The organism is Bacteroidia bacterium (assembly GCA_033391075.1).
Taxonomy (GTDB): domain Bacteria; phylum Bacteroidota; class Bacteroidia; order J057; family J057; genus JAWPMV01.
The window spans coordinates 4,727,305-4,784,975 of the sequence record JAWPMV010000001.1; the positions used below are offsets into that span (position 1 = coordinate 4,727,305).

The following is a 57,671-nucleotide window of genomic DNA, read 5'->3' on the forward strand; positions in this document are numbered from 1 at the left end:
TTAAAATAGGGAAGCTCAAGATGCTTCTTGTTCTCTTATTTGTCTCTGCTTCAGCTTTTACGCCACTTTTAATGCCGCCTCCGGGTCTGACTCAGGCCAAGGCAATCGGGAAATTCCTCAATGGCAATTTTCCCAGCAATGTTCCTACGGGAGCTGTTAATCTAAATCCTGCTTTTCCCAATATTAGTTTTGACAGCCCACTTACCTGGGCCACTCATCCCAATGACAATAAGATCTTTGTTGGCCAAAGAGATGGAAAGGTATTTTATTTTACGGATGATGAGAATGTCAATACCAAGACTTCCTTCATTGATTTGAGTTCAGAGGTCGGCATCGTGTGGGACGGAGGATTTCTCGGTTTCGCCTTTCACCCCAACTTTGGACAGGCAGGAGCGACTGGTAGGAACTACTTTTTCGTCTACTATTCTACTCCCGATATTAATGGGGTAAATGATAGTCCTACCCCTCAAAGGTGTCCGCAAGATGCCCTCTATGATGGTGCCTATCTGGTCTTACAACGCTATGAAGTTTTCGATGGAACCTTAAATGTTGACCTCAGCAAAACCATAGATATGTTTCGGGTCAGGCTGTACAATTCTACCCATAGAGGCGGGGGATTGGTTTTTGGTAATGATGGATTCCTCTACCTGACCACCGGAGATCAGGCTCAACATAGTACCTCCCAGAATCTAAGTACCAATCTGGACGGTGGAGTCCTACGCCTGGATGTAGATATGGACGCTACGAAAAGTCATGCCCCGACCTATTTAATGCCCAAAGATTTACCACGAGCACCGGATGAAACCAGTGGGAACGGCTATTTCATTCCCAATGATAATCCCTTCAATGGCCAGGCAAATGTCTTTGAAGAGTATTATACCATCGGACATAGAAATCCACACAGAATGACCAAGGACCGCCTTACCGGAACCATGTACATTGGTGAAATTGGTTCAAATAAACATGAAGAAATCAACATCGTTCAGAAAGGAAAGAACTATGGATGGCCCGTTTGGGAAGGCCCACAGGCACATAATGTCTGTACCAACCAACTCTATCCCGGTACGACCCATGAACTTCCCCTGACCGCATTTCCTCGATCAGTAGCAAACTCTATTACCGGAGGATATGTATATCGGGGTAGCGCCATACCTTCCCTTTACGGCAAATATATTTGTGGAGACTACGGCAATGGAGATGAAATTTGGTCCGTAGATACCGGAAGTGGGGCCTATACTCAATTGACAAGTACTAACGACCCTATCTCCTTCGGGGAGGATAAAAATGGAGAACTTTATGTGCTCCGTTTGGGCAACAATCGTCAATTGCTACGTTTGGAACAAGATGGAGGCAGCTTCAATCCGCCAGCTACCCTCTCAGCAACAGGAGCATTTTCAGATTTAGCTAATCTGACTCCCTCAGATGGAGTTATTCCTTATGGGATGTATGAATCTTTCTGGTCCGATGGCGCAATCAAAAAGCGTTGGCTAGCTATCCCGAATAATGGTAGCCATAATAATCCGGATGAGCAGATTGCCTATGAGGAAAATGGGGAATGGGTTTTCCCGGAAGGAGCTGTTTTGATTAAACATTTTGAGTTGCCGATAGACGAAAGTAATCCTTCGATTACGAAAAGGCTGGAAACTCGCTTTACCGTCATGACCAATACGGGGGAAATTTATGGCCTTAGCTATAAATGGCGAGCGGATAATTCGGATGCTGATCTTCTGAGCAGTAGTTTGGATGAAAATATTACAATAACGACCCCCTCTGGAACCCGTAACCAGACCTGGCATTATCCCAGCAGATCAGAATGTCTGACCTGCCACAATGATGCAGTTGGAGGGACTCTTGGTTTACGAACTCGTTACCTCAACAATAATATTACCTATCCGAGCACTGGTATAAATGCCAATCAACTGGTAACCTTTAGTGCCCTGGGCATAATTCCGGAAAGTATCACGGATGCAGATGTAGCCACTCTTCCCAGCAATGCCAGCCAGGGTGATCCCAATGCGGATCTTGAAACAAGAGCGCGTTCCTATCTGGATTTGAACTGTGGTTACTGCCACAGACCGGGAACAGGAAATAGAGCTGTCTTTGATGCCAGAATCAATACGCCGCTCTATCTCTCCAATCTATTCACTGATCAATTGAATCAGAGTCTCGGGATTCCGGGAGAAATGGTGATCAAAGCCGGCGATGTGAGTCGTTCCGTTTTGTACCAAAGATTGCATAGCAATGATCCCGCGATTATGATGCCTCCTTTAGCCAAAGGGGAAATAGATGAAGCTGGTTCGGCCCTCATAGCCGAGTGGATCGGCAATCTTGATCCGGAGACTACAGAAAATTGTGAGCCGACCAATGTCAGCCTCCACAAATCTGCTACTCAGTCCTCTACCTATCCATCCGCTACGTATAATTTCGATGCGTCCAATGCCATCGATGGAAATAATAATGGAGATGATGCCGATAATACCATCACGCACACCAATAATGAGGCGAATGCCTGGTGGGAAGTCGATTTGGGCGCTGTGTATACCCTCAGTGGTATAAAACTTTGGAACCGGACCGACTGCTGCGCCAATCGACTTTCCAATTTTTACGTCATCAGTTCTCCTGTACCTTTCACTTCTCAAAATCTCAATACGACCCTCGCTCAGGCAGGAGTAAGTTCCGTATTGTATAGTGGTACGGCTGGTAGAGAAAGCTTTATCGATATCAATGCAGATGCTCGCTATGTACGGGTTCAGTTGGCTGGAACGGGCATCCTGACCATCGCCGAAGCAGAAGTCATGGGATGTGCTGTTCAGGGTAATGGCCTGAGCGGAAATTATTTCGACAATAATGATTTCACTAATCCGGTCTTTGAAAGAGAGGATCCTGTCATCGATTTCAATTGGGGAACGGGCTCACCAGCCACGAGCATGGGCCCCAATGATTTCAGCATTCGCTGGAGTGGGTTTATAGATGTACCTACAACGGGCACATATACCTTTACCACCAATACGGATGATGGACTCAGGCTTTGGGTAGATGGAAAAATGATCCTGGATTTCTGGGTACCACAAGCTCCCACGGAAAGAGTCGCTACTATAGATCTGACTGGAGGTGAACGGGTAGCAGTAGAAATGGATTATTACGAAATCGGGGGTGGAGCTGTAGCGCAATTATCATGGGAAGGTCCCGGGATTGCTAAACAGATCATCCCTAATGCGAACCTATTCCCTGCTGCGAAACCAGCTTGTGATAATTTGAGCAATCTGGCTTTGGGAAAAGCGAGTCAACAATCTTCCCTCTTTTCCACCTATTCAGCAAATTTAGCTACGGATGGAAATATCAATACCTTTACACATACCCAAAGTGAAAACAATGCCTGGTGGCAAATCGATTTGGGTTCTGTCCAGAATATCGATCATATAAATATTGTCAATCGGACGGACTGCTGTCAGGCAAGACTAGATGATTATCACGTATTGGTTTCTGATGAAGCCTTTGTCTCTACCGACCTTAGTGCTAGCATTGCCCAGAGTGGAGTGAGTGATTTCCACGATCCTACCCACGACCCGGCAATAAGGCGTATTCCCGTAAAAAGAAGCGGAAGATATATCCGAGTCCAGTTGACTGGGACAAATTTCCTCCAGCTCGGAGAAGTAGAAATCATGGGTTGTGCTGTTGATCAGTCCCCGGACCTGAACTGTCCTCCTATTGATTTCACTGCCTATAACTTCCAAAGTTATGGCAGCAATCAGGACTTCGGTCAGGCGAGTTTGCAGGAAGAAGATGAAATTGTACGCCTTACTAATAATGCCTGGAAATACATTGATTTCACCTACACACTCACCGCCAATTCTGTTCTGTCTTTTGACTTCAGAAGTGATGTTCAAGGTGAGTTTGTAGCGATTGGAATGGATGATGACAATGGATGGAGCGCAGATAAAGCTTTCAAATTATACGGTACACAGAATGTCAATAATGACATAGAAGATTTCGAGGGCTATGCAGCTAATGCTTATCAGCACTATGAAATTCCCATTGGCCAGTATTACACAGGAGCTATGGATCGTTTATTCCTGATCATGGATCACGATGCAGCTCCCGGAAATGGAGATGCTTTCTTCAGAAATGTTTTGGTGTATGAAGACGAAAATGGAGATGGAAAATGTGATAGCGATAAAACCTTTACGATGAAAGCCTTCCTGGAAGGAGCCTACTACTCCCCCGATCAATTGATGGACGACTTTTATAGAACGGATGGAATTCTGGGGAATACAGATCCCTATGGACTCAATACGACCCTTGATCCGGCTGTACTCATTCCAACGGACCAAAATGCCATTGTGGATTGGGTGAAGATCGAATTGAGAGATGCAGCTGATCCGACTAATATATTAGCTGAGAAAGCTGCCCTTGTTCAGCGAGATGGGGATGTTGTTGATAAGGATGGAAATGCCCTGGTATTTTCCGGATTATCTGGCAATAGTTTCTATGTCGCCATCAAACATAGCAATCACCTGGGAGTCATGACGGCTACTGCATTGGATTTATCAGGAAGTCCGACCATAGATTTCACCTCCTCGGTATTTAGTGTCTATAGCATGGGAGGAGTAGCGCGGAAAAACGATAATGGTATCATGGTTCTCTGGGGCGGAGATGCAAATTCAGATGGAAACGTAAATGCCCTGGATAAGAACCTGCATTGGCTACCCCAGAATGGAAATCCTTTCAGCTATGGAAGCTCCACAGCAGATTTCAACCTGGATGGCATCATCAATGCAATTGATTTGAATTTCTACTGGAGGTTTAACAACTCTTTATCAGAGCAGATTCCCTAGTCAAAAAATCTTATACATCCATTTTCCTTAATAATCGGGATTCCTCTATGGAGGGTCCCGATTGTTTTTTAGGGCTAAAGTAGCGCTTTGCCTATCTATTCACCCCCTAAAAATGCCCATTAGTCCTAAATGCGAAGAATTACAGGTTTTCGTACTTATCTTCAACTAGATAAATCTTCTACTCGGCTTTGGGTCAAATACTAAGTTATATCTGCAAAGATCAGGGAGTATAGCATTCCCTACTTGCAGCTTTAAAGTCCCAGAAATAAAATTGAGTTGAGCAGCAGATAAGAGAGCATATATATTTAATTGAAAAACTTCGCGGACTAGCATAATAAGGGAATCTATATAAAACAGCTAGTTAGAACGCAGACTTTACCAGATAAGGAAAAATAAATGCAAAAGGTCTGATTTTTATCGGGGATTTTACATATCCTCAAGAGAGCAGATCTCCTAAATCTCTTTCATCTACATACCACACTTCGGCTAAGCGGCTAAAAAGTTAGTCAGCACATGCTTTCATTTTTACATTTTAAAGACAAAAATGTCAATTAACACACCCAAGTTGACCATTAGGGTATAATTACATTTTTGTACCACTTTTAGGAATTATTTTTGATAGGATATTTCTCCCAGCTGACAACATGAATAAACAGAAAAAACTTCTGTAAGATAAGAATCGATGCATAGAACCAGTACGCTGTTAAGATATTCCCTTTTAGGACTTCTAGTCTTGCTTTCCGCGTTCACTCCCATGATATTCGCTCCTGGCTTGAATACCCCTGAAGCCATAGGCCAATATCTCAACGGAGCCTTTCCCACAAAACTCACCTCTAGTGTAGAACTCGATGAGCCATTTACCAATGCCTCAATGAGTAACCTACTAGCCATTACTGCCGAGCCTTCGAGCACGCGCATGCACTTTATCACCAGAGATGGTGTATTTTATTGGTTGAGCAAGGATGGGAATGGATCTGATCAAACTACTTTCATGAATATCACGGGAAGAGTTTGGACAGGACAGGATTCGGGAGTATTAGGTATGGCTTTTCACCCGGATTTCAACAAATCGGGCAATCCTAATAGAAATTACTTCTATGTCTACTATGTAACCGAGTATGGAGGGGATGAATACATCCGCCTTTCTCGTTTTACCCGGACAGACGGAACCAATGTAGCGGATGAAAGCACAGAATTGATTCTTATCGAGCAGGTACTGGGACCGACCCTTCACAGAGGAGGTGGATTGCTTTTTGGCAATGATGGCTTCCTCTACCTGGCAATTGGAGATTTGGGTTGGATGACTCAGTCTCAAAACATCACCGACAGATTAGCAGGAGGTGTATTTAGAATTGATGTGGATATGCAGGGCGGAGGAGTCAGTCATCCGATCGTAAGAACCCTGGGAGATGCTGGTCAGGGAACCAGCCAGAATTACTACATCCCTAATGATAATCCTTTCGTAGGGCAGAGCGGTGTATTTGAAGAGTATTATACCCTCGGATGTCGTAACCCGCACAGAATGACTCTGGATGCGGCTACGGGTAATATCTATATCGGAAACGTAGGTTCAAACAGCGGATACATCCTCGAAGAAGTAAATGTAGTAGCTAGTGGTGCAAACTTCGGTTGGCCCTACAGAGAAGGCTCTACAGACAGGACAGATTTGATGACCAAACCCAGTCCATTGATTGGTACGGAAACAGATCCGATTCACCTCTATGATCACACAGGAGGTAATAACTGGATTTGTGGGGGATTCATTTACAGAGGTACTGCTTTTCCTGAATATTCGGGCTTCTACATTTTTGCTGACGGAAACAGCCGCAAGATATGGGCCATGGACATCAGTGGCACGCCTCCATTCACCAATAAAACCGAGATAGCTAATGGTCCGGGTACCTTCTATGGATTTGGACAGGATCAGGATGGAGAAATTTATATTGGTACCAATAGCCCACGTAAACTGGTACCAGGCATCAGTGGTTCAGGAATCATTCCTGACGGGGATTATTATATCAGAAATAGAAATAGCAATAAAGTATTGGGTGCTGCGGGAGGCGGAACAGGCAATGGCGTAAATACAGAGCAACAAACAGCCACCGGAGCTAGCAGCCAACAATGGAATGTTACCCATTTGGGAGGAGGAGAATTTAAAGTAGAGAATATAAATGCCGGAAAAGTCGCGGATGTACAAGGATTTGGAACTACAGATGGTTCCAATATACATCAATGGCAATATGGCGGAGGTAGCAATCAGAAATGGACCATCGAACATGAGGAAACAACCTTCTTCCGCCTCGTAGGCGTTGCAAGTGGGCTGGATATGGAAGTAGAAAATAGTTCGACTGCCGATGGAGCAAATATTGAAATAGGAAATCGAGAAAACAGTGGGCATTTCAACCAGCTTTGGGAATTCATCCCGGTAGGTTCTACAGATGGGATCACCCCAAATGTAACGATCCCGGCTACGCTTTCTGCAACGGGCGCTTTTTCAGACCTTAGCAATCTTACCCCTTCGACAGGAGTTTTACCCTATGATATGGTGACATCTCTGTGGTCAGACGGTGCAGATAAATATCGCTGGCTGGCGGTACCCAATGACGGGAGCTATAATACAGCTGCGGAAGACGTGGTTTGGTCAGAAGAAGGAGAATGGGATTTCCCTGAAGGAACTGTTTTCATCAAGCACTTCGAATTACCTACAGATGAAACAGACCCCCTCCAAATTCGCAAACTGGAAACTCGTTTTAGCATAAGAGGAGAAAATGGGTTCTATATGCTGAGCTATCGCTGGAGACCCGATGGTAGCGATGCAGATCTACTGGAGACTTCTTTCCAGGACAATATTACAATTACAGAATCCGGCGGCGGTACCCGTTCGCAAACCTGGTACTACCCCAGTCGTTCTGAATGTTTTGTTTGTCATACCGAAGCCTCAACCCGAGTACTAGGACCCAAGACTCGTCATCTAAATACAGATCAGCTTTATCCTTCAACTGGATTGACAGGAAATCAGATTGAGACATACAATCATATTGGTATGTTTGATCAAACTTTGAATGCAGGTGATATTCCTGGATTCCTGACAGCTGCAGCTATTGATGATGGTTCCGAATCTTTGGAAGATCGCGCAAGATCTTATCTGGATATCAACTGTAGCAGTTGCCACAGGCCCAATGGAGGTACACGGGCAAACTGGAATGGACTTCTTTCTGAAGATCTCGCCAATACCGATATCATCAATGGAGATGTAATTGAAGACCTCGGCATTAGTGGGGCCAAGATTGTAGTTCCCGGAGATACCAGCAAATCTGTACTTTATCAGCGTCTGAAGCAGGTAAATACAGGTACGGCTATGCCTCCTTTGGCCAAGAATGTAAGGCATGATGAAGGGGTTCAATTGGTGGGAGACTGGATCATGGCTATGGCCGCTCCTAAAATGAGCCTGAAAATCTTCCTCGAAGGTCCATATAACTCCGGAGCGGGAACCATGAGCGATGACCTCCGAGCTGGAAGCCTGTTGGGAACAACTGATCCTTACGGTCTAAGTACAGATGCAGCTGCCAATGCTTTCGATGCTACTAATGATGATGCAATTGTTGATTGGTTGAAGATAGAATTGCGGGATGAAAGTGATAATACCAGCATCATTGCAGAAAAAGCAGTCCTGCTACAAAAAGATGGAGACATTGTAGATAAAGACCTAAATAGCGAAATCGTATTTGATGGCGTTCCTGGAGGAAATTACTTCATCGTCATCAAGCACTACAATCACCTTGGGGTTATGACAGCTGCTGCCGTTGACCTGAGCAGTGCGCCTACCATCGACTTCTCCAATCCTGCTACTCCCGTATTCACTAGTGGGGGTGATGCCATGAATACGGTAAGCGGAGTTAGGGTCATGTGGAGTGGTGATTCTGACGGTAGCGGAGGAATCAATGCGATTGATAGAAACCTCTACTGGATTCCGGAGAATGGAGGCAGCTATACGTACGGTACTACTACCTCTGACTTCAACCTCAGTGGTACAGTCAATGCTATCGACATCAACATCTTCTGGAGGAACAACAACTCAAGAGTTGCTCAGCTTCCCTAAGTTTTAGATACAAGATCAAAAAGCGCCATTCTGGATTCAGAATGGCGCTTTTTGTTTTTATATGCTAATACAAATTTCTTCTTTATTTAGCCTGAACCCCTCCTCAATACCTCGCATATTCTCCAGGCAAAAATCTAGTACGAAACTTTAAAATATCCCCACTAGCCAAAGAGAACCGTTTATCCCTATATATCGCCCTTTCGTGTTAGATTTTTCCAAAAAGTGAAGAAATCCCAGTACTTTTATGCAGTTAATATGGGATAATTGATCTACCGGGGTATCCTTAACATCATAATACGCAATTGATACTTGTAAGATACCTCCCGGTATTTGAAAAAAAAGATAATGAATCGAATTCTACCCCTTATATTCGGATTTCTCCTAGCTTCAAGTAGTCTTTTTGGTCAAACGGTTTACAATCTTAGCTTCCTGAATGGTACTACCTCAGGTGGCCAGTTCTGTGTGGATATTTATATGTCCTTCGATGCTGCAGATGGATTGGGAACCAGCAACCTTTATTTTACTTTCGACAAAACTAATCTCTCAAGTCCTACCATTAGTACAGAAGAGCTCACAGGAGCGGGTGGTTATTCCACTCCGACCCTTACGACTCCTTCTGATGGAGTAGCTGCTTTCAATGTTGTGCTTAACAGTGCAGCAAACTCATTGGCTATTGGTAATACCGACACAAAAATTGCAACTATATGCTTTACAGCTGTAGATCTGGGTGCGGTCATGGAATTGACCTGGATTACTTCAGGGAGATTTGGAAGTATCGTATTCCTGGATGATGAAGCTACCCTGCTTAATCCTGGTTCTATGGTAAACTGGAATGGAGCTGTTTTTCCGGTTGAATGGCTGGACTTCACAGCTGAGCAGGAAGGTGGAGATGCTGTTCTTAATTGGGCAACTGCTACTGAGATCAACAATAAGAATTTTGAAATCGAAAGATCTGTTGATGGGCAAACATTCGAACTTATTGGTTCAACTCCTGGAAAAGGAAATACGCAATCAGTCAGCACCTATTCATATTTAGACAGAGGGGTAGGAAGCCTGGGTTTCAACAAGCTTTTTTACCGTCTTCGTCAGGTAGATTATGATGGTACATTTGAATACAGTCCTACGGTCGAACTAGGTATCTCAAGTGATAATCCTTTATCCATCATTGGCTACCCCAACCCTTTCAACGATAAACTTTCTATCCGCTTTTCCAGCATAGTAAGACAATCCTTGAGTATTGAGGTAGTAAATGCATTGGGACAAAAGATGTATGATACGACCAGCTCCGAGATTGAAGGAGAACTAAACATTGACGTTACAGACTGGGCAGAGGGTGTGTACTACCTCTCAATCACCAGTCCAAGACATAGAGAAGTCTATAAGATTCTCAAAGAAATTTAGTACTTATGTTTGAAATTGAAACCGGTATTCTTCGGGATACCGGTTTTTTTATGTCCGAATTCCAGGTAAAAATTCGAAGGGTAAAAAAGCCATTTCCTAAGGATCTGGCATTGCTTGCAAAAGGCCAATCTTTCAACAAAATTTAAAAATATTGACTTGCCTAAACCAAAGTCGAATTTTGTACAACTTTTCACCCGGCCGAAGATGATTCCCTATTTCCGAATGGAGCTGCACATTTCAGCCGGAAATACACATACAAATCAGCAGAAGCCCGCAAAATAAAAGCCAATCCCGCACAGCCTGTACTCATGGCTTAGCTCTCTATGCATCAGTATTAATATGGATTTGGCAAGGAAGAAAAAGAGTCATTGTCAAACAAGATTAAACAAGCTGATGTCAATTTAATGGCATATCTCCCTGATCATATCAAGAAGAAACCGGTCTTTTGGAAGTCCTGAACTACCATCTACTCAAAGGGTCAAATCAAGCTTTGACTCAGAGTAAATCGCTTATTGCAGGTATATAGCGGTATGAGCCAGAGGTAAAAAAATTCTCCAAATATGTTCAAGAATCCTCACAGATTCCTAAAAGAGAGCCATTTGGAGCCCTAAGAATGTCTATCCAGCATCATACTCCCCCTTTGGCCTAGATACAAAAGGCATACTTTAGCTAATCTTATTTGGATTTGCAGGTTTAGTGCTTTCAGATGATGGACTTATCCAGAAAAATCCTATTTTGCCTTCAAATTGGAAATCATTAAAAATAACCGGACTGGGCACAACCCAGCATGAACTATTTATTGACTCAAGGAATCGATCAGTGAACCAGTCTCGGCAAAAATGAGGCACCATGTCGGAAACGCTACAAGGAAATTTACTCAAGGAGGAAGAACGCTCTGGTTTAATCGCCATGCGTCGAAAACGGGGATTAGGAATCCGCACCAGGAACAGAATTCACATTCTACTCCTGCTGGATGAGGGCCTCGGTCCCCGAAAGATTCAGAAGAAATTGAAGGTATCCAGCTCAACAATCTGGCAAGTACGCAATAAGTACTTCCAAAGAGGATGGGAGCAAACCGTTATTGGACACAAACCCAAAGGACGAAAAGCTAGCATTCCTGAATCCGTAAAACAGAAAATCGTGGAGATTCATGAGCAAGAACAACACCTGAGCCTGAGGGCCATTGCCAAAAAGGCTGAGGCTGAAGGGATCATCAAATCAATTTCGCATGAAAAGGTCAGGAAAATCCTGAAAGAACGTGCGGAAAATATCAAAAAGGGCAAAAAGCCATCGGATACATAGTCCCCGGAAGATATTTTCTGATAAAGCACTGCGAGGATTCGAAATTTGCCTAGAAAGTACTAGCTTTAAGGGATTTTGGCTTTCCTCTTGTGGATAGCCATTTTTGTTAAAGGCATTCACTATTGAAAGCTACTATGAATCCCAGGCACTATATCTATTTTCTAGCAGGTTTATTCCTACTACTCTCTTCATCTGATCTCAAAGCTCAGGCCAATCCGGATCTGATCTTTGACTGGAAAATTATATCCTATGATGAAGCAAATTCCAGCTCTTCCAAAAAGATTGGACTTGAAGATTATTTGAGCCTGAAGGAAGATGGAAGTTTCAGTTTGGAAATTGTTGCTGATAGTACTGTAGAAAGTGGGAAATGGGAATTAAGCGGAGATAGCCTTCACCTTTATTACGAATTGATCCCTATTGTAAGTGGAATAGATTCACTCGTTTATCAAGCTCAGGCCAATGAGCCCAGCCTGATCTTCTTTAAAGAAGGACAAGAGATTGCCAGACAGGATGTATCCGGCCTCAATTCAAAAAGACGTAGCCAACATTTTGCCCTGAGTTTTGATGAACGTACAAATCCCATCCTTACAAGCAGTACACTTGAAATCAAACTGGGGGGGAGAGCTACTTTCATACAATCAGAATTTTCTTTCCTCGATATCCTCAGAGGCATATTTGGAATTTTTATCCTGCTGGGAATTTGCTGGCTCTTTAGTAGTAACCGAAAGAAGATAGACTGGAAACTGGTCGCTGCCGGTATAGGACTGCAATTGGTCTTTGCCCTTTTGCTTAAAGTTCCATTTGTCAATGACCTCTTCCGCTATGTAGCAGATATATTTGTAACCGTATTGAACTTTACCCAGGCAGGCTCCAGTTTCCTATTCCTGGATTTAGTTGACATTCCCAAATCCGGCTACATCTTTGCTTTTCAGGTCTTACCAATCATCATATTCTTTTCGGCTTTAACCTCTTTACTTTACTATCTAGGCATCCTTCAACGCATTGTATATCTTTTTGCGGTAATCATGAGTAAGACCATGAGATTGTCAGGAGCAGAAAGTACAGCCGCAGCGGGAAATATCTTCATTGGTCAGACAGAGGCACCTTTATTGGTAAAGCCTTATCTCGCAAAAATGACCCGTTCGGAAATCATGTCTTTGATGACGGGGGGAATGGCTACTATCGCAGGTAGTGTATTCGGAGCCTATATTGGATACCTGGGAGGGGCTGATCCCGAACAACAACTGGAATTTGCTCGACATCTGCTAACGGCATCTATTATGTCTGCACCAGCCGCTTTAGTAGCAGCCAAGATGCTGGTTCCGGAAACAGAGGAGATCAATAGAGACCTCATGATTCCCAAAGACAGAATAGGAAATAATATTCTGGATGCAATCACCAATGGAGCGACAGATGGATTGAAATTGGCGGTGAATGTGGCAGTTATGCTACTGGTATTTATAGCTATGATCAAGGCCGTCAACTTCCTATTTGCAGATGTGATTGGATACTATACCGGACTTAATGAATGGGTAGCTTCTTCTACGGATGGCAAGTTCCAGGCCTTTAGTTTGGAATATGTATTTGGCCTCTTTCTGGCCCCTATTGCCTGGGTTGTAGGTGTTCCTACAGATGATATCATGGTGATCGGTCAGCTTTTCGGAGAAAAAACCATAGCCAGTGAATTTGTGGCCTATGCATCTCTAGGGGAAATGAAAGCTGCGGGTCAGATCGTCCATTATAAATCCTTGATCATAGCCACCTATGCTCTTTGTGGATTTGCCAACTTTGCCTCAATCGGAATTCAGATTGGAGGAATCGGAGCACTTGCGCCCAATCAGCGAAAAACGCTTTCAGAGTTAGGAGTAAAATCGATGGTAGGAGGTACGATCGCTGCCTTTATTACAGCTGTGTTGGCGGGAATGTTGATCTATCTCTAGGTTTTACTTTGGTGATGATCCAATCCAGCTTCTCAATCAGCTCCGAATAATGTTCAGGAGCACAAACCAGGTAGCCAAAGCCTTCATCGTCTTTGTTGATTTGCAATTCTTCGCCCGTCAAATGGCAAAGTTTTAACCCCAGTTCTTCGAGGATTACTTTTCCCGGTGCCCAATCCCAGGCTCCGATGGAACGATTGAGAGAGATAAGCACATCGACTTTCCCCTCAACAAAATCAATACACTTGGAACCAATCCCACCTGTAGGGATAATCTGACTTTCTTTTGCCCCTAAGCTGTCATACATACGTCTCAGGGTGCCGGTCATATATCGGCGATGGTTCGCATATTTCAATTCGCCCCAGTCTTTCTTAGGCAAGGACAAAATGTGATGCTTTTGGCTTTGGGTTTGCCAGTATACCCCTTCTCCCTTTATGCTATATACCATGACATCCCGCAAGGGGTCATAAACCACTCCTATCTTGAGCTGGTCAAATTGTTCGTAATACGCACATTGAAAAGTAAAACCGGACTTTCCCCGAAAATACCCGTGGGTTCCATCTAATTCATCAACAATAAAGCCACAGCGTTGAGGATAGAGGAGTTTACCCCGGGTTTCTTCGGTGAGTAGGCTGCAATCGGGATATTTTTTCTGAATCTTCTCGCAGACTCTTCTGCTTATCTCCAGATCAACTTCCGTAACTATGCTGCCATCTGGTTTGGGAAAAGCATGTATTTCACCCCCCCAGTATCGAAGCATAATCGAACCGGCCATACGGGCGAGGGATTGCAAAAACTCAAGTTTTGCTTGCATAAAAATCCCGACTATACATACTTCCCATCTTTATCCCCTTTGAGATCGCCTACTATTTGTTTGATGAATTGTTCTTCCTCTTTCTTACAAATCAGTAAAGCATCCTCTGTATCAACGATGATATAGCCCTCCAATCCTTTTACTACAACGAGTTTATCGGGATGGGTGGTCTTGATCATATTGTTCAATGAGTCATAGACGATAGCTTCGCCCTGTACTGCATTGTTATGGTAGTCTTTTTCTGTATTATCATGAACAGAGCCCCAGGTACCCAGATCACTCCATCCAAAGTCCGTAGGGACTGTATACACATTTTCTGCTTTCTCCATGATGCCGTAGTCAATAGAGATATTTTTACAAACGGCATAGGTTTCGTTTACAGCTTCCTGCTCCTTTTCCGTATAATAAGAAGGTTCGAGCTCTGTAAACTGATCAGCCATATCCGGAAGAAATTTCTGGAAAGCCTGGGTGATCGTTTTAGCGGAAAATAGAAAGATTCCTCCATTCCAAACAAAGTCACCACTTTCCAAAAAGGACTTGGCAACTTCCAGATTCGGCTTTTCGGTAAAAGTTTTCACTTTATGGTAGCCCTTGTTTTCTGAATCTTCAAGGTACTGGATATATCCATATCCCGTATCCGGGCGCGTCGGTGTAATGCCAAGGGTCATGATGATTTCCTCATCAGCACATGCATTCAATCCGAGCTCTATATTTTGTTGAAAAACGTCTTCTTTAGCAATCAGATGATCCGAAGGAGCTACTACAAAAACAGCATCAGGATTCTGACTATTAATTTTAAAACAGGCATAGGCAACACAAGGTGCCGTATTCCTTCCCACAGGTTCCAGCAAAATCTGGTCATCAGTCATAGAAGGCAACTGGGCTTTTACCAGATCGTAATACCTTTCATTCGTAACTACATAGATATTTTCTTCGGGGACGAAGGCTGCAAATCGTGCAAATGTTTCTTGAATCAGTGTTTTACCTCTTCCGAGAATGTCGTGAAATTGTTTAGGAAAGCTAGAGCGACTCATGGGCCAAAATCTCGATCCGATCCCGCCGGCCATGATGATGATATAGTGGTTTTTGTTATGCATAAATCTCCTTTGTGATGAGAACAAAGTTAAGGTTTTACAATCGGCTTAATAATTTTATGTACGGTGATATACCAGAATGTTATGAAAAACGCAATTTTGTTTAACACCCGGTTTGTAATGGGTAGGAGTTCGAAAGTATAAAAGTTTCAGGAATCTGTAACGAAATGATTTCGAACCGTTGAAATTTATTCACAAACCGCTATTTTCTTGCTTTTGGGGGTAGATTATTTGGGATTCTTGTTTTTGACTTTGTTTTTCCTTCTTGCTTTAAATTAAAATTGATTTCCCTTTTTGTGTTTCTTCTTCTTTTCTTTACGTGAATCCGATTGCCGTAGACGCTGATTGCTATCAGCGGCAATTAATCCCGAATCTACCCTGCCCCTACCCAGGCGCGAAGGCCTGGCAGCGCCAATCGGGAAATGGGGCGGAGAGTGCGGCTGGTTCTTGGCGCTGCGATTTTTGCTCCACCTTTTCTAAAAAGGTGGAAAGAAACCCCAAAAATCAATCATAAATATTTACAGGAAGGTATAGGAACGAAAAGTTTGAGAAGCAATCGGCAATTCCGATATTTGTACTTGAAAACCAAACTATGGATCAGGAAAAATTTTCATTGGAAGATAAACTGGAATCTCTGCGAATTCTGGTAGAAAAAATGCAAAAAGGCGTTTCAGATTTCGATCAGCAGGTCACTCTCTTCAAAGAGGGAAACAAATTGATCAAGGAGTGCCGCGACTACCTGAATGGAGCCGAATTGGAAATTCAGCAATTGATCAAGGGGGAACTTAAGCCCTTTGATTCTTCTGAAGAATAATTCATTGAAATTTGAATTTTCTGAACTAGATTTGCACATCTAATCTTTAAGCCACCCACATGACTATACAAGGTAAACTTCATGTAAAAAATGATACCAAGCAGGTATCCGAACGTTTCAGAAAGCGTGAATTTGTAATCGAGTACGCGGACAATCCCATGTACCCTCAGTACGTTTTATTTCAATTGGTACAGGATAAATGTGATTTGATCGAGCCCTATCAGGTAGGTAGCATGATTACTGTGGAATTTGATCTAAGAGGAAGAGAGTGGACAAGTCCTCAGGGAGAGACAAAATATTTCAATAGCCTGGATGCATGGAGAGTGAATCCTGTGCAAGCTGCTCAGCCAGCTGCCGGTGCTCCAGCTGACACTCCTCCTCCTCCCGTACCGGATGCACTGGACGTAACGCAAATGGAAGACGATGACGACCTCCCTTTTTAGGCCATTCTGTCATTCTGAGACATATTTTGGCTAAAACCCTCTTCTTGCGAAAGCCAAAAATCTACATTTTTTCGAAAAAATTTACAGGCTTAGATTCCAGCATAAAAATGAACTATGCTGGAATCTCCTTTTTGGTACTGTCCCTATTTCAGGTATTGTGGAATGATTCACCCAAATAGGGACATTTTGGCACCTAAATTGGTTTTAGTAGGAATACAAACGAAAAAGTTAAGTATTTCAAACTGATTACTATAATGGCAAATTTCTTACATGGGCTGCTCTGGAGAGGAGCTTAGAATTGCCTCAGAAAGTTTGATGTTTAGCCTGAATTTCCAAACTTTACCCTGTGAGTAACCCAAATTCTATGGACAATATGGCCACCTATAAAAGCGTAATGTTGATCGATGATAATGAGATTGATAATATTATCAATGAAAAGATCATCGAAGCCAACAGTTTCGCTGACAACATCCTTGTATTCCAGACCGGTCAGGAAGCGTTAGACTTTCTAAACACGAATCAGAACGATGAAGATGTCCTTCCTGAGATCGTCTTTCTAGACATCAACATGCCTATCATGGACGGGTTCCAATTTCTCGAAGATTTCGAAAAGTTCTCTGAGACAGTGTTGGAAAAGTGTAAGATCATCATGCTTTCTTCCTCTATTAGTCCTAAGGATATTGACCGTGCTGCAAGTAGCAAGTACGTTAAGAAATATCTGAATAAGCCGCTGAACGCTCGTTATCTCGAGGCGATTACGGTTTAGTTATAACACACATACAGGAATTTCCTGGGGAACATGCTTCATTTAGGTGAGGCATGTTTTTTTGTACCCCTTTTCGCCTAAGACCTCCCTAAACCCTTCCACACAAGCCCCGTTTCCCTTTTTGCTCAGAATAAGGGATACAAGCCACATACGGCAATTTGAATGAAGCTGGAATGCACGGAGGGGTCAAACAACACAAAGCAAAGACTCGCTCCCTAGCGTTCTATTCTAAGCAAGCCTAACAGCCCATTCGATTCTTGACCCCTTTTCGCCAAAAGTCCCCTTAAACCCTTCCATACAAGCCCCGTTTCCCTTTTTGCGCAGAATACAGGAAACAAGCCACATACGACAATTTGAATGAACTTGGAGTCGCGTCCCTCCAATTTTTCAACGAAAAAGGGGAGATTTGCTAGCGCGGAGGGGTTCAAAACACCCAGCGAACCTTCGCATCCTCCTATTTCCTCCCTAAGCTCGCCTTTCAGTCCACTCGATCACTAACCCCTTTTCTCCGACCGTCCCCTTAAAATGGGACATGGTGAGGGAGTGAAAACAAATTATCCATTGGTCTGCAGCGCCTTCCCTTCCTCGAGGGAAAGGGAGACAGGGGCGAAGGGGTACAAAAAATCCCCCGCAAAAGGCGGAGGATCTTTATCATATACTGTTCGTCTGTTATCTGATTACATAACCAGTGTACTGGTCTCCTCACGTAAAAAAACCGTCTCCAGATCTATGTCTGTCAACATAGCATATCTGCCTACATTCAGTTCTTTCCACTTCTCAATATTGATGCGGAGGTTTTTTGTACGTGTTCTGGGTTTTCCACCTAAGGCAACACTTAAAATCTTGAGTAAAATCTTGGCATGTTCGTAACGAGCCATGGTGCTCTTACGAAGCTGACGCTGCAAACTCAGGATCAACTGGTTGGCCAGATCGAAGTCTTCCATACATACATAGGTAAGTGCCAGGAAGAATTTCACCTCGAGGTCCACATGAACGAGTTTTCTCAGATTCACTTCATTTCTCATATTATAGAGGATTCTTGAAGCTTTTCTGTAGTCCTTGGCTATGAAATAAGAGTTAGCCATGAACATGTGATAGTTCACAAAGAAAGAGATGCGATAAGGCTCAATTTCGATTTTGGAAATATAGTTCTCTACATCCTTGATCAATTGATCAATGGTATTGTTGCGCTGGTGGTAACGCAGCTTACGCGATAGGAAGAGAGAAGTATTGGCGTTGAAGTGATAACGAGTCATCAACTCCTCGATTTTGAAATCCAAAGTTTCGAAGAAGATTTTGGACTTGTCGCGAATCTGATTGTTATCATAATAAACGTAACGCAGGAAGTTGAACAGGATGTTGATGTTCAAATAGAAGGCATCATCCTTGTATTCGCCCAAAATTTCGAAAGATTTTTCGAACATGGACTCCAGATCTTCTACTTCGCAGCGAATCGTTTCTGGAATTTCAATGAATAATTTCGCGAAGATGTGTACAATACACTTAAAGATGTACAGCCTGTGTGATTCGTACAGATTGGTCAGGTTGTCTATCTTCTCCATCGTACGAATCATGTCAACATGATCCTTGTCTTTGCGACTGAGGTGGAAGGAATCAAAGGATCGGAAAAAGGATACAACGAGATCAACCGCCTTATCCATGGCTACAGCATAAGCTACCTGCTGATTGTAACGACTCTTATAATAAGTGTGGTTTTCATCAAAGGCATGAAGATTCTGTAGTTCCTTATATACGATCATCAAACCGTAAGGAAAGTCAAATTTCAGCAATTCTTTTTCCAACTTTCTCAAAGCTGCAACTGAAATTTCACGAGGATTATTAAAAACCAGGTCATTTACATTCAAAACCCTCCGCATTACATGCAGATTAGGATCTCCCACTCTATTCAGGAGAAAGGTCTCAATTTTCTGGTTTAAACGAGATTTAAGAACATAGAAAGCAGAGGGGGAAATGTCGAATTCGTCTAAGAACTGTTTGTCAGGTGTCTCAGGGTTCTCACGAATGATACTCAGAAAAGCTGCACTCTTTTCTGCCTTATTCGCGGTAAAGTTTCCGTGAATCTCATCGAATTCTTCATCTGTGAGCTGACTGATTATTTTGTATAAATCCATAAGGTTTGAGTTTTTTTAACTCCTGGGTAATTTTTGTAATGAAGGTCGGTAAGCAGAGATTGAGAAAGGAAATTATAGATCTTTTAACAGCTTCTGGCTCAAATTACAAAAATGGTATAAGCAATTTCTATTTTTTACTGCCCCATTTTTAATTTTCACTTCGCTAATTTGATTTTTCGAGTTTGAGTTTTCAGTTTTTTCGCGTGCAATTTCACTTTTTCAAAGCCAAACTTAAGTTTTCTTGCATTTGATTTTCAAAAATATCATAATACCCGCACAATGACCAAACGTTTTCCACAGAATTATAACATACTATTTCCCATGCATTCACCTAAGTAATCCCCTCATACGGGGTAATAAAGCCGATTTACCTCAAATTCTACTCACTTTTGCTCCATCAAAAAGCAAATGATTCCCCTATTGTCTCTTTCACCAGCAAAAATGTGTAATCAGAATTCATTTTCACCACCTTTTCTACCTTCAAAGGAAAATTCCTGAAAACGGGAGAAAAAATCGGCTGTTCTCACAAAAAAATACAGGTCTATATAGAAAATACTATCTAAAAACCATCTTCGCCTTTATTAGTTCTTAGGATAAACGAGGGAGAATCCTGAAATTTATCCCCGTCCAAACTTTAAAATATGCAGAGCAAAAATTCATATTCACACAAACACTTTTCTTACCAAAGAATCCCTTCCTCCGAAGTACAGATAGGCCATGTACCAGTAGGAGGAAATAATCCGATCCGCATTCAATCCATGACCACCACCGATACCATGGATACGATTGGCACCGTTGAGCAAAGCCTGCGCATGGTTGAAGCCGGATGTGAATATGTCCGTATTACTGCCCCCAGCAAAAAAGAAGCCCACAATCTGGCTGAGATAAAAAAGGAACTCCACAAAAGAGGCTGCAAGGTTCCTTTGGTGGCAGATATCCACTTTACCCCAAATGCTGCAGAGATAGCTGCCCGGATTGTGGAGAAAGTACGCGTCAATCCAGGCAATTATGCGGATAAAAAGAAATTTGCCGAAATAGACTATACAGATGCCAGTTACCAAAATGAACTGGATCGCATATATAAGCGTTTCTCTCCCCTGGTCAAGATTTGTAAGGAAGAAGGTACCGCTATGCGAATCGGAACCAATCACGGTTCCCTTTCAGATCGGATCATGAGTCGTTACGGAGATACTGCTTTAGGAATGGTCGAGTCTGCTCTCGAATTTATTCGTATCTGCGAAGACCACAACTATAGAAATCTGGTAGTTTCCATGAAAGCCTCCAATCCACAGGTAATGGTACAGGCATATCGTCTGCTAATGGAGGAAATGCTGAAAAATGGACATGTCTATCCCCTGCACCTCGGAGTTACAGAAGCTGGAGAAGGAGAAGATGGTAGAATAAAGTCTGCCCTCGGCATAGGGACCTTGTTGATGGATGGAATTGGAGATACCGTAAGGGTTTCTCTTACAGAAGAGCCAGAACATGAAATGCCAGTCGCAAATTTCCTTGTGAAACATTTCATAGAGCAAGCCCAGCAATTGCGTACTAAGGATATGGATGAAAGCGGCCTGCTCCTTCCATTCAACCCCTTTGAATTCAAAAGAAGAGAAAGTATTGAAGTTGTCAATCTGGGTGCGAAACAAGTGCCAAGAGTAGTCGCTGATATTCGCCACAATTGTGAAGAAGCTTCTTCCCTTTCCGAGATTGGCTATACCTATGTAGAAGCCCTGGATAAGTACAATTTTTCAGATGTTGCTTCCGATTATGTCTACCTGGGTTCACAAGTAGTCCCTTATGAACTGCCAGGAGGATTAAAACGCATCTACGATTTTGATACCTGGCGCATGTTGGCAGATCGGGATACAAACTTTCCTTTCTTTGAGTCTCCCAAAGCCTGGACAAATAAAACAGAGGCAAGTGAAAGCCTCAATTTTATCCAACTGAAACCGGAGAATTGGAAGGAAGTAGCCCAAAATGCACAAAACTACGAGAACTGCTCCTTTGTATTGGCTTCAGATTCTCCCTTGCCTTCCTATGATTGGCGGCAAATGATCTATGGATTGATGGAAGCAGGTCTGAAGGCTCCCTTTATCCTGAAAATGAGCTTGCCAGCTAGTTTTGATTACTATAGTGATGATGAATTGCCGACCCATGTTCGCATAGATGAAGAAGCTAAAACCCAGCTTGCTTTGAGTAGCAATGGAAGTAGCCTGTTGGTGGATGGACTGGTAGAGGGACTTTGGATGGAGAAAGCAGATAGCTGTCGCATCCGGACAGCTTTTGGCATGCTGCAATTGGCTAGACTACGAATCACCAAAACAGAATATATCTCCTGCCCTTCTTGCGGAAGGACTCTTTTCGATCTGCAAGAAACTACGGCGCGGATCCGGAAACGTACCGAACACCTCAAAGGAGTTAAAATCGGTATTATGGGCTGCATAGTAAATGGACCAGGAGAAATGGCGGATGCCGACTATGGATATGTAGGAGTTGGACCGGGAAAAATCTCTTTATACAGAGGAAAAGAGGTCATTGAAAAAGGAGTCCCCACAGAACATGCCGTTGATAAACTCATCGACCTGATCCGTGAGGACGGCAATTGGGTTGAACCTGCAGGAGAAATTCAATCTGTCTCCTAAGCGGATTTCCTAAAACTTACCGCCATTAACAGGATTGTCGGGTACGGGTTCTACATTGTCCCAGTGCTCGACTACTTTCCCTTTTTCAATTCTGAAAATATCTACTTGAGCGTATTCTTGATCTATTTTATCGTCTTTCCATCTTGCTTTGCATAAAGTGGATACAAAGTTTCCTTTCCCTACTAACAATACAATCTCCTCATATCTGAGCGGAGGATTGGGAGCATTGGCCAAATCATAAAAATGCTGAAAGCCGTCTGCGACATCTTTGTTATGCTGTATATAGGTTTCAGTAGAAATATATTGCCCCAGCTTACTCGGATCACCGCCTGACATTAAGGCATCCTTGATCAGGTTTTCCACCAGTTTTTTATTCTCCTCAGTCTTATCCAGGTCTGTAATTTCTGTAGCTCCATCGATAGAAGTATGACCAGAAGGCGTTTTTGGCACATAAGCAGAAATCACATCCCAGTGCTCGACAATCTTATCATTTTCATCATAATCAAAAAAGTCTGTGGTTATCCATTCAGCTTCTCCCTCATTGATGTTCTGGTAAGCTTGTAGAAAGACTTTATTTCCATCTTCCCATCCACGAATGATCTGGATATCCCTTTTTGGACATCTTTTTACAAAGTCCCCAAAGAATTCGATGAAACCTTCCTGTCCGTCTTTTACCCCAGTACTATGCTGGGTATAACGGTCGCCAGTGTATTTGTAAACGGCTTCTTTATAATTACCATCTCTGATTCCCTCGAGGTACAGATTTTTTGCGTTTTCGAGTTTTTGGCCCATAATTAATTGATTCAAATTTCTTGTAGGAAACAAAAATCTGCAATCTCTGGGAAAATGAATAGGTAAATGTGGGCGAAAAAAAGGTCAATCCTGCCCCTTGAATAAATTCTGCTCTCGAAACATATGCGGGGTAATTGACAGCTGCTTCTTGAAGAACTTTACAAAATTGCTCAATTCATCAAATCCCATTTTATAAGAAATTTCTTTGATTGATAGACTGCTAGCCAACAGATTTCTCCGGGCTTCCAGCATGAGATAGTCATCGATAAATTGCTTGGCTGTCTTATTGGTAAAGCTTTTACAGAGCTTATTGAGGCTTTTGTAGGAAAGGGAAAGTTTAGCTGCATAATCCAGCCCATTTCGAGTTTTATCAAAGTCCTTTTCCACCAGTAAGCGAAAGGAGTTGAACACCTCGTATTGCCCTTGTTTTTGACTTGTCTTTTCTACCTCCAGATTTGCCCTCTCCAGCCTGAGTAAAAAAACAGATAAGAGAGCAGCAAGGATGTGATTTTTGCCAAAATCTGAATCATGCTCTAGTTCTTTGCTTATCTCATCGAGCAGGCTTTGTCCAAAAGTCTGATGTTTGAGCAATGGAGAATTGATATGATAATTGTACAGGCGACTCAGGAGTTTCAAAGTCTGTTCAGAAAAGTAATGGAGGACAAAGTCTTCTGTAAATAACAGCAAATAGCCCGCATAGTCAGGGTTCTCCTGAAAAGCATGTACCTGGCCTTTGGCTATCATTAGCACATCTCCGGATTCTATTTGATACTCCTGAAAATCTACCATATGCTTCCCTTTCCCCTCCATAGGCAGCAATATTATGTTGAAGTCGGGACGATGAGGTTTTTGAGGGTTATGGTTTAAGCTATCCAGGTTCCGGGAAAAAAGCTCCTCCACTTTTACAATTTCAAGCTGAAGATTTTCAGGATTCGGTCGAAAAGATATGCTGGGAATATCTGCCCTCATGCAAGCAAGATATTTAAATCTCAACTAAGATGATGCATATCTGTGGAAGAATGATTCAATCCTGTTTATCCAGTAGATATGGGTCCAGGAAATTAAAAACCGTATCAAAATGCTCCAGAGGTTCTGCATGCCCTCCTTCAAAGATCAGCTTTTTTACTTCGAAAGGGAATTGATGTTCCTCCAGGTGTTTTTGCAATTCCTCCGTCATCAAAGCTGAGGGCCACATTTCATCCTGATCTGCAGCCATCAGCAAAATAGGTCCTCCTATCTTTTCAGCCGGAATTCGACTCTTTTCAAGGGCCTCCTGATCTTCCAACATATAGCTGAAAGCAGTATGCAGATCGCCTTCCAACATAGGTTTGAGGGTCTTGAGTGGAGCAGGCGAAAATGGAATTTCCTCTCCTTCAAAACTCCAGCTCGAAGTATTGGCCCAGGGAGTAAGGGCTGGAAAACTCACATGAGCAGGAACGATAGCCACGACTGCATTTATCTCTGGATATTGGCTGGCCAGATTCAGGACCAGCTCTCCCCCTTTTGATCCACCAATCAGGCCAATCTTAGGTACACTCCTATAGGTTTTGATGCTGTCATAGATAGCATCCAGGGGAATCCGATCCAGATAGGCAGAGGTGTTTTCCATACCAAAGTAGCCGATCGCAAGGAAATCATAGCCTCTTTCCTGAAAATCCATCCTGACTTCTTTCCAGTAATCACTTGCCCAGGCATTTCCTCCTTCTCCTCCTCCAAATCCTACAACCAAAGCCCGGCTTTCTCCAAAAGCGGGGAAAAATTCACAATCAAGCTTTCCGTGATTTTGAGGAATGGGTGGGGTGTAAAGGAATAAAAATGCGATTCCGACACAAAGCAAAAGCAAAACAAACAGAAGCAATTTTTTCAGAAATTTCATGGGCACATAATTAAGGTATTCCCAAAATTATGTTCGCTCGTCCCCATTTCCTTTGACCTAAGTCACAAAATGTACTTGTACGTAAACCTCTCCCCCTATCCCCGCCGTATCCTGCTCAAAGTCTCTCTTGCAATCCCCAGATAAGAAGCAATCATGCCCAGGGGAATTCGATGTTGTATATGGGAATAGTTCTCTGCGAAGTGATCGTACTTTTCTTTGGCAGAACTAAAGCGCAAAGAAACAATTCGGGTAAACATATGCCTGAACATGCTTCCCATATCCAGACGAGAATAACGCTCCATTTCCGGGAAATGCTCAAATAAATACATCAGGTCTTCTACATGCAGACTATATGCTTCAGTATCTTCAATGGCATCTATGTAGTATTCATCTATTTCCTGCATCATAAAGCTCCGTGGCGAATTGATCCATTCTTTTTCACTACAGAAAAACTCACTTACCTCTTTGCCATCTTTCAAAAAATACAAACGCAATATCCCTGAACTAATAAAATAACTCTTTTTACACAGCTGATCTGCATGATGTACAAGACTCCCTTTCTTTAAAGAATGAGTATCCATCCGCTCCTGAAGAGCTGCTCGGAGGTCCTTATTCAGCGGAATGTAAGAGGAAATGGTATCAAAAAGATCTCTCATGGAGGATAGAAATTAGCAGCCTAAGTTATCCAGAAATTTCATTCAAACAGAAAAAGGCAACGACCCATCGCTGCCTTTTTCATCCCTATCATCCTAATCTTAATACACTAGGCCCTGCGCAGGAAGGCCGCATACATCATGGGTAATTTAAAACGCTCTGCCAGCTCCTTCGACATATTATCTGTATACATATGCGTTTCTTCCACTATTTCCAGACCTGCTTCACGAACCAGATCCCGAATTTCCTCCGCATTTCTAAACAGATAGATATGATCAATCATAGGTGCATTGGCAGGAGTTGTCATATAGATCATCCCCGACTCAGTCAAAAGATTCCGAGCTTTCACTAACATAGAAAGCGGATCCTCCAAATGTTCGATAAGTTCTCCCATCGTGATAAGTCCATACTTATCCTCCGGGTTCATATCGAAGATATTTTGTAAATAAAAGTTGATTCCTTCTTCCTGAATGAGGCTTTTGGACATCTCCAGAGAGGTAGGACTGATATCAACTACATCGTATTTCGTTTCTTTTCCAATGATTCTTACAGCCTCTAAGAGGTAAAGCCCATGTCCTGCTCCAACTTCCAGGTACTTCTTGATCGGAAGCTGCTCTCTTTCCAAAAAGCGTGAGAAGAAATGAAAACGTTCATACTGATCCGGCCATAGAAATTGAGCCAGCGTAAGTCCATGCATATGATAATCCATGATCTCTGGCTGGTTGTAGATGGCCTCATTTACGGCTTCAAAAGAAGTATTGGGATACTGCTCATGTTTTACGAAGTCTTTATATAGCTCATTCATATCCTCCCGCATCTTTACATAGCAGGAAGCTACATGATCCATCGGGATTTCCTGATTTTGCCAGAAATCCATAAAGGCATCATAAAAACGATCTGCATGTAAGAAGAATTCTTCGTCGCGCTCTTTCAATTCGCGCTTGAGCTTTTTGGCATGTTTAGCGTCGAGATGTGAAATCTCCTCGACCAATTGTTCGATGACTCTCATGGGTTGATGATGGGAATAAATGATAGAGTGGAAAAAGAGTATTAGCTAAGTTCTGCATTCACTCTTGCCAGAATGGCGTCGCAAATAGAGCCTACATTGGCGAATTCCTGTACTTCCTGTGTTTTAAACTGAAGTTTAAAATGCTTTTCTACAGATACGATTAGCTGTATATGGCTCAATGAATCCCATTCCTCGATATCTTCTGCAACCGTTTCTGGCGAAAGAACGATTTCCTCATTGTCCAAAACATCTACATAAATTTCATTAAGAGCTTGTAATACGGCTTGTTTGTTCATGTTTGAATGATTTTGCATCGAAACAAAGGCAATTTGAAGGATATTAATAATCAAGAAGCAAATAAATATTACAGATGTTTATTTTTTTTGTAATATTTTACAATCAATGTACTTTTTGATTTTAGGCTTTAATGCTAAGCTTGTCACATCAATAGAAAATCGAACATTACATGACAAGTACATTTAGTTTCCAGACCCTCAAAAAGAATTTGAAAAAAGACCATGGGTCTTTACCTCAAATCAAAATTTCTCTACTCGGAGACGCTGCCACCCAACTACTGGGCCAAGCTATCAGGGGCTATGGCTACGAAAGGAAAATAGATATTCAATTACATGAAGGAGACTATGATCAGATAGACCTTCAACTAAATGATCCCGATTCAGATTTTTATCAGCATAATTCCGATTATGTTTTTATTCATAAAACCAGCTATAAACTCAGGGCTAGATTTGGCAAGACCCCACTGGAAAAGAAAGGAGATTTCGCCAAACATTGCATTTTCCAATTCAAACACTACATAGAAAGTATAAATGCAGCTACTTCCTCCCGCATCATCATCTCCAATTTCCCGGAGATCAGGGATAGAGTTTTTGGCAATTATGGCAATAAAGTACAGCAGTCCTGGACCTATCAATTGAGAAAACTCAATTTCGAGCTGATGGAGCTTGCACAGGAATACGACAATGTTTTTATCAATGATGTCGCTTCTCTCCAACACTTAAAAGGACAGGAATTTGCCCATGATTCCAAGACCTATATCAATGCCAGCATGCCGGAGAGTCTGGACTTTGTACCACTCTTAGCCCGAAACATGGTGGATATCGTTTTGAGCATTTATGGGAGATTCAAAAAATGCCTCATCCTTGATCTGGATAATACCAGCTGGGGAGGCATCATTGGAGACGATGGATTGGAAGGCATACAAGTTGGAGATTTAGGTATTGGAAAAGCATTCAATGAACTCCAGCAATGGGCCAAACAACTCAAGGACAGAGGCATCATTCTGGCCATTTGCAGCAAGAATACCGAATCCGTGGCCAAAGAGCCTTTCGAGAAACATCCCGAAATGGTCCTCCGATTGGATGACATTTCTGTTTTTGTAGCTAATTGGGAAAATAAGGCAGACAATATTCGCTTCATTCAGCAGGTCCTCAATATTGGCTTTGATTCCATGGTCTTTCTGGATGATAATCCTTTCGAAAGAAATCTTGTCAGAAGTGAATTACCAGAGGTGACGGTACCAGAACTTCCAGAGGATCCCGCTCATTACCTGTCTTTTGTAGAAGAACTCAATCTTTTTGAAAGCAGTTCCTTCTCAAATGAGGATAGCGGTAGAACCAAAAAATACCAGGAAGAAGCAGATAGAGCCAAACTCAAGCAAAACTTCGGTTCTATAGCTGATTATTTGCAAAGCCTGGAAATGAAAGGAAAGTTTGCTGGCTTTGACAGTTTCCATGTGCCGAGATTGGCCCAGCTGAGTCAAAGATCCAATCAATTCAACCTGCGCACCATCCGATATGACGAACAACAGATCAAGGATATCATCGCCGCTGACAATCGAATGGGATTCTATATAAAATTGGAAGATAAGTTTGGGGAATATGGATTGATCAGTTTTTTGATCCTGGATATACAAGCAGATGCACTCTTTATCGATACCTGGATCATGAGTTGTCGGGTCTTGAAAAGAGATGTAGAAAAGTATGTCCTGAATAAACTGGTCGAAAAAGCAGAAGAATTGGGCAAGTCAAAGATCATCGGCGAGTACTTAGCCACACCGAAAAACGCCCTGGTGAAAGAACACTATAAAGATCTGGGATTCCGGGAAGAAAATGGTCTATGGATACTGGATACCAAATCTTATAAAGCCAGAACACATTTCATCCAATAATTTGGATAGCATATACAAATAAGGTCTAATCCAAAAAAAGAAGCCATGCAAGATGCTGGCTTCTTTTTTTTTATAAATGGATCGAAATAGCCTCCACAACCTATTGAACGAGTATTCAATCTTAATAATCAATGTTTGATTTGTATATTTTATCAATTGGAAAGTACGACAAATTGACAAATATTTGGGAGTTGATTAATAAGATTAAATGAAGAACAAAACACGCGTAGCCGTAATTGGCGTGGTAGGTGTACCCGCCAGATATGGAGGTTTAGAAACTCTTGCTCACAATTTCGTTCTGGAATTGAGGGATAAATATGATATTACGGTATACAACAGCACCCGTAACTATTTACCGGAAGAACGTACGGATAATTGGGAGGGGGCGAAAATTAAATACATTCCAGTAAAGCCGAATGGGGCTCAAAGTGTTCCCTATGATATCCTTTCGATGCTGCATGCCATTACCCGCAATGATGTTTTGCTGGTTTTAGGCGTTTCAGGTTGCATCATCCTACCTTTACTCAAACTCCTCTTTAGAAAGAAGAAAATAGTCGTCAATATCGATGGACTGGAATGGCGTCGCCCGAAATGGGGAAAATTCGCCAAAGCATATCTAAAGCTGGCAGAGAAAATCGCAGTAAAATTTGCCGATCGTATCATCGCAGATAATGCAGGGATTCAGGATTATGTTTCCGCTGTATATAAAAAGGAATCTGATATGATTGCTTATGGGGGAGATCATGCAAAAACAGCTCAAATCCAGCCAGAAGATCTCGCCAAATATCCATTCCTCAATGGAAAATATGGAGTAAAAGCCTGCCGGATTGAACCGGAAAACAATATCGAAATGATCCTGGATGCTTTTTCCCGCAACAATTCCATTTCAGTAGTCATACTTGGAAACTGGGAGGATAGCGCTTTTGGACAAAATATGCGAAAGAAGTATGGCCATCATGATCACATTTATCTGCTGGATTTTATCAGAGATGCCCGAGTATTGGATATGCTTCGTAGCAATGCTTATGTCTATCTACATGGCCATAGTGCAGGAGGCACCAATCCAAGTCTGGTAGAAGCCATGAATCTGGGCTTATGTGTAGTTGCTTTTGGAGGAACGGTATTCAATGTGAATACAACAGAAAAGCAAGCCCTCTATTTTGAGAATGCAGAACAATTGCTGGAGCACCTGGAAAATCTGACACCTGAATTGCGTGCAGAGACCGGGGAAAAGATGAAAGAGTTGGCCCAGGTCATGTACACCTGGAAAGCCATTTCAAGAGCTTACTCTAATACCCTGGAAAAAGCCCTGGGCAACCCGATTGCCTTCCAGGATGAACTCAATCAAGAAAAAGTTTTGACTTCGATTTCCTAATAAATCGCATGAGAAATCTCTATAGAATTATATTCTCTATACTGGCCATTTCGGCATGTTTTTTACCAGTTGCTCAAGGGCAGCTGGTAACAACTGTAGCAGGTCAGGTAGAAACTACCGGTGATGCTGATGGCCTCGCTCTGCAAGATGCCCTCTTCAACAATCCTCACGGTATAGCCGTTGACGGTCAGGGGATCGTATACATTGCCGACAGGTGGAATCACAAGATAAAAAAGTATGACCCTACTACCGGTATAGTTAGCACCCTTGCAGGTACAGGAGATATCGGTGCAGATAATGGTCCGGGAGCTACCGCTAGATTTTATTCCCCCTGGGGACTTGCATGTGATTCTGTAGGGAATGTCTATGTCGCTGATACCAAAAATCAATTGATCAGAAAGATCGATACCAATGGAATTGTAAGTACAATAGCAGGTAGCGGTTCTTTTGGGGTAAGAGACGGTTCAGCAATTACCGCCAGATTTGCTGATCCCACAGGTATAGCCATTGCACCAGATGGAAGCCTGTATGTTTGTGATCACGTAGCACATACGATCCGAAAGATCAGTACAACAGGGCAAGTGAGCACAATTGCTGGGAAAGCCTTTATAGACGGATACGTAGATGGTCCTGGAGTTCAGGCTCGTTTTTACCGCCCTTATGGAATTGAAATGGATTGGGATGGTTCTATCCTGATCGCTGATGAGTGGAACCACAGAATTCGCAGGGTACAACCTACAGGATTTACCTCTACGATAGCAGGCTCGGGATTGCTGGGAAGTGATGATGGAGATGCTTCGCAAGCGCGTTTCAATTATCCCTGGGATTTGGTTTCAGATAAAGATGGGGCCATTTATGTGATGGATGGCTACAATTATGTCATAAGAAGAATAGAAGGAGATTCCGTTACGACCTATGCCGGAGAAGCCGGAAATGTAGGAGGACAGGATGGATATGGGATAGAGGCCTCTTTTAGTGGTGCTACAGCCATTTCTATGGATCACCGAACCAATACCCTCTATATCGGAGATGCTTTCAATGAATTGATTCGAAAAGTCGAGCCTTCAACCGGGATCGATCTTTTCGCCAAGACTTATTATCCCAATGGGGACTCTTTGGTATACCAAAACGGCGATACCATTTGTATGGGAGATGTTATCACCTATATAACGGTTCCGACCACCTATACCAATTATGACTTTTATGTCAATGATGTTTTCACCCAAACAGGGACTTCAAACGTATTGGTCTATAATCCTACCCAGGCAGGAGCCCTGGAAGTAGAGGTTGCTTCCACATCTGCAGAAGGCATCAATTATAGGACAGAGCCTTTCATTCTCTATATCGCTGAGGTTCCAAAAGCAGATTTTTCCTACACTTTATTGGGGGAAAGTCAGCAAGGCTTTAGTGTGCAGTTCAATAATCTGAGTTCAGGATCATTTGCCTATAAATGGGAGTTTGGAGACCCGGCATCCGGATCAAACAACAACTCCACCCTTAGGGATCCTATGCATATATATCCAGCAGTGGGTTCTTATGATGCGACATTGATAGCTCGCGGAGAAGGCGGTTGCACTGATACTCTTTACAGACCCGGCTTTGTTTCCTTGCTGGGCATGTCTGTACAGGAACCTTTAGGCTTTAGCAGTGGTGAGACCCTTTGTGTTGGTGATAATATGCTTGTGGAAGCCTCTAGTGGCAACTTCAACAATTATCAATTCTTTGTAAATGATCAATTAGCTCAAAATGGATCAAATCGAAGTTTTAGTCTGGACCTTGTAGATGCAGGTGAGTATGAAATATATGTTCGCGCGACCAGTACCTCTGGTGAAGAGATAAATTCTCAGACGGTGGAAGTATTTGCGGCAGAGGCACCAGTATCAAACTATAGTTATTCGGTAGATGGCTATGATCCAATCACAGGATTTGAAGTGAGCTTTATGGCAAATGCACCTCTGGCTCAAAGTTTCGATTGGGATTTTGGAGATCCGACATCCGGCCTTTCCAATAAATCCAGCCTTCGCAATCCTGTACATTTCTACCTCTCAGAAGGTAATTATGATATCCAATTGATCAGTACAGGTTCAGGAGCGTGTAGAGATACTTTGAGTCGAGCAGAATATGTTAAGCTTATGCTCCTCAACTCTCTGGACATCTCCGCAGATGACAGCATTTGTATAGGAAATACCGCCAGCTTTGTTGCGAGCAACAATAGTTTTCCCGTCTACGAATTCCTTCTGAACGGACAATTGGTACAACGCTCGCCTCTGTCTACCTATAATTTCACAGCTACAACTGCTGGTTTACAGGAGATCAGGGTAAGGGGTATAGATAATGATGGGGCTGTGAGCAATTCGCCACCTTTCACCTTCTATACTGCTGTGAAGCCGAATGTCAGTTTCACCTATACAGATATGGGATTGACCCCTCAGGGTTTACAGATAGATTTCCAATCAACCAGCAGCAATGCGATCCGCTATGAATGGGATTTTGGGGATCCGACTTCAGGCAGCGATAATTTTTCCAGCCTGGAAAACCCCACGCATTTTTACCAGGAATTTGGGAGCTACACGCCTCGACTGATCGCCTATTCCGGCAATTTGTGCTCGGATAGTATAGGGAGTCCTACGCCGATTCTTTATGAGGACAGACCCAATAATGTGTTTATACCTACAGCCTTTACTCCCAATGGAGATGGGCTCAATGATATACTCTTCGTCAGAGGTCAGAACATCGTCAGCCTGAACTTCAGTGTTTACAATGAATGGGGCGAAATGATCTTCCAAACCCTCGATCAAAGCGAAGGCTGGGACGGTACTTATGGTGGCGAACCCGCACAGGCTGACACTTATGTCTATACGGCATTGATCAGCCTTGCAAATGGTGAACAATTAAAACTTAAAGGACAAACGACCCTCCTGAGATGAAAAAAGCTTTACAAATATTCATATGTGCATTTCTGCTCCCCCTGGCAACACTCAGGGGGCAGGACCCGGGCTTTTCTCAGTATTTCAATGCGCCTCAATTTCTCAATCCAGGCAATATTGGAAATTTTGAGGGGAAAGTACGTCTCTTTACTTCCTACCGAAGACAATGGGCAAGCATTAGTGATCCCTTCACAACCAGTACGGGAGCAGCTGACTTTTCCTTTGGGAGGTTTGGGTTAGGACTAGACATCCTGAGAGATGATCCGGGAGTAGCTGCCTTGCGACATACCCAGGTGCTTATTGGCTTTGGTTACAAGGTATTTGAAGGAAAGCACAATCTTAGTTTAGGATTAAAAACCGGATTCGTACAGAAAAGCTTCGATCCTACAAAGTTTAGTTTCGACAGTCAATACAATCCTTCTACCGGCTTTAATCCGGGTACAGGGAGTGGAGAAATTTTTCCCCTTACTCGCGCTACGGTGGGAGATTTTCAGTCCGGTATCGTTTACAAATACCTGGCTGATGGAAATTCAGGTTTACTGGATATTGAACTGGGAGCTTCTTTCGCCCATATCAATCAGCCTCAATATACCTTTATTGCGGGTGAAACTTTTTTACCCATGCGTACCAATCTGCATGCCTCTTTCTCATTTATTGGAGGGGAAAGACTCTCTTTGAGGCCTATGGGAAGATATAGTATTCAGGGTACAGCTCGTCAGATGGCATTAGGCCTATCAGCCGAATACGAATACGATCAGGAGGTTTCCTTTGTAGTAGGAGCGCAGTACAGGGTAAACGATGCTGTAATTCCCCATCTAGGGCTGAAATTCAATAATTTCGACATTGGCTTGAGCTATGATGTCAACATTTCTTCTCTTAGCAACTTTAGCAACCTAAAAGGAGGGCCAGAAATTACCCTTTCCTACATATGGGATGGAGATATAGAACCTCGTCCAAAGACCAATTATAAAGCAAGAAAAGCCAGAATCATCAATGATCAGGATGGAGATGGGATCAAGGATCATGTAGATAAATGTCCAGACATCCCCGGCATAAAAAAATACATGGGTTGCCCTGATTCAGATGGGGATGGAGTTGTTGATGCAGAAGATGTTTGTCCTACACAGCCTGGCCCCATAGACAGAAATGGATGCCCCGCTTATGACAGAGATGGAGATGGTGTATTGGATCAAGCAGATAAATGTCCTGATATTCCCGGTATGATCGCCTTTATGGGTTGTCCGGATTCGGATAGTGATGGACTGCCTGATCAAATTGACAAATGCCCGATGGAACCCGGACCTCGTGTAAGAAGTGGATGTCCAAGTTCTGATATAGATGCTGATGGAGATGGTATCCCAAATAAAGTAGATATGTGTCCAACAGTAGCGGGGCCTGCAGACTTTCAGGGTTGCCCGGATTCAGATAAAGATGGAGTAGCCGATTTTGAGGATCTCTGTCCCAATTTAGCGGGCCTAAAAACAGAAATGGGATGCCCTATGGCGCTGATGGATTCTGATAAGGATGGAATTCCTGACAATCAGGACAGCTGCCCGACTGTATATGGCTTAGTTCAACATAAAGGTTGTCCAGACTCAGACAAGGATGGAATTACGGATTTTGAAGATAAGTGTCCTTTGACACCCGGATCCATTCAAAACCAGGGCTGTCCTACCGGAAATATGGATGTAGACGGAGACGGAATCCCCAACTTACAGGATAGATGTCCCTACGTTCCAGGACTGCCCCAGTTTTCAGGTTGTCCGGATACGGATAAAGATGGGCTTTCGGATCTGGATGATAAATGCCCACTGATATACGGCCCCATTGAAAAAATGGGATGTCCCGATCCACAACAAGCCATGGTCGCTGGAAAGCCGATGGAATACCTGAAGGAGGCCGTTGTCTATTTCGATACGGATCAGGCAATCATCAAGGCTGAATTCTTTCAGACACTCAACGAATTTGGCGATTATCTTCTTCGTCATCCCGAAAAAAGAGCCCTGATAGCAGGACATACCGATGACAGGGCTCAAAGCCAATATAATATGGTATTGGGACAAAACCGGGCGAAGGCAGTCCAATTCTACCTCCGGGTCAGAGGGGTAAAAGAATCTCAGATGGAGATCATTTCCTATGGGGAAATTATGCCTGCCAATACCAATAGTTCAGAGCAAAATCGCTCCCTCAACCGGAGAGCTAATCTGATCATTCTTAAGTAAGTTTCGCATAAAACTTTGCATAAAGAAGGGTGGGAGTTTTCCCACCCTTTTTCTTTTACAATTTGCATCCTCCAGGGCCCTCTCACCTCACAAATACGCGATATAGAAGCTTTAGCAGGACCGATATTAAATTGAATCCCTATTCAATTTAATATATTGATAATGAACCACTTAACAAGCGGCAACAATTTCAACAATTCGTAATATGTTAAAAACAGAAAGAATTCGGAATTAATACGGAAAGGCGAATAGGCATTTTTTTACAGAATCGGCCTCTAGAGCAAAATCAGAGCGATTTTTACTACGGAAATAAAAATTAAGCAGTTGTTAAATTTTTGAACAAAAGGGTATTGAGTCTTCAAATTAATCCCGCATATTTGATACAGAGATTAAAATATACCAGATGACAGAACTTTACCTTACTCTTGTTTCCACCCTCATAGCTTTTGTGCTTTGCTACAAGATCATACCGGTGATCATTGAAGTAGCACGGGAGAAGAAACTCTTTGATTTACCTGATCATAGAAAACAACATACTACTCCTGTGCCTCCACTAGGAGGAGTTGCAATATTGATCTCACTCGCTTTTGCGTTCTTTCTTTTCGCAGACCTCGGCCAAAGTCCTGAATTGAAGATGGGCTTTATTGGAGTACTCATAATATTCTTTATGGGTCTTAAGGATGATCTGTTGGAAATGGATGCTACGCAGAAGTTCATTATCCAAATCGCAATGGCAGCCCTGGCTGCTTATGGAGGGATCAGGATTACCCATTTACATGACATTTTCGGATTGGAAAGTCTTTCCCTTCCGGCTCAATATATCATTAGCACCTTTGCCATCGTAGGACTGGCCAATGCCTTCAATCTGATAGATGGAATTGATGGACTGGCAGGTGGTTTATCTTCCATTTGCTTTCTGGGCCTGGGATTGATTTTCAGTAGCCTGGGATTATATACCTATAGTCTTCTGGCATTTACCGGACTGGGAGCAACTCTGGCTTTTCTGAGATATAACTTTTCTCCAGCCAAAATATTTATGGGAGATGCAGGCTCACTCAGTTTAGGCTTCATCATTGCCATCATGTGTATAAAGCTGGTTCAATCAACAGCAGTCCTTTCAGGATTTGTATCCATCAACAGTTTGTTTGTGAGCTTTGTATTCTCTTTGATCATCATTCCGGTCGCAGATGTTTCACAGGTTATGATCAATAGAATTCTACATGGCCGATCCCCTTTCGATCCGGATCGTGGACATATTCACCATATTCTCCTCAGATTGGGATTGAACCACAAACAGGCAGCTATGGTATTATGGGGAAATAGTCTGTTCTTTTTTAGCATTTGCCTGGGAGCTTTTTTCCTAAGCTTTTCACCTGGACTGGCACTTGGAGGAATCCTCGTCTATGCCTATTCAGCGGTGATGATTCTCCACTGGAAAGACAGAATGAAAAAAGCTACAGAGCAAACCCTGCTGGACAAGGAGCAACAATTCGCAAATGCTGGATTTAGTCTTCAAAAACAAGTATAAAATATATTTACTAATGAAGCGGAGCATCTATCCATGCTCCGCTTTTTTATTTTACAATTGCTTTTAGCGGGATGCCTGCCTTATCTTAGTCCTCATGAGTCTTTTACTCCAACATTCTCAGACCAAGTTTGAAGCCGGTATAGATGAAGCAGGGAGGGGTTGTCTGGCTGGTCCGGTAGTGGCCGCTGCTGTTATCCTACCTCAGGATTTTGAACATGCAGATCTCACAGACTCAAAAAAGCTTAGCCACAAAAAGAGAATGGCTCTCAGGCCCTATATCCAGGAACATGCACTGGCATGGAATGTAGGAATGATATCAGCAGGCCGAATCGATCAGGTAAATATCCTTAACGCGACCTATGAGGCCATGCATGAAGCAGTAGCGGGATTGGGCATTCGGCCCGAATTTCTGAGTATAGATGGAAATCGTTTCCGACCTTATCCTGAAATTCCCCATGCCTGCATTGTAAAGGGAGATGGAAAATACCTGAATATTGCGGCAGCATCTATTTTGGCCAAGACTTATCGTGATGAACTCATGGAAATGCTGGGAGAAGAATTTCCCCACTATGACTGGAGTAGCAATAAAGGCTATCCAACCAAAGCCCATAAAACAGCCATACAGGATCATGGACCTTGTAAATATCATCGAAGAAGTTTTAACTGGAAACTGCAATTGAGTCTCTTTTGATGGATGGCTTTCAATTACATAGCGGCATTCCCCATCTAGATCCTTTGGTGCCTGGAGAGGTACATATTTTTTTCAGCTTAATGGGAGAAAGTTTACAGCGTAATAATTCTCAACTCCTGTTAAGCCAGGACGAAAAGGAAAGACTCAAAATGTATCGAACAAATGGCAAAAGGAATGAATTTCTCTTCGGGAGATTATTGATGAGAAAATTACTGGGAGAAATGATGGATGTCTCTCCTAAAACTGTACCCATTGCTATCAATGAACACCGAAGGCCCTACCTTAAAGGACATCAACTGCATTTCAATTTGAGCCATTCTTTTGGAGGATTTGCTTTTATCGCCTCTGTTGCTCACGAAGTAGGAATTGATATAGAGTACAGAAAAAGAAGTATCAGCCTGGAAGATGGCAGGCATGTGTTTATGCCAGCAGAAAAAAGCTCAATGGCGGCAAAGGAAGCAGCAGTAGCAAAAGATGAATTTCTTCACCGCTGGACCCTGAAAGAAGCCATCTATAAATCGGCCAATGTCGGGCCTCAACTTCTTTTCAACGAATTTGAATTAAAACTCTCCCCCCTGAGTCTGCATTCGCACAGCCTTTTACTTGAGGAAGAAGGATGGGAACTAGGTCATGCATATCCACATCCGGATTATCTGCTGGCTTTCGCTTTCCAAAATCCAGCTGCTACTCCCCTTTCTATCCACTTTCATCAAATCCTCCTTTAAATTTTCCCTTTCCAATTTTCAGCTTATATTTGTGCTTACTGGGATGTTAGCTCAGTTGGTTTAGAGCGCTGCCTTGACAGGGCAGAGGTCACTGGTTCGAATCCAGTACATCCTACTTACACAAACAGAATGCAATGCAAGGAAAGCAATGTGTTCTGTTTTTGTTTTTGAGTTTGGTCAAAGGCTACATTATGTTACTGCTTACTACAAGAAGCGCATTACTGCGTATTCCATTTTTTAGCCTCCTACTTTTCCTTTCCCGCTTATTTATAGGCCGGGCCTTCCGCATTTTTTTACCACCCATTTATTGTAATCAACCTTAACCTTTACATGATGAAGAAGATTTACATGCTAATTGCTTTTCTATGTACGGGAATTTTTGCCTACGGGCAAAGTTTGCCTATCGTAGACTTTTCAGGATTTAATGGTTCCAACCTCTCCACAATCTCCCCTGGATGGAGCGAAGGAGAGGGATTTGCATCTCCAACTGGAACTACTTCGCAATGGGTCAGAGACGACTTTGCGAATGTGGGTGCAAATGGAGATGCTGCCAAAATTAATTTATATACTACCGGAGATGAAGACTGGATCATAAGCCCAATGTTTACTGTCCAAGCAGGAGCAAAATTGGAATATGATTTTGCTATTACTGATTTTGCTAACACGAATCCCAGCCAAATGGGTTCTGATGACCTGGTAGAAGTACGGGTTTCAGTCGACGGAGGGCTAAATTATTCTGCTTTACGAAGCTACACTGACAGCAGTGTAGTCAGCTCAAGTGGACAACATGAAATTATTCCGCTCGATCAATTCTTGGGGCAAAGCATAATTCTTGCTTTTTTCGCCTATGAAGGAACCGTCAATGATCCTGAGGATTATGACGTATTTGTTGACAATATTGCTATAATTAATTCTCCTGTTGATCTCGCAACAATTTCCATCAACTCCCCTATTGGTGGAACTTGTTTAAGTTCAACCGAACAAGTATCGGTTAGCCTAAAAAATGCGGGAACCGGCATGCTGGATTTTGCTGCCAATAATACGGCTCTTACCCTAGATGTAAGCGGGCCAAATTCATTCGTTCTAAATGAATCTTTGACTTCCGGGACCTTAATGCCTAATGCGACCCTGGATGTTGTCTTCGGATCTACTGGAGATTTCTCTGCTGCAGGAGTTTATACACTTCGCATCTATTCCAGCTATCCAAATGATCCGGTAACGTCCAATGATACCCTGGTCGTTAATGTAATATCTTCTCCCCTATTTACCGGTCCTGTTTTAGAGGATTTTGAAACTTTTGTTGATGATGGAAATTCTGTTGGGAATGGGACAGGTTTGATGAATGGATGGGTCAATGATCCCCTTGGACCTAGCGATAATTACAACTGGTCTGTGAAAACGGGCGGTCCTACAGGTTCTTCTAATACAGGTCCTGATCAGGATCATACGACAGGAGCAGGAACCTATATGTATACTGAAGCGAGTGAAGGAAGCACCGGAGATCAAACTACCCTAATCAGTCCTTGCCTGGATGCAAGTGGAATGACTAACCCTGGACTTTCCTTCTGGTATTATATGTATGGTTCTACCATTGGTACACTTGAAGCATATATTATCGACGCTACGGGAACAGAAACGCTCGTTTTCTCTGTACAAGGCCAACAGCAAGGTTCAGGAGGACTTGCATGGCTTCAATCAGTAAGCAATCTGGCAGGATTTAGCGGCCCCATACAAGTTAAGTTTGTAGCAACCAGGGGTACAAGCTTTAGTGGAGATATTGCTCTGGATGATGTTTCTTTATTTGAGTTGCCAACAACCAATATGGAAATGACCCGGATCGTAAGTCCAAACGGAACTGCCTGCTACGGTTCTGCAGAAGTCGTTTCGGTAGAAGTAACCAATAAGGGACTGGCTACCCTTGATTTCGCTAGTTCGAATATGGATATCAATGTATCCTTAAACGGAGTGCCCACTTTCTCCACGACCCTAAGTACAGGAATGCTCGAAGTAGATTCCAGTTTGATCGTGCAGGTGAGCAATGCAGCAGATTTGTCTGTACCCGGAAACTATGACTTGTTGGCCTCTCTCTCGATTGCTGATGATGGAAGTTTATTGAATGATACAGCCAGAGCAAGTGCTACAACTCCACAAGGAAGCAATGCACCCCTCCTGGAAGATATGGAAAGCTTTACAGCAGGAAGTCCAGGTACCATCCTGAACGGTTGGTTGAATTCAACGGATGATGATGGAGACTGGTTTGTTGAATCAGACGGTACTACCAATTCCTCTGATACAGGCCCTCTCGATGACCATACCCCAAATGGTTCTTTGTATATGTATTATGAAGCAACCAATGGGAATACAGGAGATGTTTCCGAACTGACAAGTCCTTGTATCGACCTAAGTGCACTGGCCAATCCAAGATTATCTTTTTGGTACCACATGCACGGTGAGGACATGGGTACATTGGAAGTATTTGCACAGGGAGCCTCAGGACGAAGTCTTCTTTTTTCTATTAGTGGAGAGCAACAAGCTGAAGAAACTGATCCCTGGTTAGAAGCACAGGCATCTCTGGCTGGATTGGGAAATACGGTTCAGCTAATCTTCAGATCAACTAGAGGAAGTGATTTTACTTCTGATATCGCTATAGATGATATTGAAATCTTTGACTTTGCTCCGATTGATTTGGCCTTGATCGCTATTTCTCCCAATAGCCTGACTTGTGCTGATAGCAATGCTACCGTTAGCATTACTCTGGAAAATGCAGGATCAGACAGCCTTGATCTGGCAGCGAATCCCGTAAGCATTGATCTGGAAGTTACCGGCGGAGCTGCTCCTCAAACTTTCTCTGGAACCCTCAATAGCGGAGGCTTATTGAGTGGTCAAACTGCAGTTCTCGATATTTCAGGAGTAAATCTTGAAGGAAATACCAATTACAGCCTTAGCGCTGTTGTAGCTCCTTTCAGCGGAAATAATAATGCAACTAATGATACGATACAAGCGGATGTAACCGTTGTCCCTGCCGTAAACACTTTCCCCTATACCGAAGGATTTGAAAATGGTGCTGGAGGATGGACCACTTCTGGTGTAAACAATAGCTGGCAATTGGGAGTACCCGCCAATACCCTCATCAATGCAGCAGCAGGCGGTACAATGGCCTGGGTCACCAATTTGGAAGGAGATTATAATCTAAATGAGAATTCTGAAGTTACCAGCCCTTGTTTTAACCTAAGCAATGCCCCTATGGGAACAGTGCTCGCCCTAAGTATTTACTGGGATGCAGAGACAAGTTTTGATGGAGCAGTTTTACAGTATTCTACAGATCTGGGTGCCAACTGGACGAATCTCGGAAATGAAGATGACCCCAATAATTGGTTCAATGACGGTACCATTTCCGGTAATCCCGGAGGTCAACAGACAGGTTGGACAGGAACAGGTAGTAGTTCATCCGGTCAATGGTTGAGAGCCATTCAGCCGTTGGATTCTACTCTCCTTGGACAAACTTCAGTATTATTCCGCGTAGCATTTGGATCTGACTTCAGTGTTACGGATGAAGGTTTCGGTTTTGATGACTTCACCCTGGGAGTTCCTCCTATGGTTTCCCTGGGAGCTGATGACACCCTGTGTATAGGTGCAATCTTGGATGCTGGCCCAGGTGCTTCTTACCTATGGAGTACTGGCGAAACTACACGCATGATTAGCGTTCAAAATGATAGCGCTCGCGTATTGGTTCAGGATTATAGTGTAGTAGTTACCGACTCACTCGGACTGAGTGGTACAGATACCGTAACCATCACGATCAATGCTGGCCTACCAACAGTAGATGCAGTGGTCGTAGTTGACAGTCTCTGTTTTGGAGACCAAACGGGACAAATCAATGCAAATGCAAGTAGCGTAAATGGACCGATCGCTTCTTATATGTGGAATACGACTCCTACTCAGGATTCGATTTCTGCTGTAGGCCTGATTGGTGGCACCTATATCGTTACAGTTGCTGATAGTCTTGGCTGTACAGCAAGTGATACAGCTAGCATTGTTGAACTTCCTCAGATTCTCGTAGCCCTTGATACCATTGTGAATGTTGTATGTAATGGAGATTCTACAGGATCGATATCTATTAGTGTAAGCGGTGGAGTGGCCCCATATAGTTTCTTATGGAGCAATGGTGCCGACATGGAAGATATCAATGGCCTACCTGCAGGTGATTATACAGGTACCATTACGGATGCAGAAGGATGTATCCTGACTTCTCCTAATTTGACTGTATCAGAGTCTGAGCCGATTCTTGTTGTTGTTGACAGCTTGATAAATCCAGCTTGTGATGGAGATTCAACAGGCGGCATCTTTATTTCGGTTAGCGGTGGAAATGGAGGTCCCTATACCTTCGCCTGGAGTAATGGAGACAGTACCGAAGACCTGAGTGGAATTCCCGCCGGTTCATATACAGGAATGATTACGGATGCAGAAGGATGTAGCGTTGAAGCTACTGTTGAGCTTTTGGCTTCTCCTGGAAGCCCTGTAGCTTCCTTCACATTTGAATCAGCAGGTTCTATTATAGGATTTACCAATACGTCTAGCGGCGTGGATAGCAGTACTACTTATGCCTGGGACTTTGGAGATGGTGCTACTGATAGCATTGCAAATCCGGCACACTTTTATAACAGCAATGATACTTTCATTGTCAGTTTAACAGTTACCAATGGATGTGGAAGTTCAACAGCCACAGACACTATATTTATCACTACTGTAGGGATAGAAGAAGACATGCTAAACAATGTCAGCATCTATCCGAATCCGAATCGGGGAGAATTTGAAGTATCCTTTGAGAATCTTGATTTGGAAGATTTGCGTTTAACCCTCATTTCTATTGATGGAAAGCAGGTGTACACCAAAGAAGTAGGTCGTATAATGGGCAATTACACCGAAGCCATTAAGCTTCCTTCTACCCTGGCAAGAGGCATCTATGTCTTGCAAATCCAGAGCGATGAAGCCCTTGTTTACAAACGCATCAGACTCGAATAATTTCCCGATTAACTTCTGGATATATACAAAAAAAGTCTCTCCCGAATGGGAGAGACTTTTTCATTTTCCCGAAATAGAAAATATCCTGAGTCGAAGGCCGTTATATAGATACCTACCCGATTTCCCCTAACAATCCTCGTCTACATTGGTCCTCTTCATGGAAACACTTTATCAAAAGTGCTTAGCCCTAATTATGCTTAGGGAGAAGAGATATATACAAGTTGAAAACAAAAAAAGAACACAATAGTAGTATTAATTGGTTTTTTCGATGCCCTCTGCTGGAACAGAGGGCTTTCTCTTTCTCACTTTATATGAAAATCCCTATCTTTGTCATATGAGAAGTGCATTGCAAATCCTGTCCAATTATTCCTTAAGAAATACCAGTAGCAGGAAAGATATCCTGGAGGTTTTTCTAAAGGAGGGGAAGGCACTTAGTCAGAAAAATATCGAAGATACCATGACAGGTGAATGTGATCGGGTTACCATTTATCGCACCCTGTCTACCTTTATGGATCGAGGCATTCTTCACAAGGTTCTTGATGATTCTGGCGCGATGAAATATGCCCTCTGCGAACCTTCTTGCGGAGAGCATGAAGTTCATCAGCATGATCACGTTCATTTTAAATGCAATTCCTGTAGCAAAACTACTTGCATCAATGACACTCATTATCCCTCTCCCAAACTTCCAGAGGGCTACCGCATGGAGGAAATAAATATTTTGATTCAGGGGACTTGCCCGACTTGTGCCGCAAAGTAGTTTTTACTTTACAGCTACCACATTTTTCTGATATCCCTCCAGAATTTCTTCCAGGGTTTTCAATCCTTTAAAGTTTTCAAGCAAACGCAATAGCACGCGTTCCACAATGGAATCCGGACATGAGGCTCCACTTGTCAGGAGGATATTTACCTGGTCCTTTTTCGGAAGGAAGTTAGTAATTACCTGCTCTTCATGAGAACGGAAATCATAATGCCTGATCCGGTTTCGGCTAAGGATATCCCGTTCGGAAGCAATAAAATAAGTCGGTAGTTGTTCCTCACATAACTCAACCAAATGGGACGTATTGGAGCTATTCCTTCCTCCAATCACAATGGCAAGATCGGCAGGATGATCCAGCAATCTTTGAGTAGCACTCTGATTATTTTTTGTGGCGTAACAAAGAGTATCGCGGGTATTGGCGATATGCTGACTGAGCTCCTCTTCGCCAAATTTTTCTCTGAATATTTGTTTAAAGTGATCCGATATTGCTGCCGTTTCTGTAGCTAACATGGTCGTTTGATTTACGACCGCTACACGTTCCAGGTGTTTTGCCGGATCAAATCCCTCGGAAAACTTTCCCTCGAAAAAATGATAAAACTCTTCTGATTTTCTCTTCCCTCTGACAATATCGCTCAGGATCTCCGCCTCTTTCATATCTTTAACCACTACCGTAGGGGCATACACCCGGCTATGAGACAAAGTTGAAAGCGTTTCTTCATGGCGAAACTTTCCATGAATTATGATGCTATAACCTTGCTCCCCAAGCTCTCTGGCCCGAAACCAGACATTTTCCACAAAACGGCAGGTGGCATTCCATTTTTCCAGGCAGACTCCCCGACTTTTGAGTTGGTTCATATCTTCCAGCGTTGTACCAAAAGCAGGGATGATCACAATATCCTCTGCCTTGATTTCCTTCCAGGGAATCAATTGTTTCCCTTTGGCTGTTTTGATAAATCCCAGCCCTCTGGCTTTCAAGTCATCATTTACAAAAGGATTGTGTATCAGTTCACTGATCATATACACCCGCTTGTCGGGATGCGTTGCCAAAGCTTCATAGGCGACCTCTATGGCATTCTCCACTCCTTTACAAAAACCAAAATGCCGCGCTATCCGAAAACTGGCCGGACCAAAATCTAGTTCAAAAGGCATCAATCGGTCCTGATGGTAAGGACTTTGCTTGAGGGTGGAAAATATGCTATTCCGATACAGATCAGAATATTTACCAAGGTCATACTGCTTTTTGAAATTTCGGGATTTGAATTTTCGCATAGCTTTCTAAGGATGTTTTTATCAAACATATTAACCCTGGAAGGCCTGCGATGTTTACCTATATAGAAAATAAAATATATCCCGGTCCAGTGGTAAAATAGAGGAAATTACAGAGAAGCCCAAATTATGAATATCAATCCATCGCGTCTATCCAGTTCTTGATAAGCTGAGCTCCTTCTTTGTGAATAAGTTTCCTGCCAAGTTCAGGCATCATAATACCGGGGTCCTCAGAATTGATGCGATAGTATAAAATAGAGGCATTGGCATCGCCGGGAAGGATATCATAATCCCTTTCACCAGAACCTCTTCCCGCTGCTACCGGAGTTTTCATCACACCAAATACCGAGGGATCGTCCTGATGTACATCGAGGAAAAATCCAGAGGTACTGGCAGGTCCTTTAGAGTTGTGGCAATGGGCACAATTGATGTCCAACCATGCCCGGGCTCTGGCATCAAGATCTCCGGTGGAAGGATCATCCCAAACTGCCATGCGAGGAATTTCCTCATGTTCAGGCAAACCACTTAGCCAGCCCATATCTTTCATTTTCTCCAATTGATTTGCGGATCCGCTTTCATACGGAAATTCCCCATTCAATTGACGAGCGGAAGGCCCTATCGGCTTCATTTCCCCCTCGTAACTATGACAACCTTTACATTGATTTACATCTGGCATGGCATATTCCAGCTTTTGCTTTTTACCCGCCTCATTTATCCAGCTGATCTTTTTGCGTGCTCCTGCTACTTCCAAAACTGCATCCGTCTGATCATCATCCCAGTGATAAGCCAAGGCTTTCCAGCCTTTCTCCTCATGGATCAACAAACGAGTCTCCATCAATTTTCGGCCTTTTTCAGGCTTCCTCGCATCCACAGGATAGTAGAAAGTTTTTATGATGGTCGTACCCAGAGGAAAGTCAAGCACTTCTTTATCATTGTAAGGGACTTGTACTCCTTCCGGCAATTTTACAAAGCGTAATTTTTCTGCATAGTCAGAAAAGAGAGCTGTATTGAGAGAATAGGGCAAAACGCCCTTGGCAGGTTTTTGCTCAGCAATATTCCCTTCGAAAAATCCGTATTCGGAAAGTTTCATTTTAAGAGGAAGCTCATCTGTTCCCCTAAACATGAGAAAACCGGAAAAAAGAATTGAGAATAAAATTGCCAGGCTGCACCTATACAAAAAGCTAATACGCATCTTAGGATAATAAATGTTTTTATTCCTAAAGATACGTATTAGCTTTTCTCTATAAAAGATTGCTGAATAAAACTCCAGCAAAGCTGTCATTGCGAGTTCTTCTAAAAGACGAAGCAATCTCCTTGATTCTCAACGGTTAATTTAGTCAAGGGGATTGCTTCACTTCCTTCGCAATGACAGACTGTATGAATATCTTATTCATTCACTTGCCCGAAGACAATGAAATAAGGATTCAGTAAATTTTCTTTGTTGTAGATCATCACTTCTCCACTTTCGGCTTGAATAACTCTGCCACCAGCTTCTTCTACGATGATTTGTGCAGATGCAGTATCCCATTCCATAGTAGGTCCCAGGCGAGGATAAATATCTGCTTTCCCTTCTGCAATCAGTACCAGTTTCAGAGAACTCCCCATAGAAACCGTTTCGGGCTTATCGAACTGCTGGACATAGGCCTCTACTTCCGCAGTCATATGCGAACGTGAGCAGACCAAACGCAAAGCGGAATCTTCCATACTGAAGCTATTGGCGTCGATTTTTTCAGCCCTTGCATCTCCTACTTTTACATAGGCGCCCTCTCCTTTGGCCGCGAAGTAAGTAATATTTTTAACGGGCACATGAACGCAACCCATGATGACTTCATTTCCTTCTACCAAAGCGATATTGACGGTAAACTCCCCATTTCGCTTGATAAATTCTTTGGTACCGTCCAAAGGATCGACCAGCCAAAAGCGAGACCATGACTTACGCTCTTCATAAGGAATATCTCTGCCTTCCTCTGAAAGAATAGGAATCTCAGGACTCATTTCTGTAAGCCGAGCCTCAATTACATTATGTGCAGCTTTGTCGGCCAGGGTAAGGGGAGAATCATCTGCCTTGAAGTCTACACGATCAAATTGACTTTCATCATGATAAATCTTCAGGATTTCTTCTCCGGCAATACGAGAAATATCGGTAAGAGCTTTTAGAAAGGTTATGTCTTTTATGTGCATGAAGCTAAATTAATTGGACGAAGGTAAAGGTTTAGTACTAAAAAAATTCCAGCAATTCACCTGAAATGCAACAAATCCTGACTGGAAGGAAAATAGGACAAATAAAAAGGCTGGAAAGAGATACAAAATCCTCCTTCCAGCCTTTTTATTATCTATTTGACTAAGCGATAGCTGCTTCTTTCGCAGCCAGCCATCTTTCTGCATCCAGGGCAGCCATACAACCGGTTCCGGCAGCAGTTACTGCCTGACGATATACATTATCAGCAGCATCTCCAGAAACAAATACACCTTCGATATTGGTGAGAGAAGTCCCGGGCTTATTGATGATATATCCAGCTTCATCCATATCCAACTGTCCTTCAAAAATCTCGGTGCTAGGTTTATGACCAATTGCTACGAAGAAAGCTCCAACAGGAATTACAGATTCTTCCTGCGTTTGATTATTGATTACATGAACTGCTTCTACTTTTTCCTCTCCACTCAAATCTCTGGCTTCTGTATTCCAGTAAATCTCGATATTCTCGGCAGCTTTTACCCTTGCCTGCATAATCTTGGAAGCTCGCATTTCGTCTCTTCTCACCATCATATGAACTTTCGAACACACTTTGGAAAGATAAAGTGCTTCTTCAGCAGCCGTATCTCCAGCACCTACGATCGCAACCTCCTGACCCCGGAAGAAATATCCATCACAAACAGCACAGGCACTTACGCCTCTGTTCATATAGCGCTCTTCGGCATCTATACCCAGCCATTTGGCTGATGCACCGGTAGAAATAATGACCGCATCGGCTGTGTACTCATCTCCTCCATCGGTTACGAGTTTTTTAGGATTTGCATGCAAATCAACCTTCACGATATTCTCATACTTCATACGGGTTCCAAAGCGATCTGCCTGCTTTCTGAAATCTTCCATCATCTCAGGTCCCATAATACCCGTAGGATATCCGGGATAGTTCTCAACATCATTGGTGATCATTAACTGTCCACCTGGTTGCAAACCGCTAAACATCAAAGGATGCAGTTCTGCCCGTGAGGCATAGATAGCTGCAGTGTATCCGGCAGGGCCAGATCCAATGATGATCACTTTTTCATGCTTGTTTTCTCCGTTTTCAGTACTCATTATGCTCCTTTATATAAATTAGTATCGGCTACAAAGGTACAACAATTTTAAAATAAAAATGTCCGCTGGCTTACCAGTTCAGAGGCAGAAATACAGGACAGCTAGACGCTCTTTACAGGAATCTTATTGATCCAATACGTCTCAAGTGTATAAGGAATATTGAAGAGTTGTACCAACTCCTGTGGTTCAAGAATCAAACTCGAAACCGTGACACTATATCCCCCTTTCAAACGGAGATTGAGGTAATTGATTTTGTAGGGAAAAAGGAGGCTTAGGCGAATGGTGCAGTTTTCAATCTGGCTTTCGTGAAACAAGATATTCTTTCCGCTCTCCGGCTTTTCATATTTGATCAGTCCATGTTTTGCATCTACTTCTATGCGCGTATCCTGTTCCTTCTGCAAACATTTGAAATAGTAATAAATGCCCGGGAGATAAAAGGGCCCAAAAATGGCGAGGAGGCAAAAGAATATTTGCGCAACCAGGTGATTATCCCAAATCAAAAAAGAGGCAAAACCGGCTATAGTAAAAGCCAGCAAACTCCAGCCAATTACTTTAAATGGCAGGACAAATAGTTCTTTTTCTTTACTATAGATATCATAATAGGCAACATGCGGTTCCAGATAGTCACTTGCTTTATTTCTGGGTTGCTTGTTGGGTTGTTGATCAGCAAGGTCAGTTAAAATATTAAACATATTGAAGCCCGAGTATAAACTGCCTAGCTGCAATTTATGCTAAACAAAAAGGGGTGCATAACGCTTTATGAAGTCAAGCTTACAAGGACAATGCAAAAAATATGCTAACTCATTTCGTTAATGATATAAAGCATAAATATCATTACTGAAAGGTTCTTTTTCCATTCAGAACGGCTTGAGTTGAGCCCTAAATAGAAAGGAGGCTTTGCTTTAAGGCCAAATAAAAGAGGAGCAAAATTGGGAAGGGCTTTTCAATTTGCGTATCCTTGGGCAGCCAAAGGTGAAAAACACAAGAATATTCATCAGGACTATGTGGCAATTTGTAAAAAAAAGTATCCAGTTCCTTTACAGCCTATATGCCTTCTTTGTGTTTTTTAGCACGGGTATAATTACTCTTTTATATTATGTAATCATCTCCCCTCTACCGAATAATAAACGCTTGAGGGCTGTATATGCATTTAATAGAGTTTGGATGAAAACCTGGGGCTATCTCACCGGTTTCATTTTTGAGATCAATGACCATGATCATATACAAAGGGATGAAGTCTACGTCATCATGGCTAATCATGTCAATATTCTTGACATCTTCACCATGGCCTCTCATATTCAGCATCCCTTTATGCCGCTTGCCAAAAAGGAGGTTTATCGTATTCCAATCCTGGGGCAATTGGTTGCCTTGAATGCCATTCCCGTGGACAGATCAAGTCCGGAAAGTCGGGCTGAGAGCATGAGAAATATGGTACAGAAAATGGAAGACGGGACCTCTATCCTTATTTTCCCGGAAGGCACTCGAAATCGAAGCGGCAAACCTCTGAAAAAGTTTTATGACGGTGGCTTTCGCTTGGCTATTGAATCTCAAAAACCCCTCATTCCAACAATCATCCTTAATACCCGGAATCTTCAACCCGTAAAATCGGTATTTCTTCGACCTGGCAGGATCAGGGTGGATTTTCTTTCCCCAATACCCACAAAGGGATTGACACAAGATGATCTACCAGCATTTAAAGAGCGCGTAAGAAAACTCATGTATGAGCATATCGTAAAAGAAGATAAATCTTTTAAAGATTTTTCACCTTCTGAAACGGATTAACGATATTTACAACCATGGAAAAGATGATTAAAGACCTTTTCGGAGCTCTTTATACCGCCTACGGCATTCTGGTATTTATCCTTCCTATGCCCCTCGTCCTGCTTTTCCATATTTATGCAAGCATTCTACCCGAAAAGAAACGCCTCGTACGCATTTACAAAGCGCATAGCTACTGGATTCGATTCTGGACATTTGTTATAGGGACAGAATTTATTTTGGAGAATGAAGAGAAAGTTGATCCCCAGAAATCATACGTCTTCGTTGGGAATCATGTCAATATGCTGGATGTCGCAATGGTAGGCTCGATGTTGTTTCATCCATGGAAACCCCTCACGAAAAAAGAAATCAAGGACATTCCTTTACTGGGTTGGTTGATAGGGAATATATCTATTGTGGTAGATCGTAGAAGTCCCCAAAGCCGAAGCAATAGCTTGCTGGATATGGTAGATCATCTGAAAAAAGGAATATCCATTCTCATTTTCCCTGAAGGAAGTCGAAACCGTAAAGATATTCCCCTCAGTAAGTTTTATCCAGGAGCTTTCAAAACCGCGATAGAAGCACAGGCGCCCATTCTCCCTCTCGTAATTTATAATACCCGAAAGTTGAAACCGGTAAATGAGTTTCGTCTTTATCCGGGGAAAGGTTATGTACGACTTCTTGATCCCATTTCTACCGAGGGAAAAACCCTCGAGGATCTGGAAGATCTGATGAAGGAAGTGCATGAAATCATGGAACGTCAGATTTTGGAACTTGACGACACTTTCCAAACAGATGCAGGAATAAGCCTTGCTACTTAGGCTGCAGATTCTTCTTTCATCGAAAGACCAAAGGCTTGAATGTGAGCGATTTCTCCAAAATTCCTGTACTCATCAAGTATCGTATCCATGACCTCCTCCAGGTGATCGGGATAGTTTTGGGAGAACCAAAGCGGATTATTCAGCCACTTTTCCAGTTCAGATAAACGTTTTTCTTTAAGGTTCTTCAGCACTGGTACTCCCATTTTCTTCAAGGCCGCAGCATTACATTGTTGTTCATATTGGGTTTTCATGGGAATGACCATCAGTTTTTTACCCAAATACAAAGCTTCTGCAGGAGTTTCAAAACCTGCACCACATAATACCCCCATACTTTCTGCCATGCTTTTGATGAAGGCTTTATTATTTGCCGGAAAGATCTCAATATCTCCAATTTTGATTGCTTCTTTAGCCTTGGGAGAAAAGATTTGCCATTTCGCTCCGCTAAACCTTCCCAATTTTACGATTAGTTTTTTGATCGAATAAGCAGGTAGATAAACCGTATAATGCCCTTTATTCTGAACTTCCTGCTCTCGAATTTCTTTTCTGATAACAGGGGTGTAAATCCTTTGGTCATAGGATTCAAAATGGAACCCATACTGGACATCCGTAGGAGCATAATATTTCAATACCGCTTTTCCAGGCAGGTCGGGATGCTTGGGCTTGGGAGCATTTTTATGAAGAACGGCTGCCTGATGACTCAAGGAAATCGAAGGGACTCTATGGATCTTGGAGGCCCAGGCAGAAATGGGTTCAAAATCATTGATCAGTAAATCATATTGAGCAATGGGTAAATCTCTGATCTCTTTCTGGGCATTGCGAAACTCCGCTTTCTTCCAGCTTTCCCAGAAGTCTATGCCTCCTTTTTTTCCAAAGGTATAGCCCAATCCTTTACAAGTATAGGTGATTTCAAAAGGCAATTGAGGCCTTGATTTCAAACCAGAGACCAGTACATCTACTTCAGCTCTCTGTTTCAGTAATGGGACAATATCACGGGAACGGCTTAAATGACCATTGCCTGTCCCTTGAATCGCATAAAGGATTTTCATAGCTGTATAGTTAAGTTATTTTCTATTTCGGTTTTATTCTGTGCATTTACCTGAAATTCCGCGATCAGCTCTTCAAAAAGCTCTTTGTTTTTATAGCCTGCCTTCTGCAATTCCATTTCCTTTGACGAATCTGCAGGACTCATATTCTGCGCATCCTGATCCTGAGCATATTCATAAATGGACCACTCGCCTGCATGATACTCCAGGGCTGTCAGGTTTTCGATCCAATCTCCCGAATTCAGGTAGATGACACTTTCCCCTTGCTTATTTACTACTTCTCGCATTTGGGCTTGATGAATATGTCCACAAACAACAAAGTCATAGCCATTTGAAATGGCGATCTCGGCTGCTGTTTCCTCAAAGTCATCGATAAATTTCACCGCCGACTTCACACTATTTTTGATTTTTTTGGAAAGAGAAATCCGCCCTTTCCCAAAGAGTTCGCTGATCCTGTTGGCCAGGGTATTGATCATGATAAGGAGATCATAGCCCATCCCACCCAGGCGCGCCAACCATTTAGAATGCTTCATGCTAACATCAAAAACATCTCCATGGAAAAACCAGGCTTTCTTTCCATCCAATTCCAACACCACTTTGTTCACAATCTCAAAGTTTCCCAATTGAAATCCCTTAAACTTGCGGAGCATTTCATCATGGTTGCCCGTGATATAATAGACCCTGGTGCCAGATGCCAGAAGAGAGGTAATATATTTGATCACCTTCATATGGGACTTGGGAAAGTAGCGTTTATTGAATTGCCATATATCAATAAAATCTCCATTCAGAATCAGGATTTTGGGATTAAGCGTTTTTAGATAATTGAGGAGTTCTTTGGCTCTGCAACCAAAGGTTCCCAGGTGCACATCTGATATTACCAGGAGATCGATTTTACGTTTTTTATGCTTCTTCATAGCCAGAGATTTTTATAGGCTTCGTGTGTACAAAAAAATAAGCTGCCCATAAAGAGCAGCTGCATAGTCCAAAGCAAAGATTTGCTTTTCAAGAAAGGTAGGATGAGAGTTTCGGAACATGCAATAAAATTATTTGCTTATGTCGCGCTCTCCCAGATAGATTCTGTAAGCGTTTTTCAATTGATTTCAATCCAAAATTCCTAATCAAGTATTAGCTCTTGATTAGGAATAGGTGTGTTGCTGGTTAATTTTTGATGAATAGGGAATGAAGAAAAGATTCTCTAAATGTTATGCTGATCGAATAGCCCAAACTTTCTACCCCTTTGGTTTCAACTGATTGCTTTTTATCATCCGCACATATGCATTTACTCGGGGAAATTTTGGTTTTGAGCCTTTAGACATTGTATGAACTTTGATCTCTCGGGAAGCATGTAGTGTCAATCTACCCTTGGGAGTTTGAATTTGGAAGGGAAGTTCAAGCGTCTCTGATTTCGAGTTTAATTGATAATAAAAATCCGTCTTTTCAGGTCCTTTAACTGCGTACCATTTGATCATAGGTACCCGGGTTTTATCCAGGTATTGACTAAAAAATTCAGTATAGTCTTTAGCCGTCTTTCGGTTTACCAGTTCAATAAAATCTGCTGTTGAGGTAATCGAATTTCTTCTTTCTGCATAAAAGCTTCTCAGGATATCAAAAAATAATTCGTCATTGTCCAGCGATAATCTAAAGCTATGCATGAGGATTGCTCCTTTGACATAAACATCCGTCCGAATTCCAATACTCCCCTGAGGAATAGGATCCGAGACAGGCTTCTGATTCGTGATCCTTTCTTTCAGGTATTTGATATATTTCAGGTAGTTTTTATATCCTCCTATTTCTTCCGCATAAAGTGCCTCTGCGTAGGTAGCCATTCCCTCTTGCAACCAGACATCTTTAAAATCTCCGACTGTAATGCTATTGCCCCACCATTCATGGGCTGCTTCATGAAGAATAATATCATCGAAGCTAAATCCACTCAAATTTTGGAAACCATTCCCATAAGAAATCGCAGTTTGATGCTCCATGCCATGATAAGGACTCACGATTAGTTTAAAGCCCTCCTCCCACCAGGGATATTCGCCATACGTTTTTTCCAAAAATTCCATCATGGGCAGGGTTTGATGGAAGTGCTTCATTCCATAAGGAAGATGTTCCTTCAATAAAAAGAAATCCAGCTTTTTTCCAGAATCCTTTTCGCCATAGGGAAGAGAAAAATGTTGATAGGCGCCGATGTCGAAAGTTACATTATAAACATTCATCGGATATAAGGTTTTCCACACAAAAGTTTGACGGGAACCTTGCACTCTTCTCTCTTGTAATTTCCCATTGCTCAGGCAAACCAATCCCAGAGGTATCGTAAACTGCAGCAACATACTATCGGGCTCATCTGCTAAATCATCTTTAACGGGCCACCACACACTCGCCCCAAAGGTTTGACAAGCCACACCAAGCCAGGGATATCCATCTACATCATTTCGCCATACAAAGCCTCCTTCCCAAGGAGCAAACTGACTTTCTCTGGGAACCCCATGATAATTGACCCGGATCACTGCTTGTTCTCCTTTCTTCAACTCCTCTTTTAACTGAATCACGATCACATTTTTTTGCCGTTCAAAATTGAGGGAGCTACTGTCCAGAAAAGCCGAGTCCATTTTCAGATTTTTATACAAATCCATCTGAACTACTTTCAAATCTGCTAAAGCAGTAAAATGCATCACTACCTCGCCCTGAATGGATTTTCTATCCAGATTGAAATCAATGTCGAGTTCGTAGTAGGAAACATCATAGCCGTATTTGGGTCCTTCTTTGGCCCATAGATCAGGTCCCGATACAAATAGGTATAGCCCAAATAATAAGACAGTCCATGTGAATCCGGAAAAAGACCAATGAGACAGATTGTTGAAAAATGGGAGGCAAGGAGTGAAATGAGAAGTTTCTGTTCGAAACATTAAGCGGATTTGATTGTGCGACGGAATCTTTTGTAGGGGAATAAAGATACGCACAAACTCCTTCACTCATATCATTAGTTCAGGAAATTGCTTTTCCAAAAGCTGTGTAGCATCCGGGATCAAGGAGATTGCTTCGCTCCCTTCGCAATAAGAGAGATTCTGTCTTTGATTTATAGTCTGGTCCAAAGCCCAAAGAGGCTTAACTATCCACCTCAAATAGCACCTCATGCGCTTCTTTAACAGAAGGAATTTCCCATTTACCCATCATCTTTGCTATTGCTATTTCCGGGACCATGTATTCCCGGTTTTTATTTTGGGAAAGCAACTTTTGAAAAGGAACCTCGACATAGACGATCTTTACTCTAGCCCCATAGGACACAAATAAATCTACCCATCGGCCTCTCATCTGACTGCTGATATTGGTGGCATTGTAAACGAAATTCTGGCGAGCCCGCAGGAATTCCTTTGCCTTCTCCTTACCCAATTGAATGATCTGCCCATTTTTCTTTTTATTCCTAGGATCGACCTTATGCATACGTCTTAAATCATCCAGGGATAGGACGGGCAAATCGAAGTGGCGATTGATATAATAATCCTTTCCACTACCCGGCAAAGCTGACATGAGAATGACTTCTGACTTATGATCTTCGAAGGGTTCATAATCGGGGGAAATATTCGGCTTATTCAGATACTCATATCGCCCATAAGCCGATTTAAAAGTCTTTGGCTTACCGAAGCAATCATTCTCTTTGCAGAGTTCTTCAAACATCTCTATCCTCAACAACATTTCTTCCTGATCGGGACATATTCTGCCCAATACATCAGCTCTGGCCAGCAAGGCCAATTTTTGGGTATCGACTAAAAGGCTTGCAAGTATCACAGCTTTTTGTGGATCTTCCTTTTCTATGGCCCAAATCGGAAGCCCATGTAAGCGTACCAATTTTGCGACTTCTTCCCGAAGAGGAAAGGGACTTGGGATTGAACGATAGAGAAAATCTCTGCTGCTGTATTCTCCCTTTTTCGCATGTCCCGGAGAAGTGATTCTTTCCTCCCCCTCTATTTGTTCCCTTTGCGTTGTCGAGCGTTTCTCTACATCATGTAATAAGGCGGCAGCGACCATCGCATGTTTTTCCTCATCAGAAAGCAGCTTGAATTCTGGCTGATCAATAAGGGATTCCAACACCATTTGGGTATGGACAAAAACATCCCCCTCAGCATGCCAGAGCGGATCCTGTGCTACGTCTTTCATGTCTTCGATCCAGGAAAATTTTCGACTCATTTTTTCCCAGTTCAAAGGCGAATCAATCTCATATGTGGGGAACTTCCAACTCATTTTTTCGATAAATATTCATATCCAAACCAGCGATGCCTGCTATAGTCAATCAGAGGAGCCGGCTTCCAGGTCTTTGTCCAGTGAACATCCGTTTTTACATGGCTTTTCCGAACCAGTTTAAAGAGATTATTAAACTCATTGGGGGCTACTGGAATGGGGCCTTCATTGGTTTTGAATGCTGCCTTATTCCTAACTACAAAACCCTCTGAACAATCCTTCTCGCTTTCTGGATCATAGCCTCCGAGCAAACCAGGCGTTTCCACACTTTCCTCCCAACTCATCCCCAGATTAGCAATCAACCATTTCCGCAAAAGCTCATTTTCATCCTCCTCCGCTTTGTACATTCCCTTTAAAGGATGGCTAATCTTGATCTCAGGTACGGTAGGGAAATCCAGCATGGCCGCATAGAATTTCACTTCCTCCCAGGAAAGCCATTGATCTCCTTCTCTGACAGCAAAGACATAGAAATAGGATTCCAAGTCTTTATAAGCGATGGAATGTATGCCGTACATATTTTCCCCGAAAATCTCCAACTCATTCAAATCATGCTTGATGAGCTCCCATCTTTCTCTCATGGGTTTATCCCAGGGATGGGTAGTCGGGGCTGTATGAGAACGGGCAAAAACGCCTTTCTTATTGAAACAATTGTTTTGCCCATCCAGCTTTTCCGTCAAAACCAACTCCTCCATCTCTGCAAAAGCAGAGACGTATCCAGCAGGCATAAATCGATCATCGGAAGTAGTTCCGAGACTGATATGCGCATGCAAGCTTCTACAATATTTTCGGGAAGGGTTCATGGTTCTCTACTATATACAAACAGCAATTCCTTCAAGCCGTTCTAAAACCGCCTGAAGGAAGATAAAAAATATCTTTTTGCTGAGAGATGTGCTATGTCAAGACATAGCGGGATGGTGTTGTTTGTGTTTGTTTGAAGTAAAACTTCCCTTATTTGTACGGGATTTCGGAGGAAAGGGTTTAGTTCAGGACTAAATTTAATCTATAAGCAAACCATATTTTCCTAAAAGCCCCTTCAAACCTGGAGAAGAAAATTTAGCTCCTTTCACCCGATTAAGGTCCAGGTCCATGCTGTACCCATGAGAAGTTTTGAAATCTGTTCCCTGAAGATTGCAGGATTCAAAAACAGATCGATCCAGTTTACAGTTTTTGAAGATCACCTTTTCGAGATTAGCCTCTGTAAAAT

Annotated in this window: 40 protein-coding genes and 1 tRNA gene (1 of these 41 running past the window's edge); 21 read left to right on the forward strand and 20 right to left on the reverse strand. The window is 42.6% G+C overall.

What is annotated here, in order from left to right; genetic code table 11:
- The first annotated feature begins 20 nt into the window (after nucleotides 1-20).
- The 5 genes from R8P61_18810 to R8P61_18830 all read left to right on the forward strand — a co-directional run bounded on the left by R8P61_18810 (nucleotide 21) and on the right by R8P61_18830 (nucleotide 13,577).
- Nucleotides 21-4,835, forward strand: coding sequence for a PQQ-dependent sugar dehydrogenase (locus R8P61_18810; GenBank protein ID MDW3649127.1), 4,815 nt, complete (start codon nucleotides 21-23; stop codon nucleotides 4,833-4,835).
- Between the two features lie 754 nt (nucleotides 4,836-5,589).
- Nucleotides 5,590-8,934 (forward strand): RICIN domain-containing protein, encoded by a 3,345-nt coding sequence (locus tag R8P61_18815; GenBank protein ID MDW3649128.1) that lies wholly within the window; start codon nucleotides 5,590-5,592, stop codon nucleotides 8,932-8,934.
- A gap of 345 nt (nucleotides 8,935-9,279) precedes the next feature.
- Nucleotides 9,280-10,335: a T9SS type A sorting domain-containing protein gene (locus R8P61_18820; GenBank protein ID MDW3649129.1), complete on the forward strand. Its 1,056-nt coding sequence runs from the start codon at nucleotides 9,280-9,282 to the stop codon at nucleotides 10,333-10,335.
- Nucleotides 10,336-11,184: 849 nt separating this feature from the next.
- Entirely contained in the window at nucleotides 11,185-11,637 is a 453-nt protein-coding gene (locus R8P61_18825) for a helix-turn-helix domain-containing protein (protein ID MDW3649130.1), read from the forward strand.
- A 134-nt stretch (nucleotides 11,638-11,771) separates the two neighbouring features.
- Nucleotides 11,772-13,577, forward strand: coding sequence for a nucleoside transporter C-terminal domain-containing protein (locus R8P61_18830; GenBank protein ID MDW3649131.1), 1,806 nt, complete (start codon nucleotides 11,772-11,774; stop codon nucleotides 13,575-13,577).
- Here the strand turns inward: R8P61_18830 and R8P61_18835 are convergent.
- Both R8P61_18835 and R8P61_18840 read right to left on the reverse strand, forming a co-directional pair.
- Nucleotides 13,540-14,388 (reverse strand): inositol monophosphatase family protein, encoded by an 849-nt coding sequence (locus tag R8P61_18835; GenBank protein MDW3649132.1) that lies wholly within the window; start codon nucleotides 14,386-14,388, stop codon nucleotides 13,540-13,542. The two genes, R8P61_18830 and R8P61_18835, sit on opposite strands and share 38 nt — an antisense overlap.
- Nucleotides 14,389-14,399: 11 nt before the next feature.
- Nucleotides 14,400-15,485, reverse strand: coding sequence for a mannose-1-phosphate guanylyltransferase (locus R8P61_18840; protein MDW3649133.1), 1,086 nt, complete (start codon nucleotides 15,483-15,485; stop codon nucleotides 14,400-14,402).
- Between the two features lie 589 nt (nucleotides 15,486-16,074).
- On the opposite strand from R8P61_18840, the gene xseB reads away from it, so the two are divergent.
- The 3 genes from xseB to R8P61_18855 all read left to right on the forward strand — a co-directional run bounded on the left by xseB (nucleotide 16,075) and on the right by R8P61_18855 (nucleotide 17,505).
- Entirely contained in the window at nucleotides 16,075-16,296 is a 222-nt protein-coding gene (gene xseB, locus R8P61_18845) for an exodeoxyribonuclease VII small subunit (protein ID MDW3649134.1), read from the forward strand.
- 59 nt (nucleotides 16,297-16,355) lie between these two features.
- A complete protein-coding gene (locus R8P61_18850) occupies nucleotides 16,356-16,739 on the forward strand; it encodes a DUF3127 domain-containing protein (protein ID MDW3649135.1) in 384 nt (127 codons plus the stop codon).
- A gap of 346 nt (nucleotides 16,740-17,085) precedes the next feature.
- Nucleotides 17,086-17,505 carry a response regulator gene (locus tag R8P61_18855; protein ID MDW3649136.1) on the forward strand — a complete coding sequence of 140 codons (420 nt, stop codon included), beginning with the start codon at nucleotides 17,086-17,088 and terminating at the stop codon, nucleotides 17,503-17,505.
- Nucleotides 17,506-18,182: 677 nt separating this feature from the next.
- Here R8P61_18855 and R8P61_18860 read toward each other — a convergent pair.
- Nucleotides 18,183-19,637, reverse strand: a complete 1,455-nt coding sequence (locus tag R8P61_18860) for a hypothetical protein (protein ID MDW3649137.1) — start codon at nucleotides 19,635-19,637, stop codon at nucleotides 18,183-18,185.
- 641 nt (nucleotides 19,638-20,278) lie between these two features.
- Between R8P61_18860 and ispG the strand changes: the two genes are divergently transcribed.
- Nucleotides 20,279-22,279: a (E)-4-hydroxy-3-methylbut-2-enyl-diphosphate synthase gene (gene ispG, locus R8P61_18865; protein MDW3649138.1), complete on the forward strand. Its 2,001-nt coding sequence runs from the start codon at nucleotides 20,279-20,281 to the stop codon at nucleotides 22,277-22,279.
- Between the two features lie 9 nt (nucleotides 22,280-22,288).
- On the opposite strand, the gene R8P61_18870 is transcribed toward ispG, so the two are convergent.
- From R8P61_18870 to R8P61_18895, 6 genes are all read right to left on the reverse strand, one after another.
- Nucleotides 22,289-23,071, reverse strand: coding sequence for a hypothetical protein (locus R8P61_18870; GenBank protein ID MDW3649139.1), 783 nt, complete (start codon nucleotides 23,069-23,071; stop codon nucleotides 22,289-22,291).
- A gap of 84 nt (nucleotides 23,072-23,155) precedes the next feature.
- Entirely contained in the window at nucleotides 23,156-24,040 is an 885-nt protein-coding gene (locus tag R8P61_18875; protein ID MDW3649140.1) for a helix-turn-helix transcriptional regulator, read from the reverse strand.
- A 55-nt stretch (nucleotides 24,041-24,095) separates the two neighbouring features.
- Nucleotides 24,096-24,947, reverse strand: coding sequence for an alpha/beta fold hydrolase (locus tag R8P61_18880; protein ID MDW3649141.1), 852 nt, complete (start codon nucleotides 24,945-24,947; stop codon nucleotides 24,096-24,098).
- A gap of 95 nt (nucleotides 24,948-25,042) precedes the next feature.
- A complete protein-coding gene (locus R8P61_18885; GenBank protein MDW3649142.1) occupies nucleotides 25,043-25,603 on the reverse strand; it encodes a Crp/Fnr family transcriptional regulator in 561 nt (186 codons plus the stop codon).
- A gap of 107 nt (nucleotides 25,604-25,710) precedes the next feature.
- Nucleotides 25,711-26,610 (reverse strand): class I SAM-dependent methyltransferase, encoded by a 900-nt coding sequence (locus R8P61_18890; GenBank protein ID MDW3649143.1) that lies wholly within the window; start codon nucleotides 26,608-26,610, stop codon nucleotides 25,711-25,713.
- A 41-nt stretch (nucleotides 26,611-26,651) separates the two neighbouring features.
- Complete coding sequence (locus R8P61_18895; GenBank protein MDW3649144.1) at nucleotides 26,652-26,906, reverse strand: acyl carrier protein; 255 nt, start codon at nucleotides 26,904-26,906, stop codon at nucleotides 26,652-26,654.
- A 170-nt stretch (nucleotides 26,907-27,076) separates the two neighbouring features.
- On the opposite strand from R8P61_18895, the gene R8P61_18900 reads away from it, so the two are divergent.
- From R8P61_18900 to R8P61_18945, 10 genes are all read left to right on the forward strand, one after another.
- Nucleotides 27,077-28,798 (forward strand): HAD-IIIC family phosphatase, encoded by a 1,722-nt coding sequence (locus R8P61_18900; GenBank protein ID MDW3649145.1) that lies wholly within the window; start codon nucleotides 27,077-27,079, stop codon nucleotides 28,796-28,798.
- 208 nt (nucleotides 28,799-29,006) lie between these two features.
- Complete coding sequence (locus tag R8P61_18905) at nucleotides 29,007-30,173, forward strand: DUF1972 domain-containing protein (GenBank protein MDW3649146.1); 1,167 nt, start codon at nucleotides 29,007-29,009, stop codon at nucleotides 30,171-30,173.
- Between the two features lie 8 nt (nucleotides 30,174-30,181).
- A complete protein-coding gene (locus tag R8P61_18910; protein ID MDW3649147.1) occupies nucleotides 30,182-33,100 on the forward strand; it encodes a PKD domain-containing protein in 2,919 nt (972 codons plus the stop codon).
- Nucleotides 33,097-35,322 carry a PorP/SprF family type IX secretion system membrane protein gene (locus R8P61_18915; protein MDW3649148.1) on the forward strand — a complete coding sequence of 742 codons (2,226 nt, stop codon included), beginning with the start codon at nucleotides 33,097-33,099 and terminating at the stop codon, nucleotides 35,320-35,322. The genes R8P61_18910 and R8P61_18915 overlap by 4 nt, the downstream gene beginning before the upstream one ends.
- A gap of 403 nt (nucleotides 35,323-35,725) precedes the next feature.
- Nucleotides 35,726-36,850, forward strand: coding sequence for an MraY family glycosyltransferase (locus R8P61_18920; protein MDW3649149.1), 1,125 nt, complete (start codon nucleotides 35,726-35,728; stop codon nucleotides 36,848-36,850).
- Nucleotides 36,851-36,944: 94 nt separating this feature from the next.
- The gene (locus R8P61_18925) at nucleotides 36,945-37,541 is read left to right on the forward strand and encodes a ribonuclease HII (GenBank protein MDW3649150.1); all 597 of its coding nucleotides are present in this window, start codon (nucleotides 36,945-36,947) and stop codon (nucleotides 37,539-37,541) included.
- Entirely contained in the window at nucleotides 37,541-38,266 is a 726-nt protein-coding gene (locus R8P61_18930; GenBank protein MDW3649151.1) for a 4'-phosphopantetheinyl transferase superfamily protein, read from the forward strand. Before R8P61_18925 ends, R8P61_18930 begins: the two co-directional genes overlap by 1 nt.
- A 40-nt stretch (nucleotides 38,267-38,306) precedes the next feature.
- Nucleotides 38,307-38,381: transfer RNA gene (locus tag R8P61_18935), tRNA-Val, on the forward strand.
- 215 nt (nucleotides 38,382-38,596) lie between these two features.
- Nucleotides 38,597-43,288 carry a PKD domain-containing protein gene (locus tag R8P61_18940; protein ID MDW3649152.1) on the forward strand — a complete coding sequence of 1,564 codons (4,692 nt, stop codon included), beginning with the start codon at nucleotides 38,597-38,599 and terminating at the stop codon, nucleotides 43,286-43,288.
- 334 nt (nucleotides 43,289-43,622) lie between these two features.
- Nucleotides 43,623-44,045 carry a transcriptional repressor gene (locus R8P61_18945; GenBank protein ID MDW3649153.1) on the forward strand — a complete coding sequence of 141 codons (423 nt, stop codon included), beginning with the start codon at nucleotides 43,623-43,625 and terminating at the stop codon, nucleotides 44,043-44,045.
- 3 nt (nucleotides 44,046-44,048) lie between these two features.
- Here R8P61_18945 and R8P61_18950 read toward each other — a convergent pair whose 3' ends face one another.
- From R8P61_18950 to R8P61_18970, 5 genes are all read right to left on the reverse strand, one after another.
- On the reverse strand, nucleotides 44,049-45,314 hold the full coding sequence (locus tag R8P61_18950; GenBank protein ID MDW3649154.1) for a 4-hydroxy-3-methylbut-2-enyl diphosphate reductase: 1,266 nt from the start codon (nucleotides 45,312-45,314) through the stop codon (nucleotides 44,049-44,051).
- 133 nt (nucleotides 45,315-45,447) lie between these two features.
- The gene (locus R8P61_18955) at nucleotides 45,448-46,503 is read right to left on the reverse strand and encodes an SO2930 family diheme c-type cytochrome (protein MDW3649155.1); all 1,056 of its coding nucleotides are present in this window, start codon (nucleotides 46,501-46,503) and stop codon (nucleotides 45,448-45,450) included.
- 194 nt (nucleotides 46,504-46,697) lie between these two features.
- The gene (cysQ, locus tag R8P61_18960; GenBank protein ID MDW3649156.1) at nucleotides 46,698-47,492 is read right to left on the reverse strand and encodes a 3'(2'),5'-bisphosphate nucleotidase CysQ; all 795 of its coding nucleotides are present in this window, start codon (nucleotides 47,490-47,492) and stop codon (nucleotides 46,698-46,700) included.
- A 160-nt stretch (nucleotides 47,493-47,652) separates the two neighbouring features.
- Nucleotides 47,653-48,612 (reverse strand): thioredoxin-disulfide reductase, encoded by a 960-nt coding sequence (gene trxB, locus R8P61_18965; GenBank protein ID MDW3649157.1) that lies wholly within the window; start codon nucleotides 48,610-48,612, stop codon nucleotides 47,653-47,655.
- Nucleotides 48,613-48,713: 101 nt separating this feature from the next.
- A complete protein-coding gene (locus R8P61_18970; protein ID MDW3649158.1) occupies nucleotides 48,714-49,304 on the reverse strand; it encodes a hypothetical protein in 591 nt (196 codons plus the stop codon).
- A 472-nt stretch (nucleotides 49,305-49,776) separates the two neighbouring features.
- Between R8P61_18970 and R8P61_18975 the strand changes: the two genes are divergently transcribed.
- Nucleotides 49,777-50,394 carry a lysophospholipid acyltransferase family protein gene (locus tag R8P61_18975; GenBank protein ID MDW3649159.1) on the forward strand — a complete coding sequence of 206 codons (618 nt, stop codon included), beginning with the start codon at nucleotides 49,777-49,779 and terminating at the stop codon, nucleotides 50,392-50,394.
- Nucleotides 50,395-50,408: 14 nt separating this feature from the next.
- On the forward strand, nucleotides 50,409-51,191 hold the full coding sequence (locus R8P61_18980) for a lysophospholipid acyltransferase family protein (GenBank protein MDW3649160.1): 783 nt from the start codon (nucleotides 50,409-50,411) through the stop codon (nucleotides 51,189-51,191).
- Here R8P61_18980 and R8P61_18985 read toward each other — a convergent pair.
- The 6 genes from R8P61_18985 to R8P61_19010 all read right to left on the reverse strand — a co-directional run.
- Nucleotides 51,188-52,237: a glycosyltransferase family protein gene (locus tag R8P61_18985; protein MDW3649161.1), complete on the reverse strand. Its 1,050-nt coding sequence runs from the start codon at nucleotides 52,235-52,237 to the stop codon at nucleotides 51,188-51,190. The genes R8P61_18980 and R8P61_18985 overlap by 4 nt on opposite strands.
- Nucleotides 52,234-53,148, reverse strand: a complete 915-nt coding sequence (locus tag R8P61_18990) for a UDP-2,3-diacylglucosamine diphosphatase (GenBank protein ID MDW3649162.1) — start codon at nucleotides 53,146-53,148, stop codon at nucleotides 52,234-52,236. The genes R8P61_18985 and R8P61_18990 overlap by 4 nt, the downstream gene beginning before the upstream one ends.
- 315 nt (nucleotides 53,149-53,463) lie before the next feature.
- Nucleotides 53,464-55,137 (reverse strand): M1 family metallopeptidase, encoded by a 1,674-nt coding sequence (locus R8P61_18995; GenBank protein MDW3649163.1) that lies wholly within the window; start codon nucleotides 55,135-55,137, stop codon nucleotides 53,464-53,466.
- A 199-nt stretch (nucleotides 55,138-55,336) separates the two neighbouring features.
- Nucleotides 55,337-56,470, reverse strand: a complete 1,134-nt coding sequence (locus R8P61_19000) for an AAA family ATPase (GenBank protein MDW3649164.1) — start codon at nucleotides 56,468-56,470, stop codon at nucleotides 55,337-55,339.
- A complete protein-coding gene (locus R8P61_19005) occupies nucleotides 56,467-57,267 on the reverse strand; it encodes an RNA ligase family protein (protein MDW3649165.1) in 801 nt (266 codons plus the stop codon). Before R8P61_19005 ends, R8P61_19000 begins: the two co-directional genes overlap by 4 nt.
- Nucleotides 57,268-57,462: 195 nt before the next feature.
- A protein-coding gene (locus tag R8P61_19010; protein MDW3649166.1) for a pentapeptide repeat-containing protein crosses the window boundary here: on the reverse strand, nucleotides 57,463-57,671 show its end. It continues 361 nt past the right edge of the window; the window shows 209 of its 570 coding nt (coding positions 362-570); its start codon lies off the right edge, out of view; it ends in the stop codon at nucleotides 57,463-57,465.

Bases quoted from the DNA above. Each gene is read 5' to 3' on its own strand.
- R8P61_18925 (MDW3649150.1), top strand. From the start codon at position 36,945: ATGAGTCTTTTACTCCAACATTCTCAGACCAAGTTTGAAGCCGGTATA.
- R8P61_18905 (MDW3649146.1), top strand. From the start codon at position 29,007: ATGAAGAACAAAACACGCGTAGCCGTAATTGGCGTGGTAGGTGTACCC.
- trxB (MDW3649157.1), bottom strand. From the start codon at position 48,612: ATGAGTACTGAAAACGGAGAAAACAAGCATGAAAAAGTGATCATCATT.
- R8P61_18955 (MDW3649155.1), bottom strand. From the start codon at position 46,503: ATGCGTATTAGCTTTTTGTATAGGTGCAGCCTGGCAATTTTATTCTCA.
- R8P61_18910 (MDW3649147.1), top strand. From the start codon at position 30,182: ATGAGAAATCTCTATAGAATTATATTCTCTATACTGGCCATTTCGGCA.
- R8P61_18860 (MDW3649137.1), bottom strand. From the start codon at position 19,637: ATGGATTTATACAAAATAATCAGTCAGCTCACAGATGAAGAATTCGAT.
- R8P61_18880 (MDW3649141.1), bottom strand. From the start codon at position 24,947: ATGAAATTTCTGAAAAAATTGCTTCTGTTTGTTTTGCTTTTGCTTTGT.
- R8P61_18835 (MDW3649132.1), bottom strand. From the start codon at position 14,388: ATGCAAGCAAAACTTGAGTTTTTGCAATCCCTCGCCCGTATGGCCGGT.
- R8P61_18875 (MDW3649140.1), bottom strand. From the start codon at position 24,040: ATGAGGGCAGATATTCCCAGCATATCTTTTCGACCGAATCCTGAAAAT.
- R8P61_19005 (MDW3649165.1), bottom strand. From the start codon at position 57,267: ATGAACCCTTCCCGAAAATATTGTAGAAGCTTGCATGCGCATATCAGT.
- xseB (MDW3649134.1), top strand. From the start codon at position 16,075: ATGGATCAGGAAAAATTTTCATTGGAAGATAAACTGGAATCTCTGCGA.
- R8P61_18980 (MDW3649160.1), top strand. From the start codon at position 50,409: ATGGAAAAGATGATTAAAGACCTTTTCGGAGCTCTTTATACCGCCTAC.
- cysQ (MDW3649156.1), bottom strand. From the start codon at position 47,492: ATGCACATAAAAGACATAACCTTTCTAAAAGCTCTTACCGATATTTCT.
- R8P61_18830 (MDW3649131.1), top strand. From the start codon at position 11,772: ATGAATCCCAGGCACTATATCTATTTTCTAGCAGGTTTATTCCTACTA.
- R8P61_18895 (MDW3649144.1), bottom strand. From the start codon at position 26,906: ATGAACAAACAAGCCGTATTACAAGCTCTTAATGAAATTTATGTAGAT.
- R8P61_18900 (MDW3649145.1), top strand. From the start codon at position 27,077: ATGACAAGTACATTTAGTTTCCAGACCCTCAAAAAGAATTTGAAAAAA.
- R8P61_18945 (MDW3649153.1), top strand. From the start codon at position 43,623: ATGAGAAGTGCATTGCAAATCCTGTCCAATTATTCCTTAAGAAATACC.
- R8P61_18975 (MDW3649159.1), top strand. From the start codon at position 49,777: ATGAAAACCTGGGGCTATCTCACCGGTTTCATTTTTGAGATCAATGAC.
- R8P61_18985 (MDW3649161.1), bottom strand. From the start codon at position 52,237: ATGAAAATCCTTTATGCGATTCAAGGGACAGGCAATGGTCATTTAAGC.
- R8P61_18820 (MDW3649129.1), top strand. From the start codon at position 9,280: ATGAATCGAATTCTACCCCTTATATTCGGATTTCTCCTAGCTTCAAGT.
- R8P61_18940 (MDW3649152.1), top strand. From the start codon at position 38,597: ATGATGAAGAAGATTTACATGCTAATTGCTTTTCTATGTACGGGAATT.
- R8P61_18950 (MDW3649154.1), bottom strand. From the start codon at position 45,314: ATGCGAAAATTCAAATCCCGAAATTTCAAAAAGCAGTATGACCTTGGT.
- R8P61_18870 (MDW3649139.1), bottom strand. From the start codon at position 23,071: ATGGGCCAAAAACTCGAAAACGCAAAAAATCTGTACCTCGAGGGAATC.
- R8P61_18840 (MDW3649133.1), bottom strand. From the start codon at position 15,485: ATGCATAACAAAAACCACTATATCATCATCATGGCCGGCGGGATCGGA.
- R8P61_18920 (MDW3649149.1), top strand. From the start codon at position 35,726: ATGACAGAACTTTACCTTACTCTTGTTTCCACCCTCATAGCTTTTGTG.
- R8P61_18885 (MDW3649142.1), bottom strand. From the start codon at position 25,603: ATGAGAGATCTTTTTGATACCATTTCCTCTTACATTCCGCTGAATAAG.
- R8P61_19000 (MDW3649164.1), bottom strand. From the start codon at position 56,470: ATGAGTTGGAAGTTCCCCACATATGAGATTGATTCGCCTTTGAACTGG.
- R8P61_18995 (MDW3649163.1), bottom strand. From the start codon at position 55,137: ATGTTTCGAACAGAAACTTCTCATTTCACTCCTTGCCTCCCATTTTTC.
- R8P61_18915 (MDW3649148.1), top strand. From the start codon at position 33,097: ATGAAAAAAGCTTTACAAATATTCATATGTGCATTTCTGCTCCCCCTG.
- R8P61_18970 (MDW3649158.1), bottom strand. From the start codon at position 49,304: ATGTTTAATATTTTAACTGACCTTGCTGATCAACAACCCAACAAGCAA.
- ispG (MDW3649138.1), top strand. From the start codon at position 20,279: ATGCAGAGCAAAAATTCATATTCACACAAACACTTTTCTTACCAAAGA.
- R8P61_18810 (MDW3649127.1), top strand. From the start codon at position 21: ATGCTTCTTGTTCTCTTATTTGTCTCTGCTTCAGCTTTTACGCCACTT.
- R8P61_18890 (MDW3649143.1), bottom strand. From the start codon at position 26,610: ATGAGAGTCATCGAACAATTGGTCGAGGAGATTTCACATCTCGACGCT.
- R8P61_18990 (MDW3649162.1), bottom strand. From the start codon at position 53,148: ATGAAGAAGCATAAAAAACGTAAAATCGATCTCCTGGTAATATCAGAT.
- R8P61_18850 (MDW3649135.1), top strand. From the start codon at position 16,356: ATGACTATACAAGGTAAACTTCATGTAAAAAATGATACCAAGCAGGTA.
- R8P61_18825 (MDW3649130.1), top strand. From the start codon at position 11,185: ATGTCGGAAACGCTACAAGGAAATTTACTCAAGGAGGAAGAACGCTCT.
- R8P61_18815 (MDW3649128.1), top strand. From the start codon at position 5,590: ATGATATTCGCTCCTGGCTTGAATACCCCTGAAGCCATAGGCCAATAT.
- R8P61_18930 (MDW3649151.1), top strand. From the start codon at position 37,541: ATGGATGGCTTTCAATTACATAGCGGCATTCCCCATCTAGATCCTTTG.